This is a genomic window from Streptomyces sp. NPDC048643 (assembly GCF_040650615.1).
In the GTDB taxonomy this organism is placed as follows: domain Bacteria; phylum Actinomycetota; class Actinomycetes; order Streptomycetales; family Streptomycetaceae; genus Streptomyces.
In genome coordinates this window covers 57,148-113,809 of record NZ_JBEZHO010000014.1, presented here as the reverse complement: position 1 = coordinate 113,809, position 56,662 = coordinate 57,148, and the positions used below count along the sequence as shown (strand labels likewise).

The window sequence follows — 56,662 nt, the reverse complement described above, 5'->3', positions numbered from 1 at the left end:
GGCGGCGGGTTCCACCACCGCCCAGGGCCACCGTGCCGGAGCCGACAAGATCGAGGAGTTCCTCGGCTGGTGCTCCGAGACGGACGTCGAGGTCGTCACCCTGTGGCTGCTGTCCACCGACAACTTCGACCGTCCGCAGGAGGAGCTCGGCCCGCTGCTCGGCATCATCGAGGGCGTCGTCCGCACCCTCGCGGCCGACGGCCGCTGGCGGGTGCATCACGTCGGCACGCCCGACATCCTGCCCTCGCAGATGCAGTCGGCCCTCAAGGAGGCCGAGGAGGCCACCGCCCACGTCGAGGGGATAGTCGTCAACGTCGCCATCGGCTACGGCGGACGGCAGGAGATCGCGGACGCCGTCCGCGCGATGATCCTCGACGCCGACGACAAGGGCACCTCCATGGAGGAACTCGCCGAGGCCGTCGACGTCGACCTGATCGGCAAGCACCTCTACACCGGTGCCCAGCCCGACCCCGACCTGGTGATCCGCACCAGCGGAGAGCAGCGCCTGTCCGGATTCATGCTCTGGCAGACGGCCCACTCCGAGTACTTCTTCTGTGAAGTCTTCTGGCCGGCGTTCCGCAAGGTCGACTTCCTGCGCGCGCTGCGCGACTACGCGGCGCGACACCGCCGCTACGGCGGCTGATTTCCGGGCCCCCCGATGAGGTCGTGGGGGTTCCGGGGGGCGTACGTCATCAGGAGTTAACGCACGCGCCGTCCTGTCCGGCGGCATGGCTTGGCGCGTTCGAGGGCATAACGCTTGCAGGTCGACGCCCGAACCACGGGTGTCGTATCTCAGCGGACGGCACGGGGCCGTCCGCCCGGGAGGCCCTTTGCACCAGCCCGACCGTGCGGTCAGTACGGACGAAGCGGAGGGCCGGTTTTCGGCCCGTGCATCGGTGCCCGAGACCGGTCCAGATCTCCTTCGTCGCTCCCCGACCTCATCCGAGGGGGTACGTCCTTCCGTGGTGACCAGCACTAAGCGCCGCATGCCTGACCGGCGCACCTATGTTCTCGACACCAGCGTCCTGCTGGCCGATCCCAATGCTCTGAGCCGCTTCGACGAGCATGAAGTGGTGCTCCCGATCGTCGTGGTCACGGAGCTGGAGGCCAAGCGGCACCATCCCGAACTCGGCTACTTCGCCCGGCAGGCACTGCGCCTGCTCGACGAGTTCCGGGTCCGGCACGGCCGCCTCGACTCCCCGATCCCGGTCGGGGAACTCGGCGGGACCGTACGCGTCGAGCTCAACCACTCGGACCCCAGCGTCCTGCCCAGCGGGTATCGCCTGGGGGACAACGACTCCCGCATCCTCGCCGTCGCCCGCAATCTCCAGGCCGAGGGATTCGACGTCACCGTCGTCTCGAAGGACCTGCCGCTCAGGATCAAGGCCTCCTCCGTGGGCCTCCTCGCCGAGGAGTACCGCGCGGAGCTGGCCATCACGGGCTCCTCCGGCTGGACCGGAATGTCCGAACTGACCCTGCCGGGCGAGCAGGTGGACATCCTCTTCGAGGAGGGGCACGTCTACGTCCCCGAAGCGGCCGACCTGCCCGTGCACACGGGCCTGACGATCCAGTCGGAGCGTGGCAAGGCCCTCGGCCGCGTCACGGCCGAGGGCAACGTCCGGCTGGTGCGCGGAGACCGGGAGGCGTTCGGCATCAAGGGCCGCAGCGCGGAGCAGCGCATCGCGCTGGATCTGCTGCTCGACCCGGACATCGGGATCCTGTCGATGGGCGGCCGGGCCGGCACCGGCAAGTCCGCGCTCGCGCTCTGCGCGGGCCTGGAGGCCGTCCTCGAACGCCGCCAGCACCAGAAGGTGATGGTCTTCCGGCCGCTGTACGCGGTGGGCGGGCAGGAGCTCGGCTATCTGCCCGGCTCCGAGTCCGAGAAGATGGGCCCCTGGGCCCAGGCGGTGTTCGACACGCTCTCCGCGGTCGCCAGCCGCGAGGTCATCGAGGAGGTCACCGCGCGCGGCATGCTGGAGGTCCTGCCGCTCACCCACATCCGTGGCCGATCCCTGCACGACGCGTTCGTGATCGTGGACGAGGCCCAGTCCCTGGAGCGGAACGTCCTGCTGACGGTGCTGTCCCGGATCGGCGCCAACTCCCGGGTCGTTCTGACCCACGATGTGGCGCAAAGGGACAATCTGCGGGTCGGGCGGTATGACGGAGTGGTCGCCGTCGTCGAGAAGTTGAAGGGCCATCCGCTCTTCGCGCACGTCACGCTGAATCGTTCGGAGAGGTCCCAGATTGCGGCACTCGTGACCGAAATGCTGGAGGACGGGCAGATCTGATCCCGACTGCCCCACCTGGTCAAAGGGTGGTGGATACACCCTGGTTGGCGCCGTCCGGCAAAGGCGAAGGAGCCTAGCCGGGCGGCGTCCTGCTGCGCGCCCGTTTCCTGGAAACACCGGCCGCAAACGAGGTGTGAGCTTTCACACGCGACGGGGAATTGCCTTGCGGCGTCTGGTTACGGCTAGAGTCTCATTCCTGTCAGGCCCCGCATACGACACACCTGTACCCCCAGCGGTACGGCACCACCGGAACCTCAGAACTCCATAAAGCCGTCGTATGCCGCCCGCGCACCACGCGGCGCTCCCCGAGCGGGAGTTGCCCACCGGGCCCGTGCCTCCCGTGACCCCGCAGTTGGGAGGCCAGCGCCGAGGGGCACGATTGCGTCCGCGAGGGTCACCTAAGCGGGCATGCTGGAAGGAAACCGTGTGAGCCGGATTTCGGTCCGGGGATTCGCAGTGGCTTCGGCCACCGCGGTCACCGCCGTTGGAAGCGTCGTCGGAGTTGCCTCTGGCAGCACCGCCCAGCCCTCGATCGACGCCGAGGCGACGGCAAGCGACTCGACCCTCCTCGCGGACATCCCCACGGGTCAGCAGGCCCAGGTGCAGACCGCGTCCCTGACGCAGCAGGCCGACGCTCAGGCCATCGCCGCGGACGCGAGCGCCAAGAAGGACGCGGAGGAATCCGCCCGCAAGCAGGCGGCCGACGACGCCGTGGCCAAGCAGAAGGCCGCGGAGAAGGCTGCGAAGGCCGAGAAGGAGGCCAAGGAGCGCAAGGAAGCGGCGGAGAAGGCCAGCCGTTCCGCGACGCGCGACGCGACCACCTTCAGCGTCCAGTCCTCGTACTCCGTCGCGCAGATCCAGGCGATGGCTCGCCAGATGGTGCCGAGCGGGCAGTTCCAGTGCTTCAGCAACATCGTGAACCACGAGTCCAGCTGGAACTACAAGGCGGTCAACGCCTCCTCCGGTGCCTACGGTCTCTTCCAGGCTCTGCCCGGTTCCAAGATGTCGTCCGTCGGTTCCGACTGGCAGACGAACCCGGCCACACAGATCAAGTGGGGCCTCAACTACATGAACGGCCGGTACGGCAGCCCCTGTGAGGCGTGGTCGTTCTGGCAGGCGAACAGCTGGTACTGAGCCGCACGCAGCACGTCGGGCGCTCAACCTTTCGAAGCCCCTCCCCGTCATAGGGGGAGGGGCTTCAGCCATGTACGGTCGGATCCGACGACTCCAGGGGGGAGTGGTGGGGAGCAACGGGGGAAAAGGACGCATCATGTCGCGAGTACCAGGGTGGCTCGGCAGGCTCGGCGCAGGACTCACCGAGCTGGGAGAGCGGTTGGACGAACGCCGGGCCGAGGTCGAGAAGGAGTCACAGGGCTCCCTCGACCGTGAGGACACGTCCGTAGGGCGTGATCCCGTCGAGGAGCCGGGTGACGCCGTTCCCGATATGCCGGAAACGACCGTTCACCCGGACGACCTGAACGACGCCGAACATCCGGTGCCGGACGTCGAACCGGCCGCGCTGCCGGCTCGGCGCCCCGCCTCAGGGAAGACGTCCGCGCCGGCCGCGTACGTGCTGACGCCCCGTCCGGACCCCGCGCTCGCGGTGCCGTGGGGGGTACGCGTCGCCGCCGAGGCCGGCTGGCGACTGCTGATCCTGGCGGGCACCGTCTGGGTGCTGATGCGCGTCATCAGCGCCGTGCAACTGGTGGTGCTGGCCTTCGTGGCCGCGCTCCTCATCACCGCGCTGCTCCAGCCGACGGTGGCCCGGCTCACGCACCACCGGGTGCCGCGCGGCCTCGCCACCGCGCTCACCGCGATCCTCGGCTTCGTCATCATGGGGCTGATCGGCTGGTTCGTCGTCTGGCAGGTCCAGGAGAACATCGACAACCTCTCCGGCCAGATCCAGGACGGCATCGACGAGCTGCGCAAGTGGCTCCTCAAGGGCCCGTTCCACGTGACGGACAAGCAGATCAACGAGATAGCGAAGAACCTCCGCGAGGCGGTCGGCGCGAACACCGACCAGATCACCTCGGCGGGACTGCAGGGCGTGACGGTCATCGTCGAGGGCCTCACCGGCATCCTCCTCACGATGTTCTCGACGCTCTTCCTGCTCTACGACGGCAAGCGGATCTGGGAGTGGTCGCTCAAGCTCGTCCCGGCCGCCGCCCGTCCCGGAGTCGCGGGCGCGGGCCCGCGCGCCTGGCGCACCCTCACGGCGTACGTGCGCGGCACGGTGATAGTCGCCATGATCGACGCCATCTTCATCGGCCTCGGCATCTACTTCCTCGACGTCCCCATGGCCGTCCCGCTCGCCGTCTTCATCTTCCTCGGCGCGTTCATCCCGCTCGTGGGCGCGGTGATCTCCGGAGCTCTCGCGATCGTCGTCGCCCTCGTCACCCAGGGCGTGTTCACCGCCCTCATGACGCTCGCCGTGGTCCTCGCGGTCCAGCAGATCGAGGGCCATGTCCTGCAGCCGTTCATCCTCGGCCGCGCGGTGCGCGTCCACCCGCTCGCGGTGGTGCTGTCCGTCGCGGCGGGCGGCATGATCGCCGGCATCGGCGGAGCGGTCGTCGCGGTCCCGCTGGTCGCGGTCACCAACACCGTTGTCACGTACCTGCGTTCGTACGCCCATGAGGCGGGCCTGCGGCATTCCCCGGAGCCCCGGGGCGCCACGGCGCTGGACGCGTCGCCCGCGAAGAGCCTCACACCGTAGGCGGTCCCGTGCCGCCCCGACCACCGGAGGCGGCCCGGAAAACGCCCAGGGCCCCGCTCACCGACGTGGTGAGCGGGGCCCTGAGCGTTGTGCGAAGCGAGGACTACTCGGCGAGCACGGCCTCGGCGTCCAGCGTGGCGCCGACGGCCTGGAGGACCGCCGCGATCTTGAACGCCTCCTGGATCGTCTCCCGGTCGACGCCCGCCTTGCGGAGCACCTGCTCGTGCGAGTCGAGGCACTGCCCGCAGCCGTTGACGGCGGAGACGGCGAGCGACCAGAGCTCGAAGTCGACCTTGTCCACGCCCGGGTTGCCGATGACGTTCATCCGCAGACCGGCGCGCAGCGTGCCGTACTCCGGGTCGGAGAGCAGGTGCCGGGTGCGGTAGAAGACGTTGTTCATCGCCATGATCGCGGCGGCCGACTTGGCGGCCGTGTACGCCTCGGGCGACAACCGGGCCTTCGCCTCGGGCTCCAGCTCACGCAGCACGCGCGGCGAACGCGACGCGATCGCGCAGGCCAGCACCGTGCCCCACAGCTGCTGCTCGGGGAGGTCGCTGTTGCCGATCACCGAACCGAGGTTCAGGCGAAGGTCCTTGGCGTAGTCCGGTATGGCGGACTTCAGTTCGTCGAGGGCCATGGAAGATCACTCACCGGCCAGCAGGGCGACCGGGTCGAGGGTGGTCTCGCCCTTGGTCCAGTTGCACGGGCAGAGCTCGTCCGTCTGGAGAGCGTCGAGGACCCGCAGGACCTCCTTGGGGTTACGGCCGACGGAGCCGGCGGTCACCATGGAGAACTGGATCTCGTTGTTCTGGTCGACGATGAAGACGGCACGCTTGGCGAAACCGTCCTCGCCCTCGATGCCGAGGTCACGCATGAGCTCGTGCTTCGAGTCGGCCATCATCGGGAAGGGCAGGTCACGCAGGTCGGCGTGGTCCTTGCGCCAGGCGTGGTGCACGAACTCGGAGTCGCCGGAGAAGCCGAGGACCTGGGCGTCGCGGTCGGCGAACTCGTCGTTCAGCTTGCCGAAGGCGGCGATCTCGGTGGGGCACACGAAGGTGAAGTCCTTGGGCCACGCGAAGACGATCTTCCACTTGCCTTCGTAGGTCTTGTGGTTGATCTCCTCGAACTCCTGGCCCTTCTCCAGCGAGACGCAGGCGGTCAGGTCGAACTCGGGGAACTTGTCACCGACAGTGAGCACGCATTCTCCTTGCAGCGGGGAGACGTCCCTTTTGAGGGCGTTTCCCTTGGGTTGGACGAACGTGATGTTGGCACAGGCTGCATTGATTCGGGAAATAGCTACACTCGGTCGGGTTGATCGGTTGCGTCTATCAGTAACCGTCGGTGAAGCGATCCGGAGAGAGGTACGGCCGTGACAAGTCCCAGCCGCGACGCCGACCCCCTGGGCGGCATGACAGCCGTGGGCAGGAGCGTCCCCAACGCCCGGGCGGCTTCCGCCGGCCGGGGCGCGAACATCGGCCGCACCGGCGCCAAGGGCAACGGACGCCGCCAGCCCAGCCTCGCCCAACTCCGCGCCTTCGCCGCCGTCGCCGAGCATCTGCACTTCCGCGACGCCGCCGCCGCGATCGGCATGAGCCAGCCGGCGCTGTCCGGAGCCGTCTCCGCCCTCGAGGACACCCTCGGCGTGACGCTGCTGGAGCGTACGACCCGCAAGGTGCTCCTGTCGCCCGCCGGTGAGCGTCTCGCCGTACGCGCCAAGGCGGTGCTGGAGGAGGTCGGCGCGCTCATGGAGGAGGCGGAGGCCGTCCGCGCGCCGTTCACCGGAGCCCTGCGCCTCGGCGTCATCCCGACCGTCGCCCCCTACCTCCTGCCCACCGTCCTGCGACTCGTCCACGGGCGCTACCCCGACCTCGACCTCCAGGTGCACGAGGAGCAGACGGCCAGCCTGCTGGACGGGCTCGCGGTCGGACGGCTCGACCTGCTGCTCCTCGCCGTGCCGCTCGGAGTGCCCGGCGTCACGGAACTCCCGCTGTTCGACGAGGACTTCGTGCTGGTGACCCCACTCGACCACTGGCTCGGCGGCCGGGAGGGCATCCCGCGCGAGGCGCTGCGCGAGCTGCGTCTCCTGCTGCTCGACGAGGGGCACTGCCTGCGCGACCAGGCGCTGGACATCTGCCGCGAGGCCGGGCGCGCCGACGCCCCCGTCACCACCACCGCCGCGGGACTGTCCACCCTCGTCCAGTTGGTCGCCGGCGGTCTCGGGGTGACGCTTCTGCCGCGCACCGCGGTCAAAGTGGAGACGACCCGCAGCAACCAGCTCCTGACCGGATACTTCGCCGACCCGGCACCCACCCGGCGCATCGCGCTCGCCATGCGCGCGGGCGCCGCCCGCGGCACCGAGTACGAGGAACTGGCGGCGGCCCTGCGCGACGCGCTGCGCCCGCTGCCCGTCCGGATGGTGGGCCCCCGGGACTGAACCGCCTTGCACAGGCGGTCATTTGAGCGACCGATGAAGGCTTTCGAAAGGCGGGAATTCTCAACTTCCGTCAGGTAGTGCGACTCCCGCGAATCCTTGCGCCCCGGCTGATACACATACCCCCTCAGTGTGACGCGTCAGGCGTCTGTGCGAAATGCCGGAAGGTCCAAGGGGAGTGATGTCGGGCATTCGGGATTCCCTCGGCCGGGTCGGATTCGACCTGCTGTCGAGCGCGCTGAGCGAATGCCGACAGGTGCGGGCGACGGGAAGACTGCGGGTGTCCGGAAGGCCCGGGGGCGTCTTCCACCTGCACGACGGCTGCGTCGTCGCCGTCGAGAGCCCGGGCGCTCCGGGGCCCGAGGCGCGCCTGCTGCGGTCCAGCCGTGTCAGCGGGGAGCAGTGGGCCGAACTGCTCCGAGAGGCGGGCGGCACCCGGTGGCCGCAGGCCGGACTGATCGCGCACGGTTACGCGGGCGCCGCGCAGCTCCGGGTGGTCTGCATGATGGCGATGCAGGACGCGGCGTTCGCCGTCGTCGCGGGGGACGTCGAGGCGTGCGACCCGCTGGACGCCGCCTTCGAGCCGTACGCGCCCGTGGACCAGGGGGAGATGCCGGGACGGCTGTTGCAGGACGCGGCGCGGAAACTGGCGGCCGTCGCCGCGCTGACCCGTCCCGTGCGGCCGGACCGTGAACGTCCCGTGCAGGGAGCGGTGGCGGACGAGTCGCGGGACCGACTACCGCCTCAGCAACGGGAGTTGTTCGTGCATGCCGACGGCCGGAGAACCGCCCGCGACATCGCCTTCGTGACCGGACTCGGCGTCTACACCGCCACCGTCGGAATGGCGCGCCTGCTCGGCGAGGGACTGCTGGAACTACCCGAAGCGCCCGCGTCCGCCTCCCCGGTCACCGTCCGCATCCCGCCCACCGAGTCCCTCAGGAAGCGGTCGCCGTCCACCGTGCCGGGCCCCGATCCGGAGCTGCTCTCCGCACTGGCCGCAGCGCTGACCGCCGGAACGGACGACCCGGGTCCCGACGTTGAGGCCGTCGTCCCGTCCGCCGACCCGTCCGCCGCAGGAGAGGGCGCGCGGCCGGTCGTCACGGAGGGCGACGGGAGGCCTCGTACGGACGCCTCCGAGGCGGTCGGCGGCGGCAGCCCCGCGGGCGCCCCCGACGGTGCGGACCCCGGCCACCCGGATGCCACGGGCCCCGCCCCGGCACTCCGGTCGGCCTCTCTCGTGCTCCCCGGCCCGGACGCCCCCTCCCTGCCCCGCCGAGAACCCGGAGCGAGCGGAATCACCGAGACGCTCGCCCCGGAAAGGGCCGCGGTGAGCTGGAAAGGGTTCTTCCGGCTGCGGCACCGCATCTGGACGCCGGATTCCGGCACCTGACCCCGCACCGCCTTTTCCTGACCAAACGCACCTCATTTCCAGGGAGTTCAACTCATGAATCACGAGGCACTGGCCAACGAGATGAGAGGCCTCCGGGAACGGGTGACCGGAATCACCGACACGGCGGTGGCCGCCGCCGACGGAATGCTCATCGCGGCGGACACCGCCGACACCATCGAGGCGGAGAGCCTCGCCGCGATCGCCGCCGCCGGACTCGGCATCGCCCGGCGTGCGACCGCCGCGACCGGCCGGGGCACCTTCCGGCAGACCGTGACCCACGGCAGCCAGGGCTGCGCCGCCTTCTACGCCGTCGGCGACACCGCACTGATGATCGTCCTCGGCGACGAGGGGATCGACCTCGAACGGCTCCACGAGCAGACCCGCCCGGTCCTCGGACGTATCGGTTCGATCCTCGCGGGCGACGACGCCGAGCCGGCCGCCGGGACCCCGTACACCTCCGGCCCGTTCGCCGGAGCCGTGACCGAGACCGCGAACGAAGGGGTATGACTGACATGGCCACCAAGCAAATGCGACCGGGCTTCTCCGACCAGATCATGGGCCTGGTCAAATCACTGCGCACCGACGCCCCGGACTGCCTCGCCTCCGGTGCCGTCGACATGTCGACGGGCATGCTGCTCTCCTACGAGACCGTCGACAACCACCCGCCGGAGGTGCTGGACCTGCTCGCGGGCGCGACGCTCGACCTGTTCCAGGGGCGCACCGTCCAGATGATCGAGGACGTCTTCAAGGAACGCCGCGGCGTCGAGACCGACCAGCACTTCTTCCAGGAGATCCTCGTCAACAGCGAGAACCTCACCCATCTGTTCGTGCGCATGAACGACCAGCAGGACGTGGTGGCCGTGGTCGTCTGCCGCAAGGCGGTGAACGTGGGCATGCTCTTCGCCCAGGTCCGCCGCGTGGTGCGCGAGTACAGCATCTGAAACGCGCGCGGGTGGCCCTCCCGAGAGGAGGGCCACCCGTCGGCGGCGCGCGACGCGGGCGCGGGCTACTCCGTGCGCAGACCGTCCGGCCGCATCAGGCGGATCAGCGGCGGCAGGCTGAGCAGCGTCACCAGCAGGACGACCCCCGCGCCGATGCCCGTCATCGACAGCATGCTCGGCCAGTCCACCCGCACCGGCGTGTCCGTCATCTTCAGCAGCACCGTGCCGAGGGTGAGTCCCACCACCGAGGCGAGGGCGAGCCCGAGGGCGATCGGGATCGCGGTCTGCCACAGCACCGACAGGCTCAGCGTGCGGCGCCGGGTGCCGAAGGCGACCAGCGACGACAGCAGTTTCTTGCGCTCCCGCAACTGTTCCAGCTGCGAGACCAGCAGGCTCGCGCCGATCAGGAAGAGCACGCAGGTGGCGCCGACGAACAGTCCGGTGCGGATCGAGGTGAACCGTCGGGACTGCTCGCTGGCCGCCCAGGTCATCGCCTCCGCGAACGGGCCGATCGTCGCGGCGGTGTTCCGCACGTTCTCGTTCACGTCCGGCACCGAGCGGTCCAGCCTGAGGTAGACCTCCCCCTGCAGCGCGCCCGCCGCGCTGCGCGGCAGCGCGCCCCGGGTGACCAGGATGCCCCCGCGGTTGTAACCGGTCGGATCCTCGCGGCCCTCCACCTTGCGGATGGTGCGCGGCAGGGTGAAGGGGGCCTCGGACGCCACGCCGCCGTTGTAGCTCGGGTCGATGTAGATCGTCCGGCCCGGCCGGGCCAGCTTCGGGGTGTCTCCGTCGTACTCCGCGTGTTGGACCGCGAAGACGTCACCGTCCTTGCAGGTGGGCAGTTCGGCCACCTCGCGCAGCGCGGTGCAGTCGCCGACCGTCACGGCCGCCGACAGCTCGGCCTCCTTGCGCCGCTCACCCGCGTAGGCGGACGACAGCGCGATGACCTTGCGGACGCCCTTTGTCCGCCCGAACTTCCCGGCGGCCTCGTCGAGCGGTACGTCGCCCGGCACGGTGACGGACATCTGGGCCCGTGAGAGGTCCTTCGCCGACTCCTTCGTGTAGTCCCCCTCCACACCGGCGAACAGCATCTGCAGCGCGATCGCACCGGCCACCGCCACGGCGATGCCGTTGACCATGCGGGCCGCGGTGCCACTGCTCAACTGGAGTCGGCGGATCGCCAGTTGCCAGGCGACCCCGCCCGCGTTCAGCCGGGAGACGACCGCCTCGACGACCCAGGGCAGCAGGGCCGTCACGCCGACCAGCAGCAGGATGACACCGCCGATCACCATGGACTCGTTGAAGTTCCCGTTGTTCCGCCCCTGCCCGATCATCGGGTAGAGCAGGCCCAGTCCGCCGAGCGGCAGCAGCAGCCGCCACCACAGGCGGCGCTTCGGGGGCCGCGCGGTGCGCACCACGCCCAGGGGTTCGATGACGACCCCGCGCAGTGCGAAGAGGGTCACGCCGACGGCGGCAGCCGGGACCGAGACCGCGACCAGGGCGACCAGCGCCGGCGCGGGGTTGAGGTCGCTCGGGAAGACACTGATCTCGAACAGGTCGATCAGCCCGGCGAGTTGGCGGCCGAGCAGGAAGAACCCGGCGCCGAGGACCAGACCGAGCAGGGCTCCGGCCATGGCCTCGCCGGCCGCGACCCGGCGGGTCATCCGCCCGTCCGCGCCGACCAGCCGCAGCGCCGCGAGCCTGCGGTCGCGCCGCTCGCCGCCGAACCGCACGGCGGCGGCGATGAAGACACCGACCGGCATGAGCAGCACGACGAAGACGATCAGGATGAGCAGCAGCAGGACCGGGTCCAACGAGTCGGAACGGTCCTTCGAGCCGAACGCGTCGATGCGCTCGATCCGCCCGGACTGCTTGCCCGCCACGGACAGGCTGTCGCTGCCCGCGTAGTAGGCGAGTTCGTACGGTCCGATCAGCCCGGCGTCCGCGATCGTCCCGGTGACGCGATAGGGCAGGCGGTCGCGCAGCAGCGCTCCGTCGGCGGACTTCAGCAGCCGGTCGAGGGCGGGCGAGACGACCATCTCGTCGGGGCGGGGGAACGCCCGCAGGCCCGGCGGCAGCGGGGCGTGGGCCCCCTCGCGTCGAAGGAGCCGGCCCCGTACGTCGGCGGAGCGGTAGGTGGTGTCGGTGCTGCCGACGAGGAGGGTGCGGTCCGACTTCTTCATGACCGTCGAGCGGAAGGTCATGTCGTTGCGGTCGCGCTCCCGGTCGTGCCGGGAGGACAGCGCGCTCGGGATCGCCGTGGTGAGCAGCAGCAGCGCCACCCCGAGGCCGACCCCGACGGCCGTGAGCAGCGCACGCACCCAGGCCTCGCGGCCCCCGGTCAGCGCGAACCTGGCGCCCATCCCGAGGTCGCGGGACCACTGCGGAAGCCTCGGGGCGGTGCGGGCCGCCCCGGTGGGGGCGGCGGGGGACGGGCGGTCACTCATACGATCCGCTCCATGTCCCGGGACTTCCCGTCGCGTACGACGATCTCGCGGTCCGAGTAGGCGGCCACGCGTGCCTCGTGCGTGACGAGCACGACGGCGGCGTTGGTCGAGCGGGCGGCGTCGGTCAGCAGCTGCATCACGCGCTCGCCGTTGAGCGAGTCGAGCGCGCCCGTCGGCTCGTCGGCGAACAGCACGCGCGGGCTGGTGACCAGCGAACGGGCCACGGCGACGCGCTGTCCCTGGCCTCCGGAGACCTCGCCGGGCCGCTTGCCCTTGACGTCGTCGACCTCCAGGCGCTCCATCCAGGTGAGGGCCGCGCGCTCGGCCTCCTTGCGGCCGCTGCCGTTCAGCCGCAGCGGCAGCGCGACGTTCTCGACACAGGTCAGCTCCGGGACGAGCTGGCCGAACTGGAAGACGAAGCCGAACTCGGAGCGCCGCAGCGCACTGCGCTGGGCGTCGTTCATCGTCGCCATCTCGCGGCCGTTGTACGTGATCGAGCCCGAGTCGGGCGTGACGATGCCGGCGAGGCAGTGCAGCAGGGTCGACTTGCCGGAGCCGGAGGGACCCATCACGGCGACGACCTCGCCCGGGTGGATGGAGAACTCGGCCCCGTCCAGAGCGGTGGTCGGACCGTAGGCCTTGCGCAGCTCCGACGCGGTGAGCAGGGAGCCGGGGGGAGGAGTGGTCGAGGTCATCGGCTCGTCACCGCCTCGGCGAGCTTGTCGAGCCGCGCGGCGGTCAGTTCCAGCCAGCGCAGGTCGGCTTCGAGGTGGAAGAGCGCGTGGTCGCAGATCAGCTGGTCGGCCAGGTCGCCCTTGCGCTTGCGTTCGGTGAGCATGCGCATCATGCGCAGGTGCTCCGAGCGCTGGGTGTCGAGGATCTCGCTCGCGTCGCGGTGCGTCAGCAGGGCGAGGACGATCTTCGTGTAGAGGGTCGACTGGAGGTAGGGCTCGGGCTTCTCGGGCGTGGCGAGCCACTGCTGGACGTCGGTGATCCCGGCGTCGGTGATGGCGTACCGCTTGCGCTCGGGACCGCCGCCCGCCTCTATGCCGTCGACCTCGACGAGGCCGTTCTTCAGCAGCCGCGACATCGTCGAGTAGACCTGGCCGTAGTGCAGCGGCCGGTCGTGACCGAACTTCTCGTCGAAGGCCCGCTTCAGGTCGTAACCGTGGCGCGGGCCGGACTCCAGGAGCCCCAGGAGGGTGTGACCGATGGACATGCGGAGCACTCTACACAGTGCGTATACATGGCGTGTATACGCATAGTGCAGAGTGCGGGGAGGAGCAGCGGTGAAGGGGTGTCCCGGGGGAGAAGCGGCCTGGTCAGGGGCGATTGTCACGGTTTCGAATCAGGCCGCGGCGCCCCTGGATCGCCAGGCTGTCGGACCGTGCGGAACCCCGGGCCGGGACGACCCCCTGGCCCGCCGGTGCCCGGCGAACCGGGTGGCGAACCGGGGTCTCTCAGCTCTCCGGCTCCCCGGAGACCGGTGGCCGCCCCCGGCGGGGGATGGGGCCCGCGGCGCCGGGCAGACGCCCGGCCTCGCCGAGGGCGCGGCGCAGCAGGAACTCGATCTGCGCGTTGGCGGACCGGAGTTCGTCGCCGGCCCAGCGGGCCAGCGCCTCGTACACCAGCGGATCGAGCCGCAGCAGCACCTGCTTGCGCTGCTGCTGCGGTCGACGCGGCGGAGTTCCCTCCGTGGGAGGCGTCACTGGTAGAGGGACCCCGTGTTCAGGACGGGCTGCGCCGCGCGGTCACCGCACAGCACCACCATCAGGTTCGACACCATCGCCGCCTTCCGCTCGGAGTCCAGCTCCACGATGTCGCGCTCGGTGATCCGGGTGATCGCCGCCTCGACCATGCCGACCGCGCCGTCCACGATCTGCCGCCGGGCCGCGACGATCGCTCCGGCCTGCTGGCGCTGGAGCATCGCGGAGGCGATCTCGGGAGCGTACGCGAGATGCGTGAAGCGCGACTCGATGATCCGCACGCCGGCGGCGGCCACGCGCGCGTGCAGTTCGACGGCGAGCTTCTCGGTGATCTCCTCGGCGTTGCCGCGCAGCGACAGGCCGTCCTCCTCGTGCGCGTCGTAGGGGTACTCGATGGCGATGTGCCGGACCGCCGCCTCGGTCTGCGTGGAGACGAACTCCCGGAAGTCGTCGACCTCGAACGTGGCCTGCGCGGTGTCCTGCACGTTCCAGACGACGACCGCGGCGAGCTCGATCGGGTTGCCGTAGGCGTCGTTGACCTTGAGGACGGCGGTCTCGTGGTTGCGGACGCGGGTCGAGATCTTGGTCCGGGACGTGAGCGGGTTCACCCAGCGCAGTCCGTCCTGACGGATCGTGCCGCGGTAGCGCCCGAAGAGCTGGACCACGCGGGCCTCGCCCGGTGCGACGGTGTTCAGTCCGCACATCGCGAAGAACGCACCGACGGCGACCACGACGCCCAGGATGATCAGCGCCGCCTGCGCGCCGCCGGACCGGACGACCCCGCCGCCGACGGCGCACAGGGCGGCGCCGAGAAGCAGGCCGAGAAGGCCGAGGAGCAGCGCGAGCCCCCCTCCGATGCTGTGCGCGGTGAACTCCCGCACGTGCGGCGCGGGCATCTCGGGGAGGTCGGCCGGTGGCGTGGGGTCCGGTGCGCCCGGGGTGGGCGATGACGCGTGGGAAGCGTGTGACGACATGGTGGGTCCCCCGTCTCGTACGGCATAGCTCCGGTCTAGCTAAGTGATATCACTTTACCCCGCATCGCAACCTTCGACGCCTCCCGGTCGTCGGTTTTGTTGGGGCCCGTGCGGAGGGCGTGCTGATTGTCACGTCCGGAAAAGACCGGATCGGCGGCCCTTTGTCATAGCGCGCGGTGTTAGCTTGCTGAGCTGACCTGAGCGACGAACGTGTGTGCCACACGAGAGTGAAGCGGAGCGGATCGACCCATGGGACGAGCGGAAGAGAGACGAGCGCGGCAGGCGCAGGGCCGCCGCGCGGCGCCCAAGCGCTCGTCCGGACACGAGTCGGCGGTCCCCGGTGCCGACGCGAAGGCGGGCGGCAAGCCCCGCCGCACCGGCATACGCAGGTTCGTGAACTGGAAGACGATCCTCGGCACGTTCCTCGGCGTCTGCCTGCTCGGCATGGGCGCCTTCATCGTGCTCTACATGGTCGTGTCCGTGCCCGAGGGCAACGACGCCGCGCGCCAGCAGAGCAACATCTACGAGTACGGCAACGGCCAACCCCTCGCCCGCACCGGAGAGGTCAACCGCGAGATCGTCGACCTGTCCAAGGTGCCGAAGGACGTCCAGAAGACGTTCGTCGCCGCCGAGAACAAGTCCTTCTACAACGACTCCGGCGTCGACCTGAAGGGCACCGCCCGCGGCCTGCTCAACACCCTCTCCGGCAAGGGCAAGCAGGGTGGCTCGACGATCACCCAGCAGTACGTCAAGAACTACTACCTCAGCCAGGACCAGACCGTCACGCGCAAGCTGAAGGAAATGGTCATCTCGCTGAAGGTGGACCGCCAGAAGTCCAAGGACTACATCCTCGCGGGCTACATCAACACCAGCTACTACGGCCGCAACGCGTACGGCATCCAGGCCGCCGCGCAGGCCTACTACCGCGTCGACGCGAACAAGCTCAGCGTCGAGCAGGGCGCCTACCTCGCCTCGCTGCTCCAGGCGCCCAGCCAGTACGACTGGGCGGTCGCCACGGACACCGGCAAGCGGCTGGTGCAGGCCCGCTGGAACTACACCCTCGACAACATGGTCGAGCAGGGCTGGCTCGACTCGGGCGAGCGGCAGGGCATGAAGTTCCCCAAGCCCAAGGACCCGCAGGGTGCGCCGGGCATGGAGGGCCAGACCGGCTACCTGGTGACCGAGGCGCAGAACGAACTGGCCCAGCAGCTCGTCGCCCAGAACAAGGCGGCCGATCTCGACGACGCCAAGGCGCTGGTCGACGCGGGCGGCTGGACCATCAAGCTGAACATCGACAAGAAGAAGCAGGCCCTGCTCGAGAAGACGGTCAAGAAGCAGCTCACCAGCAAGCTGGACCCGAAGAAGCGCAAGGTCGACGCCAACCTCCAGGCCGGTGCCGCGTCGGTCGACCCGAAGACCGGCAAGGTCGTCGCGATGTACGGCGGCCAGGACTACTTCAAGCACTACGTCAACAACGCGACCCGGCGGGACTACCAGGCCGCCTCGACGTTCAAGCCGCTGATCTTCGCCGCGGCCCTCGCCGAGGAGGCCAAGACCCGCTCCGGCAGGCCGATCACGGCGAACACGATCTACGACGGCACCAACCGCCGTCCGGTCGTGGGCAGCGACATCGCCTTCGCGCCGCCGAACGAGGACGAGCACAGCTACGGCGACGTGACCGTGCAGACCGCGATGAACAAGTCCATCAACGCCGTCTTCGCCCAGATGGGCGTCGACGTCGGCATGGACGAGGTGCTGAAGGTCGCGGGCAAGCTCGGCATGAACACCAAGGGTCTCCAGGCGGTGCCCGCCCAGACCCTCGGCTCCATGGGCGCGAGCCCGCTGGAGATGGCGGGCGTGTACGCGACGCTCGACCACCACGGCAAGAAGGTCACCCCGTCGATCCTCGCCTCGGCCGAGCACAAGGACCTCACGGTCGAGACGCCCGACCCCATCGGCGAGCAGGTCATCAGCGAGGAGGCCGCCGACACCGTCACCTCGGTGCTGACCGGCGTGGTCGACGACGGTACGGCCCGGGTCTCGGTGCGGGACAACCCCTCCCGTGACGGCCAGCAGGTCGCCGGCAAGACCGGTACGTCCGACAACAACAAGTCGGCCTGGTTCACCGGCTACACGCCGAACCTCGTCACCTCGGTCGGACTGTTCGGCGAGGACGCGAAGAACCAGCACCAGGTCTCCATGAAGGGCGCCACCGGTCTCTTCGCCGAGGGCGGCCGTGTCAACGGCGGTGGCTTCCCGGCGCAGATATGGGCGGCGTACACCTTCGGCGCGATGGACGGCAAGGTCAGCAAGTTCGACCTGGACACCACCTCGGGCGCGGCGGTCCAGCCGACCGACACGCCGACCATCAGCCAGTCGCCGTCCGACACGCCGTCGTCGACGCCGACGACCGAGGAACCGTCGTCGGAGCCGCCGTCCAGCAGCAGCCCGCCGTCGCCCTCGGACAAGCCGACGACGACCCCGCCGTCGTCACCGCCCCCGTCCACGCCGTCGCAGACCCCGACCGGCCAGCTCCCGGACAACCCGTTCGGGCAGGACGACCAGAGCCAGGGGCAGTAACCGCCGGCACCACGCGGCAGGCGGCAGGCGGCAGGCGGCACGCGAGAGGGGCACCCGGATCTCCGGGTGCCCCTCTTCGCTCTTCTCCGCTACGTTTCCGCCACGGATCTCAGCCCCTGTTCAACTCGAACCAGACGACCTTGCCCGTGCTCAGCCGGGTCGCACCCCACCGCCGGGCCAGCTTGTTCACCAGGTACAGCCCGCGGCCGCCCTCGTCCGTGGCCCGTGCCTGCCGCAGCCGCGGCAGCTGCGGCACGTCGTCGCCGACCTCGCAGCGCAGCACGTCCGTCCGCAGCAGCCGCAGCGTCACCGGCCGCGACGCGTAGCGCACCGCGTTCGTCACGACCTCGCTGACCAGTAGCTCGACCGCGTCGGTCATGTCCTCCATGTCCCAGCGCGCGAGCGCCCGCCGGGCCAGCCGCCGCGCCCGGCCCGGCGCCGCGTCCTCCGGCTCCAGGAACCAGTACGCGACATCGCTCGGCGCGATCCCGTCGAACCGTGCCGCGAGCAGCGCGATGTCGTCGTCCCGGTCACCCGGGCCGAGCATGTCGAGCACCTCGTCGCAGAGCGCCTCCAGCGGCGGCGGATGATCCGGCCCGGTCAGCGCGGCCGTGGCGGCGAGCTTCTCGCGCAGCTGCTCTATCCCGGTCCAGACGTCCCGCAGCCGCGACTCCACCAGACCGTCCGTGTACAGCAGGAGCGTCGCCCCCGCGGGCGCGTCCAGCTCCACGGCCTCGAAGTCGACCCCGCCGACCCCGATCGGGGCACCCGGCGGCACCCGCAGCACCTCGGCCCGCCCGCCCAGATGCAGCAGCACCGGCGGCGGATGGCCCGCGTTGGCGATGGTGATCCGGTGCGACACCGGGTCGTACACCGCGTACAGGCAGGTCGCCATGCGGTCGGTGCCGAGCCGCTGCGCCTGCTCGTCCAGGTGGTGCAGCACCTCCTGCGGCGGCAGATCGAGCCCCGCGAGGGTCTGCGCCGTCGTCCGCAGCTGGCCCATGATCGCCGCCGACGTCATCGAGTGACCCATGACGTCGCCCACGACCAGGGCGACCCGGCTGCCCGGCAGCGGGATCGCGTCGTACCAGTCCCCGCCGACCCGCGCGGTCTCCGCGGCCGGCAGATAGCGGGACGCCAGCCGCACGCCCGTGGGCCGCGGCAGTGTCTCCGGCAGCATCGTGCGCTGCAGCTCGTCGGCGATGTACGCCTCACGGCCGTACAGCACCGCCTTGTCGATCCCGAGCGCGCTGTGTGTCGCGAGCTGGGCGGCGACCAGCAGGTCGTCCGCCTCGAACGCGATCCGCTCCGGCCGCCGCAGGAACAGGGCCGCGCCGATCACCCGGCGCCGGCCGCGCAGCGGCGCGAGAATCGCGCGCTGCCCGCTCGGGACCGCCAGATCGTCGCCGAGCAGCTCCGGCAGCGCGGCGCGGGCGGCGGGGGCGTCGGCGAACACCGGCCGCACCCCGCGCAGCACCTCGGCCAGGGCGCCGCCCGGGCGCACCTCGCACAGCTCGGCCGTCATCGCCGACAGGTCACTGGGTTCGGGACGCGCGAGAGGCAGGAAGCCGCCCTCGGTGTCCCGCTCCTCGGGAATCCGGTCGGTACGGCGCAGCCGCAGCACCAGCGGTCCCGTCGGCCGCTCGTCGCCGACCGGCAGCGGATCCCGCAGATAGACGAGGATCGCGTCCGAGAACGTCGGCACGGTCGCCCGGCACAGCCCCATCACGATCTCGTCGAGGTCGATGCCCCGGGCGATCCGCCGGGTCGCGGCGCCCACGAACCGCAGCCGGTCCCCGTCCCGCCGCATCGGCATCGGGCCGCCCTGCGGCAGGCTCTGCCCCGTACGGCGCTCCTTGCCGCTCCGCGCGGAACGGTCCTGCTCCGCGTCCGGCTGCACCGGGATGCTCTCCGGCGCGGGACGCGGCCGGTGCGGGTCCGGCTCGGCGGCCGAGGGCTGGGAGTGCTCCGCGCCACCACCGGGCGCGGCCGGCGACGGTGCGTCCGTGCCGGAGCCCGTGCCGGGGGAGGGCGAGGACAGGCCGGCGCCCGCGGGCGCCTGACCGCCGGCCGCACCCTGCTTGCCGCAGGGCGTGGCGGTGCCGGCACCGCGCGACGCGTCACCCGCGCGGGCCTGAAGAGGTAAGGCGCCGGACCCGGGCTGCGGGGACGGCTGGTCCGAGGTACGCAGGAGTGCCCCGCGAGGGTCCGCGGGGGCGGCCGGCCGGCCGGCGCCGCTCTGCCGGCGCTCGTGCGAGGTGGGGTGCTCCGTCACGCGTGTCGAGTCCATCCGTCCGGGGCTGCGCGCCGTGCGCGCAGTTCGTCCCGCAGCCCCGATACCCGGAATGTGTGCCCCAGGAACGGATTCTGCGTGTCGTCAGGTGCGGAACCGTTGGCGGGGACAGCCGACGCATGGCCGGGAACGGCCCGCGGACGGCCGGAAACGGGCCACGCCGACCGCGGCGTCAGAACCGGAGTTCCCGCCCGCACGACCGTCGTGGCGCCACCGCGCGGGGCGTCCGGACCTCGGCCGGCCACGCCGCCGTACCCCTCGTACCCCTCGCTCACGTCCTGCCGCCCCTCGGTGACATATGGTCAAGCCCGGCTCATCATGCGGGAGTTGTTGCTGCCGTGCGCCCTTGCGGAAGACGATCCTACGGTTGTACCACGGGGGCGCATCAAGGGTCTCATGAGGACACGTGCGCGGGCGTACGGTCCCAGTCATCCGGCAGAGCGGGAACCGGCCACGCCGGATCGGGCCTCCAGTGCTGCCATCCGTCCGAGAACGGCGTCCCCCACGCGCGGATCACCTCCACCGCCGACCACCCCGCCTCCCGTACCCGCGCGGCCAGTTGAGCATCCATCAGGCCGGCCCGCTGCGCCATCGCGAACTCGTCCTCGTCCAGCCAGTGCCAACTCCGGTCCGGATGCACCGAGATGTCGAGGAAGTGGTCCTCGGAGTCCACCCCGTCCGCCCAACGCGCCAGCGGAGCCTCCAGGTTCACGTACCAGTTCTTGAAACGCCAGCCCGGCTCCCAGAAAAGCCACACCGACCAGGGATCGCCCGGCCGCGCCAGCTTCAGCACCCCGGTCCCGAACCACCGGTCGCGCCGCACCGTCCGCGGCTTGGTGTAGCGCGACTCCAGCGGCTCCCCGTGCACCGGCGACCCGTCGGCGAGCACCGGCTTCACGCACTCGGTGCCCGGCGCCAACCACACCGCGAGCAGCTCGGCGTCGTCCCGTACCACCGTCACGGGGCGGCAGATGTGGACGCGCTCCCCGGCGTTCTCCCGGTACCGCCAAAGGATCTGGTGGCCGGGCTCCCAGAACGCCGCCGGCCCGCCCGCTTCCGCTCGTCTCACCGCTCCACCGTCTGCCATGAACAGATATTAGGTGCCCCAGGCATGCGACGCTGCGGCACGCGTCACGGTTCCCGCCGCCGCCGGGGACCTGTTACGGAGGCGTCATCAGGTGTTTCTCCCCGGCGGCGGGCCGTTACGGACGCGTCATCCGCAGGACATCCAGCGCCTCGTCGAGCTGCTGCTCCGTCAGGTCCCCCCGCTCCACGTAGCCCGACTCCAGCACCACCTCGCGGATGGTCTTCCGGTCCGCCAGCGCCTTCTTCGCCACCTTCGCGGCCTCCTCGTACCCGATGTACTTGTTCAGCGGCGTCACCACCGACGGCGAGGACTCCGCGTACTCCCGGGCCCGTTCCCGGTGCGCGACGATCCCGTCCACCGTGCGGTCGGCGAGCAGTCGCGAGACGTTCGCGAGGAGCCGCACCGACTCCAGGACGTTCTTGCCGATCACCGGCAGCATGACGTTCAGCTCGAAGTTCCCGGCCGCGCCCGCCACGGCGACCGTCGCGTCGTTGCCCGTCACCTGCGCGGCGACCATGAGCACCGCCTCGGGAATCACCGGGTTCACCTTGCCCGGCATGATCGACGAACCCGGCTGGAGATCCGGCAGGCTGATCTCGGACAGCCCGGTGCGCGGACCCGACGCCATCCACCGCAGATCGTTCGCGATCTTGGTCAGGCCGACGGCGATGGTCCGCAGCTGCCCGCTCGTCTCCACGATCCCGTCGCGCGCGCCCTGCGCCTCGAAGTGGTCGCGGGCCTCCGTCAGCGGCAGCCCGGTCGCCTCGGCCACCTCCGCGATCACCGCCGCGGAGAACCCGGGCGGCGTGTTGATGCCGGTGCCCACGGCCGTGCCGCCCAGCGGCAGTTCCGCCAGCCGCGGCAGTGAGACCCGCAGCCGCTCGACCCCGTACCGCACCTGCGCCGCGTAGCCGCCGAACTCCTGGCCCAGCGTCACGGGCGTGGCGTCCATCAGGTGGGTGCGGCCCGACTTCACCACGTCGGCGAACTCCTCCGCCTTGCGGCCGAGGGCGGCGGCGAGGTGCTCCAGTGCGGGCACCAGGTCGCGGGTCACCGCGGCGGTCGCGGCGATGTGGATCGAGGACGGGAACACGTCGTTGCTCGACTGGGAGGCGTTCACGTGGTCGTTCGGGTGCACGTCCCGGCCCAGCCGCTCGGTCGCGAGCGTGGCGATGACCTCGTTGGTGTTCATGTTGGAGGACGTCCCGGACCCCGTCTGGAACACGTCCACCGGGAACTGCTCGTCCCAGCGCCCCTCGGCGACCTCCGTCGCCGCCTCCTGGATCGCCTCGGCGACGTCCTTGTCGATCACGCCCAGTTCGCCGTTCACCTTCGCGGCGGCCGCCTTGATCCGGGCGAGGGCCTCGATGTGCGCGCGCTCGATGTGCTGCCCCGAGATCGGGAAGTTCTCCACGGCGCGCTGGGTCTGCGCCCGCCATTTCGCGTCCACGGGCACCCGCACCTCACCCATGGAGTCGTGCTCGATCCGGTACGCGCCTTCGCCCTGGCCATCTGCCATTGGTGACACCTCCATGGGGGACAGCATCCAGGAGACGACGGGTGTTCCCGCCCGGGCACGCGCGGGCACGCGGAAGCCTGTCCGGGCGCCGGCCCCGGACACGACGAACGGCCGCCTGCTCGGCGGCCGTTCGTAGCGCCCGTGGGAAGCCCCGCAGTCCTGCGGGAAGCTCCAGGGAGGCGGCTACGACGTCACTCGTGACGCCGTGCGCGTCGCACTACGCGAGGCCGGGGCCCCGCACCGGGATGGACGTGAACGTGGGCGCGGGCGCCGGGTCCTGGAAGAAGTCGTTTCCCTTGTCGTCGACGACGACGAACGCTGGGAAGTCCTCGACCTCGATGCGCCAGACCGCCTCCATGCCGAGTTCCTCGTACTCGACGACCTCGACCTTCTTGATGCAGTCCTGGGCGAGACGGGCGGCGGGGCCGCCGATTGAGCCGAGGTAGAAGCCGCCGTGCGTGTCGCAGGCGTCGGTGACCTGCTTGCTGCGGTTGCCCTTGGCCAGCATCACCTTGGAACCGCCCGCGGCCTGGAACTGCTCGACGTAGGAGTCCATACGGCCGGCCGTCGTCGGGCCGAACGAGCCGGACGCGTACCCCTCGGGCGTCTTGGCCGGGCCCGCGTAGTACACCGGGTGGTCCTTCAGGTACTGCGGCATCTCCTCGCCCGCGTCCAGCCGCTCCTTGATCTTGGCGTGCGCGATGTCGCGCGCCACGACGAGCGGGCCGGTGAGCGAGAGCCGGGTCTTGACCGGGTGCCGCGTCAGTTCGGCGAGGATGTCGTCCATCGGCTGGTTCAGGTCGATCTTGACGACGTCGCTCGCGTCGTCGAGGTGATCGTCCGTCGTGTCCGGCAGGAAGCGGGCGGGGTCGGTCTCCAGCTGCTCCAGGAAGACGCCCTCGGCGGTGATCTTCGCGACGGCCTGGCGGTCGGCCGAGCAGGAGACGGCGATCGCGACCGGGCAGGACGCGCCGTGCCGGGGCAGCCGCACCACGCGCACGTCGTGACAGAAGTACTTGCCGCCGAACTGCGCGCCGATGCCGATCTTCTGCGTCAGCTCGAAGACCTTCTCCTCCAGGTCCTTGTCCCGGAAGCCGTGGCCCAGCTCGGAGCCCTCGGCCGGGATCTCGTCCAGGTAGTGCGCGGAGGCGTACTTCGCGGTCTTCAGCGCGTACTCGGCGCTGGTGCCGCCGACGACGATCGCCAGGTGGTACGGCGGGCAGGCGGCCGTTCCCAGGGAGCGGATCTTCTCCTCCAGGAACTTCATCATGGAGCCCTCGTTGAGGACCGCCTTCGTCTCCTGGTAGAGGAACGACTTGTTGGCGGAGCCGCCGCCCTTGGCCATGAACAGGAACTTGTAGGCGCCGCCGTCGGTCGCGTACAGCTCGATCTGCGCCGGCAGGTTCGAGCCGGTGTTCTTCTCGTCCCACATGGTCAGCGGGGCCATCTGCGAGTAGCGCAGGTTCAGGTTCTTGTACGCCTCGTAGATGCCGCGCGACAGGGCCGCCTCGTCGCCGCCCTCGGTGAGCACGTTCTGCCCGCGCTTGCCCATGACGATCGCGGTGCCCGTGTCCTGGCACATCGGCAGGACGCCCGCGGCCGCGATGTTCGCGTTCTTCAGCAGGTCGAGCGCGACGAACTTGTCGTTGCCCGACGCCTCGGGGTCGTCGATGATGCGGCGCAGCTGGGCGAGGTGCGCGGGCCGCAGGTAGTGCTGGATGTCGTGGATGGCCTCCTCGGCGAGCTTGCGCAGCGCCTCCGGCTCCACCTTGAGGAACGTGCGCCCGTCGGCCTCGAAGGTGGAGACACCCTCGGAGGTCACCAGCCGGTACGGGGTGGTGTCCTCTCCCTGGGGGAGCAGATCGGTGTACGCGAACTCAGGCATCTCGCCCATTCCTCACTCGACAGACAGCGGCGTGCCTCCATTGGCAGCGTCCACCAGCGTAGGACCTGGCACGGGTGCCGACTCTGTGAGGTAAGGCTCAGTTCGGACACCGGACGGACACCCGGTTCTCCACAGGGGGCCCGGAAGGGGTAGTCGCGATCTATCGCGTTTGGGTACGCTGCTGTCGTGGACCTTCAGAAGAGCTCCGACGCGACCCCGGCCCCGGCGGCGACCCCGGTCGAGCTGCGCGCCTCCGACGCCGACCGCGACCGGATCACCGACATCCTGCGTGACGCCCTCGCCGAGGGCCGCCTCACGCCGGAGGAGCACTCCGAGCGCGTGGAGGGGGTGCTGGCCACCAAGACGGTGGGCGAGCTCGACCGCTTCGTCCGGGACCTGCCCGCCGCGCACACCGGCCGCGCGACGCCCGCGTACGCCTCGGCGCCCAACCGCCCCACGGCGGGTGCGATCCCGGTCGACGCCGACGAGAGCGTGGTGGCGGTGTTCAGCGCCGCCGTCCGCAAGGGCCGCTGGCGCGCCGGCCGCCGCATCCACGCGTACGCGGTGTTCGGCAGCGTCGACATCGACCTGAGCGAGGCGATCTTCGAGTACCAGCAGGTCGTGATCAAGACGGTCTCCGTGTTCGGCAACATCGAGATCCGCGTCCCGGAGAACGTCTCGCTGCGCGGCAACGGCGGCGGCGTGCTGGGCAACTTCGAGGTGCACACCATGGATTCGGCCGACCCGGACGCCCCCGTGGTGTACATCGACGGCCTCGCCGTCCTCGGCAACGTGGAGGCGCGGCCCAAGCGCGGCAAGCTCGTCGCGGACATCCTCGACCGTGTCACGGGCCGGCTGAACGACCGGGTCGCCGACCGCGTGGACCGGGGTTTGCGCAAGCACCTGGACCGTTGACGCTTGTGAACGCGCGGGCGGCGCGCGGGCATTGGTTCAGCGATGGACGATCGATCACGCGGGAGAACGCCCGGGCTTGGGAACGCAGTGCATAGGCGCGCGCACAGCGGGTAGGCCTTGCTGCATCGTCTCTTGGAGGGCGCTGTGGAACTTCCCCCGGCGCCCGGCACGCTCGCGAAGCCGTCGTCAGGAGTAGACCGTGCTGCAACCGCCGCATCAGTCCCTGCAGGTAGCTGCCGTACCGGCCCAGCGGGCGCCAGTGCGGGACAGGGATCAGGAAGCGCCATGGCACACGGAGGCGGTGTGCCGCCGCGACGAGGCCGGCCTGTTCTTCGCCCCCTCCAAGGAGCCCACCGCGGCCCGACTCTCCCGTGAGGAGGCCGCCAAGCGCGTCTGCGCCCGCTGTCCGGTGATGGTCGAGTGCCGCGAACACGCGCTCCTGCAACCCGAGCCGTACGGGGTCTGGGGCGGCCTGACCGCCGCCGAGCGCCGCGTCGTGCTCGCCCGGCGCCGCCGCCGGGACGTGGAGCTCCAGAAGGCCGCGCGCGGGACGATAGCGGCGGCCGGCTGACCTCTCGGCTCGGGACGGCCGTGTGCGGGAACCCCGCACGGCCTCCCGCCGGGACCACGCACGGAAAAGGGGCGCCCCTCCGCACAAGGGGCGCCCCTTCCGCGCCTTCACGGCGCCCGGCCGGTGCCGCCGGCCGACGGTCCTACTTGGCGCGGTCGAAGTCGATCGCGCTGTACGCACGCAGCTTGCTCAGCCGGTGCTCCGAGGTGATCTGGCGGACCGTCCCGGACTTGGACCGCATCACGATCGACTCGGTCGTCGCGGTCTCGGGGCGGTAGCGCACCCCGCGCAGCAGTTCGCCGTCGGTGATGCCGGTGGCGACGAAGAAGACGTTCTCGCCGGAGACCAGGTCGCTCGTCCCGAGGACGCGGTCGAGGTCGTGCCCGGCGTCGACCGCCCGCCGGCGCTCCTCTTCGTCCTTGGGCCACAGCTTGCCCTGGATGGTGCCGCCGAGGCACTTGACCGCACAGGCCGAGATGATGCCCTCGGGCGTGCCGCCGATGCCGAGCAGCAGGTCGATGCCGGTGCCCTCGCGCAGCGCCAGGATCGAGCCCGCGACGTCGCCGTCGGAGATCAGCTTGATGCGCGCGCCGGTCTCCCGGATCTCCTTGATGATCCCGTCGTGGCGGGGCCGGTCGAGGATGACGACGGTGACGTCCTCGGGGGTGACGCGCTTGGCCTTCGCGACGCGGCGGATGTTGACCGACACGGGCGCGTTGATGTCGACGAAGTCGGCGGCCTCGGGGCCGGTGACCAGCTTGTCCATGTAGAAGACCGCGGACGGGTCGAACATGGTGCCGCGGTCGGCGGCGGCCAGGACGGCGATCGCGTTGGTCATGCCCTTGGCGGTGAGCGTCGTCCCGTCGATCGGGTCGACGGCGATGTCGCACTCGGGGCCGGACCCGTCGCCCACACGCTCCCCGTTGAACAGCATCGGGGCTTCATCCTTCTCCCCTTCACCGATGACGACGACGCCGTTCATCGAGACGGTGGAGACGAGGGTCCGCATGGCGCGGACGGCGGCGCCGTCGGCACCGTTCTTGTCGCCACGGCCCACCCAGCGGCCCGCGGCCATCGCGGCGGCCTCGGTGACGCGGACGAGTTCGAGGGCGAGGTTGCGGTCGGGGGCTTCCGACGGGACTTCGAGTTCGGACGGCAGATGATGCTCGGTCATCGAGACGCACCTTTCTGATACGACGACGGCCGGATGAGGGTGTGCCCCCGACTCTATCGCCAGGCTGACAAAATGAGCAGGGGGGCCCACGGATGAGCAGGCCAGGGCACCTGCGACGATAGGGGCGTGGCAGGTACGAAAGGCAAGCAGTCGGTCCGGGACATGATTCTCTCCCTGGGCCTCATCGGGCTGATGGCAGGCGTCATCTACATCTTCATCCCGCACGACGACTCCGCGCCTGATCTCAAGCGGGTCGACTACCGGGTCGAGCTGCTGACCGCGCGCCGTGCGGCGAGCTACCCCGTGGCGGCCCCCGACGGGCTGCCGACGGAGTGGAAGCCGACCTCGGTGCGGTACGACGGCAGCGAGTTCGATGTCTGGCACCTCGGCTTCCAGGACCCCGACGGTCAGTACGTGGCGGTCGAGCAGTCCACTCAGCGTGCGCCCGTGTTCATCGACTCGGCCAGTCAGGGCGCGCGGGCGACCAAGGTGACCCAGCGCATCGGCGACCGGACGTGGCAGCGCTACGAGGGCGACCACTACGACGCCCTCGTCCTCAAGGGCGACGGCGCCACGACCGTGGTGACCGGCACCGCGTCCTTCGGCGCGCTGACGAAGATGGCGCAGGCGCTCAAGACGTCCTGACCCCCATGGCCGCGCCGACGGGCGCCCCGGCCACGTGCGTACACCTGCGAGAAGGGCCCCCGGCACACGCCGGGGGCCCTTCTCGTACGGGTGCTGCCGGGAGCGTCCCCGCGGCGTGGTCCGTCAGACGGTCGTGATGACCTGGTCGAGCTCCAGGCGCGGGGAGCGCGGGAACCAGGCGTCCTCGCCCGGCTTGCCGATGTTGACGATCATCAGCGGGGTGTGGTCGTCGTCCAGGAACTCCTTCTGGATCCCGGCGAAGTCAGCGCCGGTCATCGGGCCGGCGGCCAGGCCCGCGGCGCGGACGCCGATGATGAAGTACGCGGCCTGGAGGGCGGCGTTCAGCAGGGCGGCGCTCTCACGGGCCGGGCGCTCGGAGAAGAACATGTCCTTGGCGGCGGGGAAGTGCGGCAGCAGGGCCGGCAGCTCCTCGTGGAACTCGTTGTCCGCGGAGAGGATCGCGACCAGCGGGGCGGCGGCGGTCTTCGCCTGGTTGCCCTCGGCGAGGTGCCGCACGAGGCGCTCGCGGGCCTCGGGGGAGCGGACCAGCGTGATGCGCAGCGGCGACTGGTTGAAGGCGGTCGGGCCGAACTTGACCAGGTCGTAGATCGCCTGGACCTGCGCGTCGGTCACCGGCTCGTCGGTGAAGGTGTTCGCGGTGCGGGCCTCGCGGAACAGCAGGTCCTGGGCGGCGGGGTCAAGGACGAGAGACATGAAAGAAACCTTCTCGGTGCGTGCGGTGGATCCGTGGGGGATCTGTTGGCACCACCGACAGTACGGCGATTAGGTTGAAAGTTCAACAAAGGCCGGGCTGAGGTGATCCGCTTCACAGAAGCGCGACGGCGGGGCGGCTCCTGCCAGGAGCCGCCCCGCCGCAGACGATCACATGCCTACCGGGAGCCCGCGTCCCCGGGCTCGCCGCCAGCGTCCTCGCCTTCCCCGGACTCCTCCTCGGCCAGGGCCGCGTCCAGCCGGGCCCGCGCGCCCTCCAGCCAGCGCCGGCACACCTTGGCCAGCTCCTCGCCGCGCTCCCAGAGCGCCAGGGACTCCTCCAGGGTCGTGCCGCCCGCCTCCAGGCGGCGCACGACCTCGATCAGCTCGTCCCGTGCCTGCTCGTACCCGAGCGCCTCGTCCACCTTGCTGGTCATGCGCCCACCCTATGCATCGACTCGAACCGTGAATTCACCCTCGGCGACCCGCGCCCGCAGCGTCTCGTCCGCCGTGACCTCCGCCGGGTCGCGGACCACGTGCCCGTCGGCCCTCTGCAGCACCGCGTACCCGCGCTGGAGGGTCGCCGCGGGGGACAGGGCCACCACGCGCGCGTGCGTGTGCGTCAGCTCCGAGTCCGCGCGGTCCAGCAGATGCCCGAGCGTGCGCCGCCCCCGGTCGAGCAGCGCGGCCACCTGGTCCGCCCGCTCGTCGATCATCCGGTGCGGGTCCTCTATCGAGGGCCTGGCCAGCGCGTGCGCGAGGCCGCGCTCCTCGCGGTCGACGAACGACCGCACACTGCGGCGGGCCCGGTCCCGCAGGAACCGCACCCGCTCGTACTCCTCGCCCACGTCCGGCACGACCTTCTTGGCGGCGTCGGTCGGAGTGGACGCCCGCAGGTCGGCCACGTGGTCCAGCAGCGGATTGTCCGGCTCGTGCCCGATGGCCGACACCACCGGCGTACGGCAGGCCGCCACCGCGCGGACGAGCTGCTCGTCGGAGAACGGCAGCAGGTCCTCCACGCTGCCACCGCCGCGGGCCACCACGATGACGTCCACGTCCTCGCGCGCGTCCAGCTCCTTCACGGCCTGCACGACCTGCGGCACGGCGTGGACGCCCTGCACGGCGACGTTGCGCACCTCGAAGCGGACGGCGGGCCAGCGGTGCCGCGCGTTCTCCAGCACGTCACGCTCGGCCGCCGACGCGCGCCCGCAGACCAACCCGATCAGCTGCGGCAGGAACGGCAGCGGCTTCTTGCGGTCGGCCGCGAACAGCCCCTCGGCCGCCAGCGACTTCTTCAGCTGCTCCAGGCGCGCGAGCAGCTCGCCCACGCCGACCGGCTTGATCTCGGTCGCCCGCAGGGACAGCTGCCCCCGCGGCGCGTACCACTCGGGCTTCGCCTGGACCACCACGCGGGCGCCCTCGCTCACCACGTCGGCGACCGCGTCGAACACCTGCCGGTAGCAGGTCACGCTCACCGAGATGTCGAACGACGGGTCGCGCAGCGTCAGGAAGACGACACCCGCGCCGGGGCGCCGCGACAACTGGGTGATCTGCCCCTCGACCCAGACCGCGCCGAGCCGGTCGATCCATCCCCCGATGAGCCGTGACACCTCGCCGACGGGCAGCGGGGCGTCCGCGGACGTGTTGAGAGCCATGCGCCGAGCGTAGTGGCCCCCACCGACATCCCCGCACCTCCGGCGCCCGGCCGGTTCCACACTCCCCGGGCGACGGGGGCGGGCGGGTCCGTGCCACTCCGCTGGCCGCCCCGGACCGGGCCCACGGCCCGCCGTCCCCGCCCTCAGCCCGCTCCGTTCCCCGCGTCCGCGTCCGTCTCCCGCCCGGTTCGGCCGTGCTGGGCGAACAGGACCGTCAGGCCGACCGCCAGCCAGATCGCGCCCACCACCTGGGCCGTTCCCGAGGCCTCGACGATCACCGCGATGGTGATCGCCGCGCCGAGGACGGGGACGACGACGTGCCGCCACCAGACGGGAGGCCCGCTCCTGCGGCGTACGGCGAACCAGCCCACCACCGACGCGTGCAGCAGCGTGAACGCGGTCAGCGCGCCGATGTCGACCACCGAGACCAGCTTGTCGAGGCCGTCGTCGCGTCGCGCCGCCCACACCGCCGCGACCAGGGTGATCACCGCCGCGCACAGCAAGGCCGTCCGCGGCACCCCGGAGTCGGTCCGGGCCAGCGCCCGCGGCAGCCGCCGGTCACGGGCCATCGCGTAGAGCAGCCGCCCGGCCGCCGCCTGCCCGGCGAGCGCCGCGAAGGCCGCACCGATCGCCTTGCTGACCGCCACCAGGTTGTGCAGCCAGGCGCCGACGGAGGCGTCCACGGCGTCGTAGAAGGCCGAACCCTGCTTGCCGGGGTCCGCCGCGAGCCGAGCGGACGACAGCGGCTCCAGCAGCGCCACCAGATACGTCTGTGCCACGAACAGCACGCCCGCCAGAGCCAGGCAGAACAGGACCGCCCGGGCCACCTTCTCCGAACCGCCCGTCACCTCCTCCGCGAAACTGGCGATCGCGTCGAAGCCGAGGAACGACAGGACGGCCACCGACACCGCCCCGACGACCGCCGACAGGGCGAACGCGCCCTGCGTCCCGTCACCCGCCAGCGGGGACAGCCAGTCGCGGTGGGCGCCGTCGCGCGCGAGCATCACGACCGCCGACACGACGAAGATCAGAAGGACCACGATCTCCAGCGCGAGCACCAGGAAGCCGACCCGGGCCGCGGTGCGCACCCCCCACAGGTTCAGGAACGTCGTGATCACCACGGCGAGGGCCGTCCACACCCACCGGGAGACCTCCGGCACCAGGGAGTTCATCGCGATGCCGGAGAACAGGTAGGCCACCGCCGGGATCAGCAGGTAGTCCAGCATCACCATCCACCCGGCGACGAACCCCGCCTCCTTGCCCAGCCCCGCGCGCGCGTAGGCGAACACCGAACCCGCCTGGGGGACCACCCGCACCATCTGCGCGTAGCTGAATGCGGTGAACGCCATCGCGACCGTCGCCACGAGGTAGACCAGCGCGACCGCCCCGTGCGACTTCGCGTCGAGCGTCCCGTAGACGCCGACCGGTGCCATGGGGGCGATGAACAGCAGCCCGTAGACGACCAGGTCGCGGAAGCCGAGGCTGCGCCGCAGCTCGTGCTCCGCGGCTCCGGCGCCGCCGGTTGTCCGCGTGTCGGACATCGTGCCTCCCGAGGGTCGTGCAGGGCCCCACCCCTCCCGGCTTCCCCAGTCTCTCCAAGGAGGCGATCTTTGACCCGCCGGGTGCGGCCTTACGATGGGTCCCATGACTGCTTCGACTGGCCGCCGTGTCCTGCTCGCCGCCCCCCGGGGCTACTGCGCGGGCGTGGACCGTGCCGTGATCGCCGTCGAGAAGGCCCTTGAGCAGTACGGGGCCCCGATCTATGTCCGCCACGAGATCGTCCACAACAAGTACGTCGTGCAGACCCTGGAGAAGAAGGGCGCGATCTTCGTCGAACAGACGGCGGAGGTCCCCGAGGGCTCCATCGTCATGTTCTCGGCGCACGGCGTCGCCCCCGCCGTCCACGACGAGGCCGCCGCCGGCAAGCTCGCCACCATCGACGCGACGTGCCCGCTGGTCACCAAGGTCCACAAGGAAGCCGTCCGCTTCGCCGACGACGACTTCGACATCCTCCTCATCGGCCACGAGGGCCACGAGGAGGTCATCGGCACCTCCGGCGAGGCCCCCGACCACATCACCCTCGTCGACGGCCCCGAGGACGTCGCCAAGGTCGAGGTCCGTGACCCCTCGAAGGTCGTCTGGCTCTCCCAGACCACCCTGTCGGTCGACGAGACCATGGAGACGGTCGACGCCCTCAAGGAGAAGTTCCCGTTGCTCATCTCCCCGCCGAGCGACGACATCTGCTATGCCACGCAGAACCGTCAGCTCGCGGTGAAGCAGATGGGCGCCGAGGCCGACCTGGTCATCGTGGTCGGCTCGCGCAACTCCTCCAACTCGGTGCGGCTCGTCGAGGTCGCCAAGCTCGCCGGCGCCCGCGAGGCCTACCTGGTGGACTTCGCCGACGAGATCGACGAGGCGTGGCTGGAGGGCGTGACCACGGTCGGCGTCACCTCGGGTGCCTCCGTCCCGGACGTCCTCGTCGAACAGGTCCTGGAGCGGCTCACGGGTCACGGCTTCGAGGACGTGGAGATCGTCAAGGCCGCCGAGGAGTCCATCACCTTCTCGCTGCCCAAGGAACTCCGCCGCGACCTGCGCGCCGAGGCGGCCGCCCTGGTGGCGGAGCGCACCGGTGGTACGCCCGGGAAGTGACCGTCAGTCCCACGACGTAACGTAGGGCCATGCAGATCTTCGGTGTGGACATTGGCGGATCCGGGATCAAGGGTGCCCCCGTGGACCTTGACCGCGGAGACCTCGCGGAGGAGCGCTTCAAGGTGCTCACCCCGCATCCGGCGACGCCCGACGCGGTGGCCGACGGCGTCAAGGACGTCATCGACCACTTCGGCTGGTCGGGCCCGGTGGGCATCACGTTCCCGGGCGTGGTCACCGGCGGCTCCACGATCCGTACGGCCGCCAATGTCGACAAGTCCTGGATCGACACCGACGCGGGCGCCCTGCTCGGCGAGCGGATCGGCGGCCTGCCGGTGACGGTGCTGAACGACGCGGACGCGGCGGGCGTCGCGGAGATGCAGTTCGGCGCCGGCAAGGACCGCAGCGGCACGGTCATCCTGCTCACCTTCGGCACCGGCATCGGCAGCGCCCTGTTCATCGACGGCGAGCTGGTCCCGAACACGGAGCTGGGTCACCTGGAGCTGAACGGCCACGACGCGGAGAAGAAGGCCTCCACCAAGGCCAAGGACGACAACGAACTGACCTGGGAGCACTGGGCACGCCGCGTCACCAAGTACCTGGCGCACGTCGAGATGCTGTTCTCCCCGGAGCTGTTCATCATCGGCGGCGGTGTCAGCCGCAAGGCGGACAAGTTCCTGCCGCTGATCGAGGGCGTCACCGCGGAGATCGTCCCGGCGCAGCTCCAGAACAACGCGGGGATCGTGGGCGCCGCCATGCGGGCGGCGAAGCTCCCGCAGTAGCTCAGCGGGCCTGCCGACCGACCTGCGGTCCGCGCGCCGGAGCCGTCTGTCCCGTCTGTCCCGCCTGCGCCGCCTGGGTCCTGCGCCGGGCGGCGCGGCGGGCCATGAGGCGGATCCGGCGGACGATCACGACGAGGCCCGCGATCAGCGTGCCGCCGTACAGCCAGCCGGCCTGGAGGGCGAGGGCGGTGACCAGGCTCATGAAGCGGTCGCTGAGCCCGCCGTCGCCGTCCTGGGCCACGGGCAGCAGACCGAAGGTGAAGGCGATCGGCACGACCACGGGGGCGGTCACCAGGTCGCCGGGCCGCACCCACAGCGCGGTCAGCAGGCACACCGGCAGGAACAGCACCCCGTAGACCGTCAGGGACCCCCCGAGGAGGAGCTGGTCCAGGCAGGCGAGGGCGAACATCGCGGCACCGCAGAACAGTCCGCTGCCGAGCCCGGTGAGCCGGGGGTTCGGCAGCCGCCGTGCCGTCCGCGGGCCCGCCGCCGCGGGCCTCCGCACCGCCGGGGCGCTCCGCCGGACACCGTCGGACGTGGCCCGCCCGGCCTGTGCCGGAACGGGCGTGCCGCGTCGCGGCCTGTACTGAGGGGGGCGCGTCCTGTGTTGCTCCACCGGACCAACTTAGGTCGTTTTATGTGTGGAACCGCTCTTCGGACACGCCGGTGAGCCACCGAAGACGAGGCCATGGATGGTCCTTGGCCATGCGTTCGATACCTCGCCGGGAGGCGCCGGGGCACGCCGTAGACTGGTGGATCGGCCCGCGCTCTCCGAGGGCCCTTCGCCCATCCTCCTCGTACGGGAAGTCGCAACGTGTCGCTCACGATCGGAATCGTCGGTCTGCCCAATGTCGGCAAGTCGACCCTGTTCAACGCCCTGACCAAGAACGACGTGCTCGCGGCCAACTACCCGTTCGCCACGATCGAGCCGAACGTCGGCGTGGTCGGCGTCCCCGACCCCCGACTGACCAAGTTGGCCGAGATCTTCTCCTCGCAGCGCGTCCTGCCGGCGACCGTCGACTTCGTCGACATCGCGGGCATCGTGCGCGGCGCGAGCGAGGGCGAGGGCCTGGGCAACAAGTTCCTCGCGAACATCCGCGAGTCGGACGCGATCTGCCAGGTCATCCGTGCCTTCAAGGACGAGAACGTCGTGCACGTGGACGGCAAGGTCTCGCCCAAGGACGACATCGAGACGATCAACACCGAGCTGATCCTCGCCGACCTCCAGACGATCGAGAAGGTCCTGCCGCGCCTCCAGAAGGAGTCGCGCATCAAGAAGGACATCGCGCCCAAGGTCGCGGCGGTCGAGGGGGCCCAGGAGATCCTGGAGAAGGGCGACACGCTCTTCTCCGCGGGCATCGTCCAGGGCTCCGGCAAGGAGGAGCTGCTGCACGACCTGCACCTGCTCACCACCAAGCCGTTCCTCTACGTCTTCAACGTGGACGAGGACGAACTGGTCGACGAGGACTTCAAGGCCGCCCAGCGCGCCCTGGTCGCCCCCGGCGAGGCGATCTTCCTCAACGCCAAGCTGGAGCAGGACCTCGCCGAGCTGGACGAGGAGGACGCCATGGAGCTCCTGGAGTCCGTGGGCGCCGAGGAGCCGGGCCTCGCCACGCTGGCCCGCGTCGGCTTCAACACCCTCGGCCTGCAGACCTACCTGACGGCCGGCCCCAAGGAATCCCGCGCCTGGACCATCAAGAAGGGCGCGACCGCCCCCGAGGCCGCCGGAGTCATCCACACCGACTTCCAGAAGGGCTTCATCAAGGCCGAGGTCATCTCCTTCGCCGACCTGGTCGAGATGGGCTCGGTCGCCGAGGCCCGCGCCAAGGGCAAGGCCCGCATGGAGGGCAAGGAGTATGTGATGCAGGACGGCGATGTGGTGGAGTTCCGCTTCAACGTGTAGCTGCGCGCATGTCGTGTGTCGCGTAGCTCCGTCCAGCACGTGGTCGAAGGGCCGGGCTCCGATGAGTCCGGCCCTTCCCTCTTCCCGTGCCGGCTCGGCCTCGGTGTGGCGGAGCGAGTTTCCGCAGGTCGAGGTTGATCTCGAAGGGCACCGGACGGTGGAGTGAGTCCCTGAAGATGCCGACGGCCACATAGGTGGCGGTCGGCTCGTCGAGTACGTGGACGTGCGGGGACCGAGCCACGAGTCCGGCGACGTTCCTTTTGCGGAAACGGCAAGCGAGGGTGCTGTAAGCGCACGGACGTTCTAGCGTGGGGGTATGGCTCCCCAGCACCCGCACCCGCACCCGCACGCGTCCTCGTCCGGTCATGGCCGTCACACCGGTCAGGGCGGACACCACGGTCACTCCCACTCCGACGAAGCCCATGCCCAGGCCGAGATACTCGACCTCGACGCCGAAGTCCTCGCCGAGCACCTCGCCGGCGTCACGCGGTGGCTGCCCGTCGGGGCGTCCCCGCGTCGGATCGTGGACCTGGGCTGCGGGACGGGAGCGGGAACCTTCGCTCTCCTCGACCGCTTCCCCGAGGCGGACGTGACCGCCGTCGACACCTCCGCCGCGCACCTCCAGCGTCTGCGGGAGAAGGCGCGCGCCCGGGGCGTGGACGGGCGGGTCCGTACCGTGCAGGCCGACCTCGACGACACCGTCTGGCCCGACCTCGGCGCACCCGACCTGATGTGGGCGTCGGCCTCGATGCACCACATGGCCGACCCGGACCGGGCCCTGCGCGCGGTCCACGACGTCCTCGCGCCCGGCGGGCTGTTCGCGGTCCTGGAACTGGCCGGCTTCCCCCGATTCCTGCCCGAGGACGCCCCGGAGGAACGGCCCGGTCTTGAGGAACGCTGCCACACCGCGAGCGAGCGGTACCACGCCGAGCACGTGCCCCACCGGGGCGCCGACTGGGGCCCGAAGCTCACCGCCGCAGGATTCACCGTCGAAGCCGAACGCGCCCTCACCGTGAACATCGAGGGCTCCCGTGACGCGGCGGTCGGCGCCTACGCCCTGGAGAGTCTGCTACGCCTGCGCGGCACCGTCGCCGACGGGCTTCCGGCCGAGGACCTCGCCGCGCTGGACCGGCTGCTCGACACCGACGGCCCGCACAGCATCCTGCGCCGCGACGACCTGGTGGTACGCACCGAACGCACCGTCTGGGCCGCACGTCGGGGAGCCTGAACCCCGCGCGGCGGTACGGCGGGACTCAGGCCGCGGATGTCCAGTCGGTGGGGTCGGCGGTGCTGGCGTCCCGCTCGCGCCGCGACTCGCGCTTCTCGGCGGCCCGCGCGAGCGCCCACGCGACGCCGGTAAGGGGCAGGGCCGCCCACAGTGCGTAGAGCGCCGTGCGGTGGGAGTGTCCGCCGCGGACGGTGAAGGCGGCCGTGCAGACCATCGCGAGGGCGAGGTGCAGGCACAGGAGGCGGCCGAGGTGACGGGCGAACGTGGTGGCGGTGTGGGCGGTCACCGTGAACTCCTGGCAGTCGGGCCGACCGTGGAGGCGGTCGTGCGGGTGGTGCCGGACAGGAGTGGGGGGACGTCGCGGGGGAGGTGGTGCGTGGGGGTGCGATCAGGATGCCGCTGCCGCCCACGGGGACGTCTGCATGATGCAGCCATTCCTGAAATCTCCCCGAAACGGGGCGAGTTGACACCCGAATCGGAACGGATCGGGACGGAACCGGATCTTCCGTTGGTTCGGACCTGGCGGGAAAGAGACGATCACGGCCGAAGGCGACCCCTGCCCGACCGGAGGTTGCCCCTCTTCCGACACATCCCGGTCGGCCGGGTGTGGAGGGCCGGCGAGGAGTTCCGGGCCCGATGCCGGTGCTGCCGTCGGTGCCGGTGCCGGTGCCGGTGTTTCGGCTCGGGCGGCGGGCAGACGGAGGGCACGGCTTCGTCGGTCGCACCGCTGTGGGCGGCTCGGCGGGGCACGGTGGCTCGGCCGGGACCGGTGTCAGCGGTGCGTGGAAGGATGCGCGCATCGGACGGCGGCAGGCGCGCGCCGGGCGGCACGTGAGGGGTGTCATGGCGGGTACGGAGGAGGCGGTGGGCGGGCGGGGTGCCGGCGGGCAGGTGCCCGTGGCGCAGCCGCCCGTCGGGCGGCAGGCGCGCGTTCTGCTGGCGGAGGCCGGACGGCTGCACGACGCCGCGCGCACGGTGCTCGCCGACCACACCCGCGCCGTCGAGGCGGTCCGCTCCGCCCTCACGCCGCTCAGGGACGAACTCGTCGCCCGGGAGCTGGAGTCCATCCCCGTCTCCCGGCTGAAGGACGTCACCGAGGGCCGGCTGCGGCTCGCGGCCGTCGAGGCCGCCGGACTCGCCTCGGTGCGCGCCGTGTACGAGGCGAGCCGCTACGACCTGCGGCAGATCCCGGGCGTCGGCGCCCAGACCGCCGACCAGGCGCTCGCCGCTGCCCGGCAGATCGCCCGCGCCGTCGAGGAGACCGTCTCCGTACGGATCGACGTGGACCACCCCGAGCCCCGGACCACCGCCCTCGTCGTCGCGCTGCGCCGGCTCGTCGAGGCCGGTCCCGAACTGCGGCGGGCCGTGGACGCCGCCCGGCGGCTCGACGAGCGGATCGGCGCCCTGCTCCCCGAAGCGGCGCCCGCCGCCGGCTGGCTGCGGCTCGCGGTCACCGGAAGGCGCCGCCGCCAGGGCGCGTTCGCCGCGATCGTCGCGCTGCGCGACCTCACGGCCGACGCCGCCGCCAAAGACGTACGCCTGCTGCTCGCCCAGGCCTCCACCGACCTGCTGCGCGAACCGGCCTCCGAGATCGAGGCCTGGGTCGACTTCGAGCTGCGCTCCCCGGAGTACTACAGCCAGCTCGCCGAGATCGCCGACCACCCCGCGGGCGCCGCCGACGTCGAGGCGGCCGAAGGGTTCCTGCCGTCCGAGGTCGCCGAGCGCGTGCACGCGCAGCGCCTGGACGACACCCACCGCAGGGTCTCGCTGCGCGGCTACCAGTCCTTCGGCGCCCGGTTCGCCCTCGCCCAGCGCCGCGTCCTGCTCGGCGACGAGATGGGCCTCGGCAAGACCGTCCAGGCCATCGCCGCGCTCGCCCATCTCGCGGCCGACGGGCACACCCACTTCCTCGTCGTCTGTCCGGCCAGCGTCCTGATCAACTGGACCCGGGAGGTCGGCACCCGAAGTACCCTGCGCGCCTTCCCCGTGCACGGGACCCACCGGCAGGACGCGTACACCGAGTGGCGCGAGCGCGGGGGCGTCGCGATCACCACGTACGACGTGCTGCGCACCCTGCCGGTGCCGGACGGCACCGGGCCGGGGGCCGTCGGTGGGGCGCCGCCCGGCATGCTCGTCGTCGACGAGGCCCACTACGTGAAGAACCCGGACGCCCGCCGCTCCAAGGCGGTCGCGGCCTGGACCGCCCGCTGCGACCGGGTGCTCTTCCTCACCGGTACGCCGATGGAGAACCGCGTCGAGGAGTTCCGCAGCCTCGTCCGCCACCTGCGCCCCGACCTGCTTCCCGCGATCCACAACAGCAGCGCCGCCGCGGGCCCGCACACCTTCCGTACGGCCGTCGCCCCCGCCTACCTGCGGCGCAACCAGCGTGACGTGCTGACCGAACTGCCCGCGCTCGTCCAGGTCGACGAGTGGGAGGAGTTCGGCCCGGCCGACCGGAAGGCCTACCGCAGGGCCGTCGCGGCGGGGAACTTCATGGCGATGCGCCGGGCCGCCTACGCCGACCCCGAGAGGTCCGCGAAGCTCCAGCGGCTGCGCGAGCTGGCCGCCGAAGCCGCCGCGAACGAACTCAAGGTGGTGGTGTTCTCGTACTTCCGTGACGTGCTCGCCACCGTCCAGCAGGCGCTGCGGCCCGTGGACCAGGAGGCGCCGGGGAGAAGGGTGTTCGGGCCGATATCAGGGAGCGTGCCCGCGGCCGACCGGCAGCGCCTGGTCGACGCGTTCACCGAGGCGGACGGGCACGCGGTGCTGCTCTGCCAGATCGAGGCCGGCGGCATCGGCCTCAACCTCCAGGCGGCCTCCGTGGTCATCCTGTGCGAACCGCAGGTCAAACCGACCCTGGAGCACCAGGCCGTGGCCCGCGCCCACCGTATGGGACAGGTACGTCCCGTCCAGGTCCACCGGCTGCTCGTCGCGGACAGCGTGGACGACCGGCTGTTGAGCATCCTGCAGAACAAGGCCCTGCTCTTCGACGCCTACGCCCGCCGCAGCGACATGGCGGAGGCGACCCCGGACGCCGTCGACGTGTCGGACAGCGGCCTGGCCCGCCGGATCGTCGAGGAGGAGCAGCAGAGACTCGCGACCACGTCCGAGGCCGAGAACGAACCCGAGGCCGAGAACGAACCCGAGGCCGAGGCCGAACCCGAGGTCGAAATCTGAGGCCGAACCGAGGGTTGAACCAGAGGGCCGAACCCGAGGTCCGACCTCACCGGGCCCTGCCTTCACCTCCAGGCCACCGGTCCCTGCCCTCCCCCCCCGTGTCGGCCTCAGCCCCTCCCCCTTGCCGTCCTCACTCCCGCGCCATCCCCGTCTTCACCCCCGCGCCGCACAGCGGGACCACCGCCTCGCGCCCGCCGAGCGCGCCCTCCCGCACCGCCGCCCAGCAGGCCACCCCGGTCGACTCCACGTACAGGCCGCGGCCCGCCAGGTCCGACTGGGCGTGCCGGATCTGGTCCTCCGTCACGGTCAGGAAGGCGCCCCCGGAGGCGCGTACCGCGCGCAGGATCTGGCGGGCCCTGGGCGGGTTCGGGATCGCGATGCCCTCGGCGAACGTGGGCGCCGACACGGTGACACCGACGAGGTCCTCGGCTCCCTCGGACCAGGCGTGCGCGAGCGGTGCGACGGCCGCCGACTGGACGGCGTACAGCGCGGGCCTGCGGTCGATCAGCCCCGCTCCGTGCAGTTCGGCCACCGCCAGCGCGGCACCGAGCAGCAGCGTGCCGTTGCCCACCGGCACCACGATGACCTCCGGCAGCCGCCCGCCGAGGTCCTCCCAGAGTTCGTAGACGTACGTCTTCGTGCCGTGCAGGAAGTACGGGTTGAAGACGTGCGAGGCGTAGAACACGCCCTCCTCGTCGGCCGCCTCGCGCGCCGCCCGTGCCGTCGCCTCGCGGTCGCCCTCGACCACCCGCAGCCGCGCCCCGTGCGCCTCGATCTGCTCCAGCTTCTTCGGGGAGGTGCCCTCGGGCACGTACACGGTGCAGGGCAGGCCGGCCCGGGCGCAGTACGCGGCGACCGCCGTGCCCGCGTTGCCGCTGCTGTCCGCGAGCACCTGGCGGGGGCCCAGCCGCAGCGCCAGCTCGGCCAGCAGCACCGCCCCGCGGTCCTTGAACGACAGCGTCGGCGTCAGGAAGTCGAGCTTCGCGGAGATCCCCTCGCGCAGGGACACCAGCGGGGTGCGGCCCTCGCCCAGGCTCACGGTGGGTGAGGACAGCGGCAGGCACTCCGCGTACCGCCACAGCGAGTTCACCCGGCCGGTCAGCGACGAGAGCGGGGCCGGGATCGGGGAGAAGTCCAGATCGAGCGGCCCGCGGCACACCGGGCAGCACCAGGCGAGCGAACCGGAGGGGACACGGGTGCCGTCCGTCGGGCAGAAGCAGTCCGGCAGTGCAGTCATACGCGCAGGTTAGACGCGGTCGGCGGGTGATGGAGTGTCACCGACCGTCGGCCGAAGGCGTGTTACGGCCGCGGCGCCGCCCCCGTTCCGTCCCGGCCCCGCACCACGGGCCGGCCTCCCCGAACCGCACCCCCGACCTCTCCCCGTCCGTACTCCCGCCCTCCGTCACGCCCCCACCCGCGCCCCCTTTACGATGCGCGCAGCCATCCGGCAGCCGTACGCAGATTCCACCGCGCGTGGACTAGGAGCAAGGGAACTCGTGGCCATACCCCCGCCGCCCGGGCCGCAACAACCAGAGGGCCGGCAGCCGCCGCAAGGGACACCGCCGAGTGCTCCGGGGACGCCCGGTCCCTACCCGCCCCCGAACCCGCACGTCCCGCACCCCCAGGACCCGTACCAGCAGGGTCCCTACCAGGGCCCCTACCAGCAAGGCCCCTACCAGCAGGGCCCGTACCAGCAGGCGCCCCACGGAAGCCCGTACCAGACCTGGGGCCAGGGCTACTCGCCGTACAACCGGCCCGCGCCCGTCAACGGGCTCGCGATCGCCGCGCTCGTCCTCGGCGTCCTCTGCTTCCTGCCCGGCGTCGGGCTGGTGCTCGGGATCGTGGCGCTCGTCCAGATCGGGAAGCGCGGGGAGCGCGGCAAGGGCATGGCGATCGGCGGCATCGTGATGTCGTCGATCGGCGCACTGCTGGTGGCGCTCATGTTCGCCACCGGGGGAGCGGACGACTTCTGGGAGGGCTTCAGCGAAGGGACGGCCGGAAACACCCTCTCGCTGCACAAGGGCGAGTGCTTCGACGCGCCGGGCGACACCCTGGAGGGCCTCGCCTACGACGTCGACAAAGTGCCCTGCGCCGGGAAGCACGACGCCGAGGTGTTCGCCTCGGTCCCCGTGGCCGGCGACTCCTTCCCCGGTGACTCCGAGGTCACCGACCAGGCCGACAACACGTGCTACGCGCTCATGGACACGTACGCGATGGACGTCTGGGCCGTCCCGGACGACGTCGACGTCTACTACTTCACGCCGACCCGGCAGAGCTGGCGTGCCGGGGACCGCGAGATCAGCTGCATGTTCGGGAACACCGACGAACAGGGCACTCTGACCGGCTCGCTGCGCAAGGACGCGACGACGCTCGACGGCGACCAGTTCGCCTACCTGAGCGCGGCACGCCTCCTCAACACGGCGATGGAGTCGGCGCCCGACGAGGAGTACGTCGAGGACGACCTGCCGGGCCACAAGAAGTGGGCCGACAGGGTCTCCGACGCGCTCGTCGAGCAGACCGGGCAGCTGCGCCGGCACACCTTCGACCCGGTCGCGAGCGACAAGGTGGAGGCCCTGCTGAAGAACCTCGACCGGTCGCAGAAGGAGTGGGAGAAGGCCGCCGAGGCACGGGACGCGGACACCTTCTACGAGCACTACGAGAAGGGCGCCGAGCTCATCGACGGCAAGACGACGGTCACGACCCGCGAGGCTCTGGGTCTCGCCACCACCCCGCCGACGGGCGGCGGTTCCCGCGGCGGTGATGACGAGGGTGAAGGCGGCAGCGGCATGGAGGTGTGACGGCGCCTATAGCGGGGAGAAAGTGCCTGCGTAAAGCCCTTGGGGGGTTCACGTCATCACATCGAGTGATTCTCTGGCCTTTGCTTGCACAGGACAACCCACGGTTGCCACGCTGTTGCTGTCTGTACAACCTGATGGGAGCGGCTAAGTGACTTTCGGTGAACAGCCGGCCTACCTGCGCGTCGCGGGGGATCTCCGTAAGAAGATCGTCGACGGTTCACTGCCACCGCACACCCGTCTCCCCTCGCAGGCCAGGATCCGCGAGGAGTACGGGGTGTCGGACACGGTCGCCCTGGAGGCGCGGAAGGTCCTGATGGCGGAGGGGCTCGTGGAGGGCCGTTCCGGTTCCGGCACCTATGTGCGTGAGCGCCCGGTGCCGCGCCGGGTGGCCCGCTCGGGATACCGGCCGGACAGCGGCGCGACCCCATTCCGCCAGGAGCAGGCCGACATGGCAGCGCGCGGCACGTGGGAGTCCCACAGCCGGCAGGTCGAGGCGAGCGGCGCGATCGCCGAGCGGCTCGCCATCCGGCCCGGCGACCGTGTGATGTGCACGAACTACGTCTACCGGGACGGGGGCGAGGCGATGATGCTCTCCACGTCCTGGGAGCCGCTCGCCGTCACCGGGCGTACGCCGGTGATGCTCCCCGAGGAGGGTCCGCTCGGTGGGATGGGCGTCGTCGAGCGCATGGCCGCCATCGACGTGATCGTGGACAACGTCACCGAGGAGGTCGGCGCCCGCCCCGGCCTCGCCGAGGAGCTCCTCGCCCTGGGCGGCGTCCCCGGCCATGTCGTCGTCGTCATCCAGCGGACCTTCTACGCCTCGGGCCGCCCGGTCGAGACGGCGGACGTGGTGGTCCCGGCGGATCGGTACCGCATCGCATACCACCTGCCGGTGAAGTGACCTGCCCTTGAGACGGGTTGTGCCCACCTGCCGGTGACGTGAGCCGGAGGTCCAAGTGGACGGGCGGCCGGGCCGGTTGGAATCTGGCCGTTCTCAACTGCCGCGTACGGAAAGGCCTTCGCCCTGTTCGCGGGCGCGTGGGGGGCGGCCGACGGCGTGTTCGGCGGCGTGCGCCCCCCACGGCGGCGCCCCCTCCTGGCTGGTTGCGTACCTCTTTGTGAAAAGCCGTATTCGCTGCGTGAAGGTTAGGCGTAGGCTCGGGCATATGCGGAGTGCGGTTTCGTTAGAGGGCGGGGCAGGACGGGGGCCCGGGGCGGGAAGCGGAGGGGCTGGATGAACGACGGCACGATCACTCTTCCCTGGCTCGTCATACGGCAGGACGACAACGGCAATCGCTACCGCGTCGGCAGGTACGCGACCCGCGCAGAGGCGCAGAAGATCGCGGACAGCCTCGACGCCCGCGGCCACAAACAGCTCTACTGGGTCGAGCGGATCGGACAGAACGGCACCCGGTGATCCGGCGCGCCGGGACCCCCACTCCGCTCCCGTAGGCTCCGGCGCATGACGGAACGGATCGTGGTGGTCGGAGGCGCCCTGGTGCACGAAGGGCGCCTGCTCGCCGCCCGCCGCAGCGCGCCCCCCGAGCTCGCCGGGCGCTGGGAACTGCCGGGTGGCAAGGTCGAGCCGGGGGAGACCCCCGAGCTGGCCCTCGTGCGCGAGCTGCGCGAAGAGCTCGGCGTCGAAACGGAACCGCTGGAGCGCGTCCCCGGCGAGTGGCCGCTGAAGCCCGGCTACGTCCTCGTGGTCTGGGCCGCCCGGCTGCTCCCCGGCTCCGTCGCCCCCCGTCCGCTGGAGGACCACGACGAACTGCGCTGGCTCACGCCCGAGGAGATCTGGGACGTGGACTGGCTGGACCAGGACGTACCCGCGGTCAAGGACGCACTGCCGTTGCTGGGTCCCCCGCGAGGGTGAGCTCCCGGCTGCGCCCGCGCGGGAAGCGCGGTCCCGTCCGAGGGCGTGACGCGCCCCGTGTGCGACGCGTACGCCGTTCGCCCCACAGCAGGTGGCCCAGTGCGGTAAACCGGCGTCGATATCGGGTATGTGACCACTAATCCCACGAAACCGGACATGGGTGAGAGTTCCTGGTCTGGGAAGTGATCGACTTGATCGACACCGAAGGCGACTGTGCCGAGTGGACCTTTCCGGCGGATCCGGGTGCCGTCCGCACCGCGCGTGCCGCCGTCCGGGGACAGCTGCGCGCATGGGAGCTGGACTCCGTCGGTGACATCGCCGTGCTGCTGGTCAGCGAGCTGGTGACGAATTCCTTGCGCCATGCGACGGGCCCGATCGGCGTCCGCCTGGTGCGTCCCGTGGACGGACAGCGCGCCTTGCGCGTCGAGGTCTCCGACCCCCTGCCGGACCCGCCGCGTGAACGGTCCGCCGCCGCCGAGGACGAGAGCGGCCGCGGACTCCAGCTGGTGGCCGGTTCGTGCAGAAGCTGGGGCACCTGGCCCGGGGACAACGGCAAGACCGTCTGGTTCGAACTGGCGGTGCCGGGGTGAGGTGAGGTGAACCCGCCGGGACGGACGGTCCACCGGGATTCCCACCACCACGCCGAACCGCCCGCCCGACCGTCCGAACCGCCCGACCGTCCGAACCGCCCGACCGTCTCGGACCGTCGCGGCCCGGGGGTTTCGGACCGGGCCCGCAGCGGGGTTTCGGCCGGGCCCGCGGGGGACACCCGTCCGCTCCCGAAGCGGCTGCTCGGGGCCGGGATCGGCCCGCCGCGCCGGGTCGTGGGACCGGGGGACGGGGCGTGCGCTCGGCGCTCGACTGGTTCAGGCCACTGGCGGGTGTCGGATTCTTTGATTCGACGGGGCGCCACCTGGTTAGAAGACTGGGAGTATGTCGCGGCCGGTCCAAAAACCATCGGGACCGTGCTGTGATCGTGAACACCGTGTTGTGCGGCGCCGTAGTGCTGGATACTGCGGGCAGCCGCCCCCGGTGACCGGTGCCGGACGCGGTGAGCTGGAGGGGACGGTTCGCGTGAGCGAGATACCAGCGAAGGCCACGGAGTCGGAGGACCCGTCGGGCGGCGCGAGGGCTGATGCGGCGAGCGATTCCGCGCGCACGGCCCCCGGCGACGACGCGGGTGACACCTCGGGCGAAAGGGCGGACGGCGCGGCGCCGGGCCCGGTCGGTGAGACGGCCGGCGAGGCGCCGGGCGACGCGATGTGGCAGACCAGTCCACCCGGCTCGATCTACGACTACATCAAGGTCGCGTCCTTCTCGATAGGCGCCGACGGGCTGGTCGACCAGTGGAGTCTGCGCGCCGAGCAGATCTTCGGGATCCCCGCGGAGCGGGCCGTCGGCATGGACCCCATCGAGGCGTTCGTCGCCGCCGACCGGCGCGAGTTCGGTCAGCGCAAGATGGCGGAGATCCTGGACGGCCGCGAGTGGACCGGCGTGGTGCCCTTCCGGGTGCCCGCCGCCGAGGGCACCGCCGAGCCCGTGGAGGGCCTCGCCGAGGTCTATGTGATGCCGACGACGACCGAGGACGGCGAGCGGGCCGCGGTGTGCATCGTCGTGGACGTCCGCACCCTGCGCAGCATCGAGACGGACCTCGCCGCCTCGCAGGCGATTTTCGGTCAATCTCCGTTCGGGTTCCTGCTGATCGACACGGACCTGCGGGTCCGACGGGCCAACGAGCGGTTCGCCTCGATCTTCGGCGGCCACGTCGACGACCACCACGGCAAGGGCGTCCACGACTACCTCCCGCACCCGGAGGCCGAGCGCGTCACGGCCGTCCTGCGCCGCGTCCTCGAAACCGGCGACTCCATCACGGACATGCACGTCACGGGCTACGTGCCCGGCTCCGAGGAGCGCCGCCACTGGTCCGTCAACCTCTACCGCGTCCACAGCGGAAGCGGCCGGCCGATCGGTATCGCCTGGCTCGGAACCGACATCACCTCCCGTCGCGCGGCCGCCCGGGAAGCGGCAGCGGCGCGGCGCAATCTCGCCCTCCTGAACGAGGCGGGCGCCCGCATAGGCAACTCCCTCGACCTGGAGACCACCGCGCGTGAACTCCTCGACGTCGTGGTCCCCGGCTTCTGCGACCTCGCGACGGTCGACCTGTACCAGGGACTGCTGGCCGGGGACGAGGCGCCGCCAGGTCTCGTGGACGGCAGCGCGGAACTGCGCCGGGTCGCGTTCGCCAGCGCCGTGTCCGACGCGCCGTTCGCCGGCGGCCAGGCACCCGTCGCCGTCGGCGCCGTCCACCACTACCCCTTCAACTCGCCGTGCGCGGACGCCCTGCGCACCGCCAAGCCGCAGTACATCCCCGCCGACGACGGCGGCCTCATCCAGTCGACGCTCGCCGTCCCGATGGTCGCCCACGACACGGTCGTGGGACTCGCCCAGTTCTCCCGGACGAAGGGCAGCGAACCGTTCGGCGAACGCGACCGCTCCCTGGCCGTGGAACTGGCCGCCCGCGCGGCCGTCTGTATCGACAACGCCCGCCTGTACCGCCGCGAGCACGAACGCGCCCTCATCCTGCAGCGGTCCCTGCTGCCCCCGGGCGACCCCGAGGCCTCGGGGCTCGACATCGCGTGCCGCTATCTGCCCGGCAACGCCGCGACCGAGGTGGGCGGCGACTGGTTCGACGTCATCGAGCTCCCCGGCCACCGCACGGCCCTCGTGGTGGGCGACGTGATGGGCCGCGGTCTGCGCGCCGCGGTGGCGATGGGTGAACTCCGCACGGCCGTACGCACCTTGGCGCTGCTCGATCTCGAACCCGCGGAGGTCCTCTCCGCCCTGGACGAGATCGCCCGCGGCCTCGGCACCCCCGGCGGTGTCCAGCAGGCGACGCGCACGGCCCGCCAGCCCCGCGACGCCGACCTCTCCGAGGTGTACCTCGCCACCTGCGTCTACGCGGTCTACGACTCCGTGACCCGCCGGTGCACCTTCGCCAACGCGGGCCACCTCCCGCCGGTGCTGGTCGAGCCAGGCGAGACCGCGCTGATGCTCGACGTGCCGCCCGGCATGCCCCTCGGGGTGGGCGGCGAGCCCTTCGAGGAGGTGGAGGTCGAACTGCCCGAAGGCGCACTGTTGGCGCTCTACACGGATGGACTGGTCGAATCGCGCGACCACCCGCTCGACGAGGGGCTCCAGGCGTTCGTCGGCGCGCTCACCGACCCCACCAGCCCGCTGGAGGACGTCTGCGACCACGTCCTCAACACCCTCGACACCCACCACGGCGAGGACGACATCGCCCTGCTGATGGCCCGCGTCCAGGGGCTGCCCGCCGACTCCGTCGGCGACTGGACCCTGCCGCGCGAGCCGCGCAGTGTGGGCCGCGCCCGTGAGTACGCGCGCACCCAGCTCGTCGCCTGGGACCTGGAACCGCTCGTCGACACGACGGAGTTGCTGGTCAGTGAGCTGGTCACCAACGCCCTCCGGTACGGCGAGGGCGAGATCAGACTGCGACTGCTGCTCGACCGCACCCTCGTCTGCGAGGTCTGGGACGCGGGACTCGTCCAGCCGCGCCGCCGCCGCGCCCGCGACACCGACGAGGGGGGACGCGGTCTCCAACTGGTCGGCCTGCTCTCCGCGGCATGGGGCTCACGCCGGACCCCGCGCGGGAAGACCGTCTGGTTCGAACTCCCGCTGCCGGACGGGGAGACGAGCCTCACCGATCCGGCCGAGGCGTTGCTGAGCCTGTTCTGAGACCGACGCCCGTCCCGTAACCCGGCCGCCGCCCCCGCCCCTGCGGGCGGTCGGGTCAGACCGCGGAGGTCGACCGGCGGCCCCGGGTGCGCGGGCCGCCGTAGCTCACCGGGCCCTCGCCGTCGCCGAGGAGGATCCCGCCGAGCACCGCGCCGCCCGTCCCGGCACCGGCTTCGCCGCCCGAGGGGTTGCCGTACGCCCGTACGTCCTGTTCGGCGAGCCGCCGTGCCTCCAGGGCGAGTTCGTCGGCCCGCCGTGTCTCCGCCACGGAGGAACCCGGCCCGAGCAGGCGCTCCGCCTCCGCCAGCCGGGTACGGGCCGCGCAGCCGACGGCTCCTCGGTGCGTACCGACGAAGTCCGTCGCTGCGGCGGCAGCGGCGTGGGCCGGCAGCAGCGCGTCGTCGCGCAGGTCGGGAACCTCACCCTCGCCCGCCTCGGAGAGCAGCGCGCCCGCCTCCACCACCCGGCGCAACGCGTCCGGCGGATCGTGGGGCCCGGACGTCATCTCCCGGCGTACGCTCGCGAGGAGCGCCCCGGCCCGGGCGAGCCGTGGGTCGCCGCCGAGGGGGAAGGGCTCGGTACCCCGGGCGGTCGGCGGACGGCCGTGGACCGCGCCGAGGGCGGTCTCCGTCGACGCGAGTGCCCCCGGCAACCGCGCTGCCGTCGTTGCCAGTTCGGCCGCCAGCCGGTCCACACCGTCGAGCAGGACACCGGCCTGTGCCACGGCCGCCTCGGCCGCGCGCAGGGAGGCGGCCGCCTCCGTGGCCTCGCCCCGGTCCGCGCACTGGCGGGCCCGGTTGAGCCGGAGGGTGGCGAACACCAGCCGGTCCTTGGCCTGTTCGACGTCACCCGTGACCGGGAACGAGGCCGTGGGGGCGTACCGCTCGTGCAGTGCGGCGAGCGCGGCCTCGGTGGCCGGGGTCCGTGCGGCGAGCTTCCTGAAGCGGGTCTCCGCACGTTCCACGGCGGCCGGTGTCTCCCGCTCCAACGCCCGGAGCTGGTCGAAGCCGGGCGCCGCCGCGTCCAGCCGCCGGCCCGCGTCCTCGCACCGGGCGACGATCTCCTCCAGCACCTCCCGGCGGTCGTCGCCGTCCGGTGCGGTGTCCGCGTCGTCGAGCCGCTGCCGCAGCCGGAAGGCGGCCCGCAGTTCGGCCTCCGCGTACGCCGACGCCTCCGCGTAGGGAGTCACCGCGTCGGGCGCCGCCCGGGCGGACGCGAAGACCAGTTCCTCGGCGGAGGCGCGTACGCAGTTGTCCAGGTCGACGAGCAACTGGCGCGTCTGGAGGTCCAGTTCCGGCAGGGATATGAGCTGGTGCCCGCTGCCGCCGGGTGTCGTCCGTGTCGTCACGCGCCGTCTGCGCCGCCCGTACCCGTAGGCCGCCAGCGCTCCCGCCGCGCCGGCCGCGACGAGCGGCGGCACCAGATCCCCGGTCGTCGCCCCGACCGCCTCCGAGGAGGCGGCCGCCGGAGCGGTGACGCCCTCGCTCCGCGCGACGGTCACCGTGGCCCCGGTCCCACCGCCTTCCCCCCTCCCTCCGCCCTCCGCGCGCGCCAGCGGCAGCACCAGCCACCCCACCGCGACCAGCCCCCCGAGCACGGCGTGCGCCACCCGCAGGGCTCTGTGCGACGGGGCCCGGGGCGACCGGCTTCGACTCGAGGACGACGTCACATTTGGGAGCGTATGGCCGCCCGACCGCCTCCGCGACCCGGATCCACCGAGGTGGGGACGCCTAAGGTACGAGGGATACGGGGGCGTACGGGAGGGGTGCGGGGGATGGACACGGGACGGGACACCGGGCCGGACGGGCAGCGGGAACGCGCCGGGGCGACAGTGCCCCAGGAGGGTCCGCCCGACCCGGCCGCGCACACCTCACCCGAGCCGCCGCGCTCCGCGGCTCCGGGCCTCGCCGAGACGACGCCCCACGAAGGGATGCGGCCCGAGGGGGCGCCACCGCCACCCCCGGGCCCGGACGCACCCCCGGGCCCGGACACCGACCCGCGCCCGGACACCGACCCGCGCCCGGACAGGCCCTCCCGGTACCGCCGGCTCCTCCGCGCCTGGCGTCATCCCCGCCTGCGGACACCCCGGCGGATCGCGCTCGGCCTGGTGCTGCTCCTGCTGCTCCCCCTCCTCGCCGCGGGCATCGCCCTGCGGGTGAACTACGCCGGTGACCCGGCCGCCGGCACCCAGACCCGGAACCGGGACGCGCTGTGGCTCGGGCACGCCTGGGTGGACGGCCGGAAGAGCGACGCGGACCTCGACGCGCTGGCGGAGCGGCTGCGGGGCACCGGGATACGGGACCTGTACGTGCACGCGGGGCCGCTGGAGCACGACGGCTCACTCCCGGCGACGGCGTACCCGTCGGCGGGGCGGCTGATCGCGGCCGTGCACGAGCACCTGCCCGGCGTCCGGGTCCAGGCCTGGCTCGGCGACGAACTCGCGACCGAGACGCCGGACGGCATGCGGCTGCGGCGGGCCGGCACCCGCGACGCCGTCGTGCGCTCGGCCGGCCGGATCCTGGACGCCGGGTTCGACGGCGTCCACTTCGACCTGGAACCCCTCCACTCGGGCGACGCCCACTACCTCGCGCTCCTGGACCGCCTGCACGCCCTCACCCGCGCCCGGCACGTCCCGCTCTCCGTCGCTTCCCACCAGATCGACCCGCTCCCCGGCCTGCACTCGGCGGCCGGTGCCCTCACCGGACACCCCAAGTGGTGGTCCCAGGCGTACTTCGGGCAGGTCGCCCGCCGCGTCGACCAGATCGCCGTCATGTCGTACGACACCGCCATGCCCCTCCAGAGCCTGTACGGCGGCTACGTCGCCCAGCAGACCGCCCTCGCCCTGGAGGTCACCCCGAAGTCGACCGACCTGCTGATGGGTCTGCCGTTCTTCCACGAGAACAAGATGGGACACAGCGCGTACGCCGAGACGGTCGCCGCGGCCGTCCGTGGAACCCGCCTCGGCCTCTCCCGCACGGACCGCTCCCGCGAACACTTCGGCGTCGCCCTCTACGTCGACTTCGCGGCCACGGAGACCGACTGGACGGCGTACCGCGAGGGCTGGGTCGGCAAGGAGTGACGTCCCCGCCCCGGCGTGCCATGATCCGGGCACGTCCCGCGGGCCGGGGCAGCGCGGGAAACGGGGGTGGGGGGACGGATGCACGCGTACCTCGTGGGACTGGCGGTACTGGCCGTCACGGGCGGCGCCGGACTCGGCGTCGCGGCGATCGCGGCCTCCTGGCTGCCGCCGTGGATCCGCCGCCGGATCGTCCGGCCGAGGCTGTGGGGCTGGGGCGCGCTGAGCGGGTCCGTGGGCATGTCCCTGTTCATGCTCCTGGGGCCGTTCCACGGCCCCGACGCCGACATGACGCCGTACGCGATGACCGGCATGGCCCTGTTCCTCGTGGGCCAGGCGCTCCAGATACTCGGACAGTATCCGGGCCGCGTCATCAAGCCGGCTGAAGAAAAGGCGAGTTGAGGCAGCGGCCTGTCGCGCCGGGAGCCTCGGGGGCGAGGACACGCTTCCCCGCCCCGCCTGCCCGGGGCCTCAGCCCCGCCGGCGCCCGATCTTCGAGCCCAGCCACACCAGCGGGTCGTACTTGCGGTCGACCGCTCGTTCCTTCAGCGGGATCAGGGCGTTGTCCGTGATCTTGATGCCCTCGGGGCAGACCTCGGTGCAGCACTTGGTGATGTTGCAGTAGCCGAGGCCGTGTTCGTCCTGGGCCGTGCGTTTGCGGTCCAGCCCGGAGTCCGCCGCCGCGTCCAGCGGATGCATGTCCAGTTCAGCCACCCGCATCAGGAAGCGGGGACCCGCGAACGCCGGTTTGTTCTCCTCGTGGTCACGGACCACGTGGCAGGTGTCCTGGCACAGGAAGCACTCGATGCACTTGCGGAACTCCTGCGAGCGGTCGACGTCCTCCTGCATCATCCGGTAGTCGCCGGGCCCGACGTCCGCGGGCGGCACGAAGGCCGGGACCTCGCGCGCCTTGGCGTAGTTGAAGCCGACGTCGGTCACCAGGTCCCGTACGACGGGGAACGCCCGCAGCGGGGTGACGGTGATCGTCTCCTCCCGGGTGAACACCGACATCCGCGTCATGCACAGCAGCCGCGGCCGGCCGTTGACCTCCGCCGAACACGAACCGCACTTGCCCGCCTTGCAGTTCCAGCGCACCGCGAGGTCGGGGGCCTGCGTCGCCTGGAGCCGGTGGATGATGTCGAGCACCACCTCGCCGTCGTTGACCTCGACCTCGAAGTCCTTCAGGCCGCCGCCCTTCACGTCCCCGCGCCACACCTTGAAGCGGGCCTCATAGCTGCTCACTCGTAGAGCTCCTCTTCGGCGAGGTACTTGACCAGCTCCTCCTTCTCGAAGAGGGCGAGCAGGTCGGGGCGGATGGGTTCGGTGTTCTCGCGGGTGAGGTCGATCTGGCCGCGTACGGGATCGGTGGCGGCCAGCCCGCCGCTCGGGTCGGTGAGCCGGCACAGCAGGTTGGCCCGGCGCCAGACGCGCTCCATCGCGGGATGGTCCTCACGGGTGTGCCCGCCGCGGGACTCCGTGCGCTCCAGCGCCGCCCGGGCCACGCATTCGCTGACGAGCAGCATGTTGCGCAGGTCGAGCGCGAGGTGCCAGCCGGGGTTGAACTGCCGGTGCCCCTCGACGCCGGCCCGGCGCGCCCGGACCCGCAGGTCGGCGAGCTTCTCCAGCGCCTGCTCCATCTCGGCCTCGCGCCGGATGATGCCGACCAGGTCGTTCATGGCCTGCTGGAGCTCCTGGTGCAGGGTGTACGGGTTCTCCGGCGGACGGCCGTTGTCCTCGCCGGGTACCGGGCCCTCCGCCGAGAAGGGCCGCAGCGCCTCCGCGGCGGCCGTGTCGACCTGGACCTCGTCCACGGGGGGCCGGTCGCCGGTGTGCCCGGCCGCGTGCTCGGCGGCGTGCAGTCCCGCGCGCCGCCCGAACACCAGCAGGTCGGAGAGGGAGTTGCCGCCGAGCCGGTTGGAGCCGTGCATGCCGCCCGCGACCTCGCCGGCCGCGAACAGCCCGGGGACACCGCGCGCCGCCGCCGTGTCCGAGTCGACCGCGATGCCGCCCATCACGTAGTGGCAGGTGGGCCCGACCTCCATCGCCTCGGCGGTGATGTCGACGTCGGCAAGCTCCTTGAACTGGTGGTACATGGAGGGGAGTCGGCGTCGGATCACCTCGGCGGGCATCCGGGTCGACACGTCGAGGAAGACCCCGCCGTGCGGCGATCCGCGACCGGCCTTCACCTCGGAGTTGATGGCCCGCGCGACCTCGTCGCGGGGGAGCAGTTCCGGTGGGCGCCGGTTGTGGTCCGGGTCCTCGTACCAGCGGTCGCCCTCCTCCTCCGACTGCGCGTACTTCTCCTTGAAGACGTCGGGGATGTAGTCGAACATGAAGCGTTCTCCGTCGGAGTTGCGCAGCACCCCGCCGTCGCCCCGGACCGACTCGGTGACGAGGATCCCCTTGACGGACGGCGGCCAGACCATACCGGTCGGGTGGAACTGCACGAACTCCATGTTGAGCAGCGGCGCCCCGGCGAGCAGCGCGAGGGCGTGCCCGTCGCCGGTGTACTCCCACGAGTTGGACGTCACCTTGAAGGACTTGCCGATGCCGCCGGTGGCGATCACCACGGAGGGTGCTTCGAGGACGAAGAAGCGGCCCGACTCGCGCTCGTAGCAGAAGGTCCCGGACACCCGCTGCCCGTCCTTCAGGATCCGGGTGACGGTGCACTCCTGATAGATCTTCAGGCGGGACTCGTAGTCGCCGGTCTCCCGCATGTCCTCCTGCTGGAGGGACACGATCTTCTGCTGGAGCGTGCGGATCAGTTCGAGCCCGGTACGGTCGCCGACGTGCGCGAGGCGCGGGTACTCGTGGCCGCCGAAGTTGCGCTGCGAGATCCGTCCGTCTTTCGTGCGGTCGAAGAGGGCGCCCCAGGTCTCCAGCTCCCAGACCCGGTCGGGTGCCTCGCGGGCGTGCAGCTCGGCCATCCGCCACTGGTTGAGGAACTTGCCGCCGCGCATGGTGTCGCGGAAGTGGACCTGCCAGTTGTCGCCGGAGTTCACGTTGCCCATGGCGGCGGCGATGCCGCCCTCGGCCATCACCGTGTGCGCCTTGCCGAACAGCGACTTGCAGATCACCGCCGTACGGGCGCCGCGCTCGCGTGCCTCGATCGCGGCGCGCAGTCCGGCGCCACCGGCACCGACCACGACGACGTCCCACTCCTGTCGGTCGACCACGGACATCAGGGGGCTCCACCCAATCTAGAAGAAGCGCGGATCGTCGAAGGCGCCGGACGCGACGAGGTACACGTAGAAGTCGGCCACCGCCACGCTGATCAACGAGGCCCAGGCCAGCTGCATGTGACGGGCGTTCACCTTCCCGACCCACTGCCACATCCGGTAGCGCACGGGATGCTTGGAGAAGTGCTTCAGCTTTCCGCCGACGATGTGCCGGCAGGAGTGGCAGGACAGGGTGTAGGCCCAGATCAGCGTGATGTTGACGAGGAACACCAGCGTGCCGAGCCCCATGTGGCCCCAGGCGTAGTGCTCGTCGCGGAACGACAGAACGGTGTCGTACGTGAGGATGCCGGCGACGACGAGGGCCGCGTAGAAGAAGTACCGGTGGATGTTCTGCAGGATCAGCGGGAAGCGGGTCTCGCCGGAGTACTTCTTGTGCGGCTCGGCGACCGCGCAGGCCGGCGGGCTGGCCCAGAAGCCGCGGTAGTAGGCCTTGCGGTAGTAGTAGCAGGTCAGCCGGAACCCGAGCGGGAAGACCAGGATGATGATGGCGGGCGAGATGCCCCACCAGCTCCCGAAGAGGTCGGCGTTCGGCCCGGCGCGCATGGTCCCGCACCGCTCCGCCAGACAGGGCGAGTAGAACGGCGAGACGTACGGCGCCGCGTAGTAGTCCGTGTCCGCGAAGGCCCGCCACGTCGAGTACACGACGAAGGCCAGCAGCCCGGCCGCGGTGACGGCGGGCGCCAGCCACCAGCGGTCGGTCCGCAGATGCGGTGCGGCGATCGCGGCGCGCGTGCCGGCGCGTACACCGCCGCTGTTCAGATGGGGTTCCGTACCAGTGGCCAACTTCGCACTCCGGTCGGGTTCGGGGGCGCGCCGGTGTCGAGGGCGCTCAGTGGGTGGGACCGTGGGGCGAGCCGAGACCCTCGTCGTCGGAGTCGGTCCACAGCGAGCTGTCGTACGGGGTGTCGGGGATCCGCACCAGGTCGGGCCGCAGCCCGGACGCGGGTCCCGCCGGTCCGGGAACGGCCGGGAGCCCGGCTGGGCCCGTGCTGGCCTCGCGCAGCAGCGCGACGCTCTCGCGCAGGTGGTCGGCGTCGGCGCGGACGCGGCGCATCTCCAGGCCGGTGCCCATGTGCTGTTCCAGGCGTCGCACCGACCGCTGCAGGTCGTCGAGGCAGCGCTGGACCGATGTCAGGTCGTCGTGCACGGACATGACTTGCCCTCACTTCCGGGCCCCGCGGCCCCAGGCGGCAACGTTCATGCGCCTGCGAGTGTTGCGCGTCACACACACCCGTGTGAAGGCGTGTGCACGGATTGAGGGCTCATCCGCCCGAGATCGCGCCGTGCGCGCCGGGATCTTCACCCGTGCACCTGCCCGCGCGCCCCGTGTGCCGTCCGCACGCCCCCGCCGAGGAACCGCCGAGGGCCCGCGTCGAGGACCCGCGGCCCGTGCGGTGGGTGCCCCGGCCCCGCTCGCCGGCCGGATCCCCCTGGCGCCGAGCCCGGGATTGCGCCGCACGGGTGGGGTTCCGTACCGCTGCCGCCGTGTCGCCCCCTCCGGCCGCCCTCGCTCACCTTCAGTGGACGCATAGATCTGATCAGCTCCAAATAAGCCCAATGGTGATCAGAAGCAGTACGTGACCCAGACAGCGGAGCGTCCCCCGGAGGTTGCAGTGATGTCCCACGACGGCGTCGGACTGCGCGCGGTGATGCGCTCGGCCGCATTCCTCACCGCGGGCGTGCTCGCGGTACCCCTCCTCTCCGCGTGCAGCGCGGACGACGAGGCGGACAGGCCGGCGGCCGCGCAGGACATCGCTCCCGCGTCCCGAGACCAGGTCGCCGACGGCGGCACCCTGCGCTGGGCGGTGGACGCGGTCCCGGAGACGCTGAACGCGTTCCAGGCGGACGCGGACGCGGCCACCTCCCGGGTCGCCGGCGCCGTCCTGCCCTCGATGTACCGGCTCGACGCGAACGGGCGGCCGCAGATCAACCCCGACTACCTGGAGTCGGCCAAGGTCGTCGGCACCGAACCCAAGCAGGTGGTGCTGTACAAGCTCAACCAGCAGGCCGTCTGGAGCGACGGGCGCGAGATCGGCGCCGCCGACTTCGCCGCCCAGTGGCGCGCCCTGTCCGGCAAGGACTCCGCGTACTGGACGGCCCGCAACGCGGGCTATGACCGCATCGAGAAGATCGAGCGGGGCAAGAACGACCTGGAGGTCCGCGTCACCTTCGCGCGGCCCTACGCCGACTGGAAGTCACTGTTCAGTCCGCTGTACCCGAAGAGCGTCATGGGCACCGCGGACTCCTTCAACGACGGAGCCC

At 71.5% G+C, this 56,662-nt stretch carries 50 protein-coding genes and 1 pseudogene (2 of these 51 running past the window's edge); 26 read left to right on the top strand and 25 right to left on the bottom strand.

The window, feature by feature from the left end:
* The 4 genes from AB0C62_RS16765 to AB0C62_RS16750 all read left to right on the top strand — a co-directional run.
* On the top strand, positions 1-643 hold the 3' portion of the coding sequence (locus AB0C62_RS16765; protein ID WP_164372026.1) for an isoprenyl transferase. It extends 131 nt beyond the left edge of the window; the window shows 643 of its 774 coding nt (coding positions 132-774); the start codon falls outside the window, past its left edge; it ends in the stop codon at positions 641-643.
* A gap of 319 nt (positions 644-962) precedes the next feature.
* Positions 963-2,288, top strand: a complete 1,326-nt coding sequence (locus AB0C62_RS16760) for a PhoH family protein (RefSeq protein WP_164372027.1) — start codon at positions 963-965, stop codon at positions 2,286-2,288.
* Positions 2,289-2,696: 408 nt separating this feature from the next.
* Positions 2,697-3,422: a transglycosylase SLT domain-containing protein gene (locus AB0C62_RS16755; RefSeq protein WP_164372028.1), complete on the top strand. Its 726-nt coding sequence runs from the start codon at positions 2,697-2,699 to the stop codon at positions 3,420-3,422.
* Between the two features lie 136 nt (positions 3,423-3,558).
* Positions 3,559-5,001: an AI-2E family transporter gene (locus tag AB0C62_RS16750; protein ID WP_362973741.1), complete on the top strand. Its 1,443-nt coding sequence runs from the start codon at positions 3,559-3,561 to the stop codon at positions 4,999-5,001.
* 103 nt (positions 5,002-5,104) lie between these two features.
* On the opposite strand, the gene AB0C62_RS16745 is transcribed toward AB0C62_RS16750, so the two are convergent.
* Both AB0C62_RS16745 and AB0C62_RS16740 read right to left on the bottom strand, forming a co-directional pair.
* Positions 5,105-5,638 (bottom strand): alkyl hydroperoxide reductase, encoded by a 534-nt coding sequence (locus AB0C62_RS16745; RefSeq protein ID WP_362973739.1) that lies wholly within the window; start codon positions 5,636-5,638, stop codon positions 5,105-5,107.
* A gap of 6 nt (positions 5,639-5,644) precedes the next feature.
* Entirely contained in the window at positions 5,645-6,199 is a 555-nt protein-coding gene (locus AB0C62_RS16740) for a peroxiredoxin (protein ID WP_081219150.1), read from the bottom strand.
* A gap of 171 nt (positions 6,200-6,370) precedes the next feature.
* On the opposite strand from AB0C62_RS16740, the gene AB0C62_RS16735 reads away from it, so the two are divergent.
* The 4 genes from AB0C62_RS16735 (at position 6,371) to AB0C62_RS16720 (ending at position 9,763) form a co-directional block, all read left to right on the top strand.
* Positions 6,371-7,435 (top strand): LysR substrate-binding domain-containing protein, encoded by a 1,065-nt coding sequence (locus AB0C62_RS16735; RefSeq protein ID WP_362973737.1) that lies wholly within the window; start codon positions 6,371-6,373, stop codon positions 7,433-7,435.
* A gap of 178 nt (positions 7,436-7,613) precedes the next feature.
* Positions 7,614-8,822 (top strand): MarR family transcriptional regulator, encoded by a 1,209-nt coding sequence (locus AB0C62_RS16730; RefSeq protein ID WP_362973735.1) that lies wholly within the window; start codon positions 7,614-7,616, stop codon positions 8,820-8,822.
* 54 nt (positions 8,823-8,876) lie between these two features.
* Positions 8,877-9,329, top strand: coding sequence for a roadblock/LC7 domain-containing protein (locus AB0C62_RS16725; protein WP_362973733.1), 453 nt, complete (start codon positions 8,877-8,879; stop codon positions 9,327-9,329).
* A 5-nt stretch (positions 9,330-9,334) separates the two neighbouring features.
* Positions 9,335-9,763, top strand: coding sequence for a hypothetical protein (locus AB0C62_RS16720; protein WP_362973731.1), 429 nt, complete (start codon positions 9,335-9,337; stop codon positions 9,761-9,763).
* A gap of 65 nt (positions 9,764-9,828) precedes the next feature.
* On the opposite strand, the gene AB0C62_RS16715 is transcribed toward AB0C62_RS16720, so the two are convergent.
* The 5 genes from AB0C62_RS16715 to AB0C62_RS16695 form a co-directional block, all read right to left on the bottom strand.
* Positions 9,829-12,210 (bottom strand): FtsX-like permease family protein, encoded by a 2,382-nt coding sequence (locus AB0C62_RS16715; RefSeq protein WP_362973729.1) that lies wholly within the window; start codon positions 12,208-12,210, stop codon positions 9,829-9,831.
* On the bottom strand, positions 12,207-12,905 hold the full coding sequence (locus AB0C62_RS16710; RefSeq protein WP_081219154.1) for an ABC transporter ATP-binding protein: 699 nt from the start codon (positions 12,903-12,905) through the stop codon (positions 12,207-12,209). Before AB0C62_RS16710 ends, AB0C62_RS16715 begins: the two co-directional genes overlap by 4 nt.
* Positions 12,902-13,429 (bottom strand): PadR family transcriptional regulator, encoded by a 528-nt coding sequence (locus AB0C62_RS16705; RefSeq protein ID WP_362973727.1) that lies wholly within the window; start codon positions 13,427-13,429, stop codon positions 12,902-12,904. The genes AB0C62_RS16710 and AB0C62_RS16705 overlap by 4 nt, the downstream gene beginning before the upstream one ends.
* 241 nt (positions 13,430-13,670) lie before the next feature.
* Positions 13,671-13,919: a hypothetical protein gene (locus AB0C62_RS16700; RefSeq protein WP_362973725.1), complete on the bottom strand. Its 249-nt coding sequence runs from the start codon at positions 13,917-13,919 to the stop codon at positions 13,671-13,673.
* Positions 13,916-14,812, bottom strand: coding sequence for an SPFH domain-containing protein (locus AB0C62_RS16695; protein ID WP_362973857.1), 897 nt, complete (start codon positions 14,810-14,812; stop codon positions 13,916-13,918). Before AB0C62_RS16695 ends, AB0C62_RS16700 begins: the two co-directional genes overlap by 4 nt.
* A 327-nt stretch (positions 14,813-15,139) precedes the next feature.
* On the opposite strand from AB0C62_RS16695, the gene AB0C62_RS16690 reads away from it, so the two are divergent.
* Positions 15,140-17,470, top strand: a complete 2,331-nt coding sequence (locus AB0C62_RS16690) for a transglycosylase domain-containing protein (protein ID WP_362973723.1) — start codon at positions 15,140-15,142, stop codon at positions 17,468-17,470.
* A gap of 109 nt (positions 17,471-17,579) precedes the next feature.
* On the opposite strand, the gene AB0C62_RS16685 is transcribed toward AB0C62_RS16690, so the two are convergent.
* From AB0C62_RS16685 to AB0C62_RS16670, 4 genes are all read right to left on the bottom strand, one after another.
* Positions 17,580-19,760, bottom strand: a complete 2,181-nt coding sequence (locus AB0C62_RS16685; protein ID WP_362973721.1) for a SpoIIE family protein phosphatase — start codon at positions 19,758-19,760, stop codon at positions 17,580-17,582.
* Between the two features lie 397 nt (positions 19,761-20,157).
* Positions 20,158-20,850: a DUF402 domain-containing protein gene (locus AB0C62_RS16680; RefSeq protein WP_362973719.1), complete on the bottom strand. Its 693-nt coding sequence runs from the start codon at positions 20,848-20,850 to the stop codon at positions 20,158-20,160.
* Between the two features lie 115 nt (positions 20,851-20,965).
* The gene (locus AB0C62_RS16675) at positions 20,966-22,369 is read right to left on the bottom strand and encodes a class II fumarate hydratase (protein ID WP_362973717.1); all 1,404 of its coding nucleotides are present in this window, start codon (positions 22,367-22,369) and stop codon (positions 20,966-20,968) included.
* Between the two features lie 217 nt (positions 22,370-22,586).
* Complete coding sequence (locus tag AB0C62_RS16670; protein WP_362973715.1) at positions 22,587-24,254, bottom strand: fumarate hydratase; 1,668 nt, start codon at positions 24,252-24,254, stop codon at positions 22,587-22,589.
* A 186-nt stretch (positions 24,255-24,440) separates the two neighbouring features.
* Here AB0C62_RS16670 and AB0C62_RS16665 point away from each other — a divergent pair, with 186 nt between their 5' ends.
* Both AB0C62_RS16665 and AB0C62_RS16660 read left to right on the top strand, forming a co-directional pair.
* Complete coding sequence (locus AB0C62_RS16665; RefSeq protein ID WP_362973713.1) at positions 24,441-25,169, top strand: DUF1707 domain-containing protein; 729 nt, start codon at positions 24,441-24,443, stop codon at positions 25,167-25,169.
* Positions 25,170-25,368: 199 nt separating this feature from the next.
* On the top strand, positions 25,369-25,740 hold the full coding sequence (locus AB0C62_RS16660; protein ID WP_081219160.1) for a WhiB family transcriptional regulator: 372 nt from the start codon (positions 25,369-25,371) through the stop codon (positions 25,738-25,740).
* A 142-nt stretch (positions 25,741-25,882) separates the two neighbouring features.
* Here the strand turns inward: AB0C62_RS16660 and glpX are convergent, their stop codons facing one another.
* A complete protein-coding gene (gene glpX / locus AB0C62_RS16655) occupies positions 25,883-26,914 on the bottom strand; it encodes a class II fructose-bisphosphatase (protein ID WP_362973711.1) in 1,032 nt (343 codons plus the stop codon).
* Positions 26,915-27,040: 126 nt separating this feature from the next.
* Here glpX and AB0C62_RS16650 point away from each other — a divergent pair, with 126 nt between their 5' ends.
* The gene (locus tag AB0C62_RS16650; RefSeq protein WP_362973709.1) at positions 27,041-27,559 is read left to right on the top strand and encodes a DUF4245 domain-containing protein; all 519 of its coding nucleotides are present in this window, start codon (positions 27,041-27,043) and stop codon (positions 27,557-27,559) included.
* 123 nt (positions 27,560-27,682) lie between these two features.
* Here the strand turns inward: AB0C62_RS16650 and AB0C62_RS16645 are convergent, their stop codons facing one another.
* From AB0C62_RS16645 to AB0C62_RS16630, 4 genes are all read right to left on the bottom strand, one after another.
* Entirely contained in the window at positions 27,683-28,273 is a 591-nt protein-coding gene (locus AB0C62_RS16645; RefSeq protein ID WP_362973707.1) for a malonic semialdehyde reductase, read from the bottom strand.
* A gap of 176 nt (positions 28,274-28,449) precedes the next feature.
* Positions 28,450-28,707: an exodeoxyribonuclease VII small subunit gene (locus AB0C62_RS16640; protein ID WP_362973705.1), complete on the bottom strand. Its 258-nt coding sequence runs from the start codon at positions 28,705-28,707 to the stop codon at positions 28,450-28,452.
* A gap of 9 nt (positions 28,708-28,716) precedes the next feature.
* The gene (xseA, locus tag AB0C62_RS16635) at positions 28,717-29,925 is read right to left on the bottom strand and encodes an exodeoxyribonuclease VII large subunit (RefSeq protein WP_362973703.1); all 1,209 of its coding nucleotides are present in this window, start codon (positions 29,923-29,925) and stop codon (positions 28,717-28,719) included.
* Positions 29,926-30,068: 143 nt separating this feature from the next.
* Positions 30,069-31,466: an APC family permease gene (locus tag AB0C62_RS16630; protein ID WP_362973701.1), complete on the bottom strand. Its 1,398-nt coding sequence runs from the start codon at positions 31,464-31,466 to the stop codon at positions 30,069-30,071.
* Between the two features lie 94 nt (positions 31,467-31,560).
* Here AB0C62_RS16630 and AB0C62_RS16625 point away from each other — a divergent pair, with 94 nt between their 5' ends.
* Positions 31,561-32,574, top strand: coding sequence for a 4-hydroxy-3-methylbut-2-enyl diphosphate reductase (locus tag AB0C62_RS16625; protein ID WP_362973699.1), 1,014 nt, complete (start codon positions 31,561-31,563; stop codon positions 32,572-32,574).
* 29 nt (positions 32,575-32,603) lie between these two features.
* Entirely contained in the window at positions 32,604-33,353 is a 750-nt protein-coding gene (gene ppgK / locus AB0C62_RS16620; protein ID WP_362973697.1) for a polyphosphate--glucose phosphotransferase, read from the top strand.
* 1 nt (position 33,354) lies between these two features.
* On the opposite strand, the gene AB0C62_RS16615 is transcribed toward ppgK, so the two are convergent.
* Positions 33,355-33,858, bottom strand: a complete 504-nt coding sequence (locus tag AB0C62_RS16615; RefSeq protein ID WP_362973695.1) for a DUF6542 domain-containing protein — start codon at positions 33,856-33,858, stop codon at positions 33,355-33,357.
* A 309-nt stretch (positions 33,859-34,167) separates the two neighbouring features.
* Between AB0C62_RS16615 and ychF the strand changes: the two genes are divergently transcribed.
* Positions 34,168-35,256 carry a redox-regulated ATPase YchF gene (gene ychF, locus AB0C62_RS16610; RefSeq protein ID WP_362973693.1) on the top strand — a complete coding sequence of 363 codons (1,089 nt, stop codon included), beginning with the start codon at positions 34,168-34,170 and terminating at the stop codon, positions 35,254-35,256.
* Positions 35,257-35,362: 106 nt separating this feature from the next.
* Here the strand turns inward: ychF and AB0C62_RS16605 are convergent.
* Positions 35,363-35,488 (bottom strand): annotated as a pseudogene (locus AB0C62_RS16605) (Uma2 family endonuclease); the annotation flags it as partial.
* Between the two features lie 84 nt (positions 35,489-35,572).
* Here AB0C62_RS16605 and AB0C62_RS16600 point away from each other — a divergent pair.
* Positions 35,573-36,484, top strand: coding sequence for a class I SAM-dependent methyltransferase (locus AB0C62_RS16600; RefSeq protein ID WP_362973691.1), 912 nt, complete (start codon positions 35,573-35,575; stop codon positions 36,482-36,484).
* Positions 36,485-36,509: 25 nt separating this feature from the next.
* Here the strand turns inward: AB0C62_RS16600 and AB0C62_RS16595 are convergent, their stop codons facing one another.
* Positions 36,510-36,770, bottom strand: a complete 261-nt coding sequence (locus AB0C62_RS16595; RefSeq protein WP_362973689.1) for a hypothetical protein — start codon at positions 36,768-36,770, stop codon at positions 36,510-36,512.
* A gap of 557 nt (positions 36,771-37,327) precedes the next feature.
* Here AB0C62_RS16595 and AB0C62_RS16590 point away from each other — a divergent pair.
* A complete protein-coding gene (locus AB0C62_RS16590; protein ID WP_362973687.1) occupies positions 37,328-39,661 on the top strand; it encodes an SNF2-related protein in 2,334 nt (777 codons plus the stop codon).
* A 130-nt stretch (positions 39,662-39,791) separates the two neighbouring features.
* Here AB0C62_RS16590 and AB0C62_RS16585 read toward each other — a convergent pair whose 3' ends face one another.
* A complete protein-coding gene (locus AB0C62_RS16585; protein WP_362973685.1) occupies positions 39,792-40,898 on the bottom strand; it encodes a threonine synthase in 1,107 nt (368 codons plus the stop codon).
* Between the two features lie 259 nt (positions 40,899-41,157).
* On the opposite strand from AB0C62_RS16585, the gene AB0C62_RS16580 reads away from it, so the two are divergent.
* The 6 genes from AB0C62_RS16580 to AB0C62_RS16555 all read left to right on the top strand — a co-directional run bounded on the left by AB0C62_RS16580 (position 41,158) and on the right by AB0C62_RS16555 (position 48,085).
* Positions 41,158-42,459, top strand: coding sequence for a DUF4190 domain-containing protein (locus tag AB0C62_RS16580; RefSeq protein ID WP_362973683.1), 1,302 nt, complete (start codon positions 41,158-41,160; stop codon positions 42,457-42,459).
* A 148-nt stretch (positions 42,460-42,607) separates the two neighbouring features.
* The gene (locus tag AB0C62_RS16575) at positions 42,608-43,360 is read left to right on the top strand and encodes a GntR family transcriptional regulator (protein WP_081219181.1); all 753 of its coding nucleotides are present in this window, start codon (positions 42,608-42,610) and stop codon (positions 43,358-43,360) included.
* A 333-nt stretch (positions 43,361-43,693) separates the two neighbouring features.
* Positions 43,694-43,876, top strand: coding sequence for an SPOR domain-containing protein (locus AB0C62_RS16570; RefSeq protein ID WP_362973681.1), 183 nt, complete (start codon positions 43,694-43,696; stop codon positions 43,874-43,876).
* Between the two features lie 45 nt (positions 43,877-43,921).
* Positions 43,922-44,332 carry a (deoxy)nucleoside triphosphate pyrophosphohydrolase gene (locus AB0C62_RS16565; protein WP_362973679.1) on the top strand — a complete coding sequence of 137 codons (411 nt, stop codon included), beginning with the start codon at positions 43,922-43,924 and terminating at the stop codon, positions 44,330-44,332.
* A gap of 182 nt (positions 44,333-44,514) precedes the next feature.
* Positions 44,515-44,922: an ATP-binding protein gene (locus AB0C62_RS16560; protein ID WP_362973678.1), complete on the top strand. Its 408-nt coding sequence runs from the start codon at positions 44,515-44,517 to the stop codon at positions 44,920-44,922.
* A 484-nt stretch (positions 44,923-45,406) separates the two neighbouring features.
* The gene (locus tag AB0C62_RS16555) at positions 45,407-48,085 is read left to right on the top strand and encodes a SpoIIE family protein phosphatase (protein ID WP_362973677.1); all 2,679 of its coding nucleotides are present in this window, start codon (positions 45,407-45,409) and stop codon (positions 48,083-48,085) included.
* 55 nt (positions 48,086-48,140) lie between these two features.
* Here AB0C62_RS16555 and AB0C62_RS16550 read toward each other — a convergent pair whose 3' ends face one another.
* The gene (locus AB0C62_RS16550) at positions 48,141-49,586 is read right to left on the bottom strand and encodes a hypothetical protein (protein ID WP_362973676.1); all 1,446 of its coding nucleotides are present in this window, start codon (positions 49,584-49,586) and stop codon (positions 48,141-48,143) included.
* A 273-nt stretch (positions 49,587-49,859) separates the two neighbouring features.
* Between AB0C62_RS16550 and AB0C62_RS16545 the strand changes: the two genes are divergently transcribed.
* Positions 49,860-51,164, top strand: a complete 1,305-nt coding sequence (locus AB0C62_RS16545) for a hypothetical protein (RefSeq protein ID WP_362973674.1) — start codon at positions 49,860-49,862, stop codon at positions 51,162-51,164.
* Between the two features lie 78 nt (positions 51,165-51,242).
* Positions 51,243-51,563, top strand: coding sequence for a hypothetical protein (locus tag AB0C62_RS16540; protein WP_362973672.1), 321 nt, complete (start codon positions 51,243-51,245; stop codon positions 51,561-51,563).
* Positions 51,564-51,632: 69 nt separating this feature from the next.
* Here the strand turns inward: AB0C62_RS16540 and AB0C62_RS16535 are convergent, their stop codons facing one another.
* Genes AB0C62_RS16535 through AB0C62_RS16520 form a run of 4 tightly spaced genes read right to left on the bottom strand, consistent with a single transcriptional unit; the run spans position 51,633 to position 55,553 of the window.
* Positions 51,633-52,403 carry a succinate dehydrogenase/fumarate reductase iron-sulfur subunit gene (locus AB0C62_RS16535; protein ID WP_362973670.1) on the bottom strand — a complete coding sequence of 257 codons (771 nt, stop codon included), beginning with the start codon at positions 52,401-52,403 and terminating at the stop codon, positions 51,633-51,635.
* Positions 52,400-54,343, bottom strand: a complete 1,944-nt coding sequence (locus AB0C62_RS16530) for a fumarate reductase/succinate dehydrogenase flavoprotein subunit (RefSeq protein WP_362973668.1) — start codon at positions 54,341-54,343, stop codon at positions 52,400-52,402. Before AB0C62_RS16530 ends, AB0C62_RS16535 begins: the two co-directional genes overlap by 4 nt.
* A gap of 18 nt (positions 54,344-54,361) precedes the next feature.
* Positions 54,362-55,183, bottom strand: coding sequence for a hypothetical protein (locus AB0C62_RS16525; protein ID WP_362973666.1), 822 nt, complete (start codon positions 55,181-55,183; stop codon positions 54,362-54,364).
* Positions 55,184-55,229: 46 nt separating this feature from the next.
* Complete coding sequence (locus tag AB0C62_RS16520) at positions 55,230-55,553, bottom strand: hypothetical protein (RefSeq protein WP_362973664.1); 324 nt, start codon at positions 55,551-55,553, stop codon at positions 55,230-55,232.
* A 463-nt stretch (positions 55,554-56,016) separates the two neighbouring features.
* Here AB0C62_RS16520 and AB0C62_RS16515 point away from each other — a divergent pair, with 463 nt between their 5' ends.
* Positions 56,017-56,662, top strand: partial view of an ABC transporter family substrate-binding protein gene (locus AB0C62_RS16515; protein WP_362973662.1) — the beginning only. The gene runs 1,658 nt beyond the window's last position; only the first 646 of its 2,304 coding nucleotides appear in the window; it begins with the start codon at positions 56,017-56,019; its stop codon lies beyond the right edge, outside the window.

What these genes read in the sequence shown, in the direction of transcription:
- AB0C62_RS16530 (WP_362973668.1), bottom strand. Translation starts at nt 54,343, where the DNA reads ATGTCCGTGGTCGACCGACAGGAGTGGGACGTCGTCGTGGTCGGTGCC.
- AB0C62_RS16685 (WP_362973721.1), bottom strand. Translation starts at nt 19,760, where the DNA reads ATGGACTCGACACGCGTGACGGAGCACCCCACCTCGCACGAGCGCCGG.
- AB0C62_RS16695 (WP_362973857.1), bottom strand. Translation starts at nt 14,812, where the DNA reads ATGCCCGCGCCGCACGTGCGGGAGTTCACCGCGCACAGCATCGGAGGG.
- AB0C62_RS16690 (WP_362973723.1), top strand. Translation starts at nt 15,140, where the DNA reads ATGGGACGAGCGGAAGAGAGACGAGCGCGGCAGGCGCAGGGCCGCCGC.
- AB0C62_RS16715 (WP_362973729.1), bottom strand. Translation starts at nt 12,210, where the DNA reads ATGAGTGACCGCCCGTCCCCCGCCGCCCCCACCGGGGCGGCCCGCACC.
- AB0C62_RS16725 (WP_362973733.1), top strand. Translation starts at nt 8,877, where the DNA reads ATGAATCACGAGGCACTGGCCAACGAGATGAGAGGCCTCCGGGAACGG.
- AB0C62_RS16630 (WP_362973701.1), bottom strand. Translation starts at nt 31,466, where the DNA reads ATGTCCGACACGCGGACAACCGGCGGCGCCGGAGCCGCGGAGCACGAG.
- AB0C62_RS16600 (WP_362973691.1), top strand. Translation starts at nt 35,573, where the DNA reads ATGGCTCCCCAGCACCCGCACCCGCACCCGCACGCGTCCTCGTCCGGT.
- AB0C62_RS16565 (WP_362973679.1), top strand. Translation starts at nt 43,922, where the DNA reads ATGACGGAACGGATCGTGGTGGTCGGAGGCGCCCTGGTGCACGAAGGG.
- glpX (WP_362973711.1), bottom strand. Translation starts at nt 26,914, where the DNA reads ATGACCGAGCATCATCTGCCGTCCGAACTCGAAGTCCCGTCGGAAGCC.
- AB0C62_RS16675 (WP_362973717.1), bottom strand. Translation starts at nt 22,369, where the DNA reads ATGGCAGATGGCCAGGGCGAAGGCGCGTACCGGATCGAGCACGACTCC.
- AB0C62_RS16545 (WP_362973674.1), top strand. Translation starts at nt 49,860, where the DNA reads ATGGACACGGGACGGGACACCGGGCCGGACGGGCAGCGGGAACGCGCC.
- AB0C62_RS16585 (WP_362973685.1), bottom strand. Translation starts at nt 40,898, where the DNA reads ATGACTGCACTGCCGGACTGCTTCTGCCCGACGGACGGCACCCGTGTC.
- AB0C62_RS16520 (WP_362973664.1), bottom strand. Translation starts at nt 55,553, where the DNA reads ATGTCCGTGCACGACGACCTGACATCGGTCCAGCGCTGCCTCGACGAC.
- AB0C62_RS16720 (WP_362973731.1), top strand. Translation starts at nt 9,335, where the DNA reads ATGGCCACCAAGCAAATGCGACCGGGCTTCTCCGACCAGATCATGGGC.
- AB0C62_RS16670 (WP_362973715.1), bottom strand. Translation starts at nt 24,254, where the DNA reads ATGCCTGAGTTCGCGTACACCGATCTGCTCCCCCAGGGAGAGGACACC.
- AB0C62_RS16755 (WP_164372028.1), top strand. Translation starts at nt 2,697, where the DNA reads ATGCTGGAAGGAAACCGTGTGAGCCGGATTTCGGTCCGGGGATTCGCA.
- AB0C62_RS16705 (WP_362973727.1), bottom strand. Translation starts at nt 13,429, where the DNA reads ATGTCCATCGGTCACACCCTCCTGGGGCTCCTGGAGTCCGGCCCGCGC.
- AB0C62_RS16540 (WP_362973672.1), top strand. Translation starts at nt 51,243, where the DNA reads ATGCACGCGTACCTCGTGGGACTGGCGGTACTGGCCGTCACGGGCGGC.
- AB0C62_RS16570 (WP_362973681.1), top strand. Translation starts at nt 43,694, where the DNA reads ATGAACGACGGCACGATCACTCTTCCCTGGCTCGTCATACGGCAGGAC.
- AB0C62_RS16745 (WP_362973739.1), bottom strand. Translation starts at nt 5,638, where the DNA reads ATGGCCCTCGACGAACTGAAGTCCGCCATACCGGACTACGCCAAGGAC.
- AB0C62_RS16710 (WP_081219154.1), bottom strand. Translation starts at nt 12,905, where the DNA reads ATGACCTCGACCACTCCTCCCCCCGGCTCCCTGCTCACCGCGTCGGAG.
- AB0C62_RS16590 (WP_362973687.1), top strand. Translation starts at nt 37,328, where the DNA reads ATGGCGGGTACGGAGGAGGCGGTGGGCGGGCGGGGTGCCGGCGGGCAG.
- xseA (WP_362973703.1), bottom strand. Translation starts at nt 29,925, where the DNA reads ATGGCTCTCAACACGTCCGCGGACGCCCCGCTGCCCGTCGGCGAGGTG.
- AB0C62_RS16680 (WP_362973719.1), bottom strand. Translation starts at nt 20,850, where the DNA reads ATGGCAGACGGTGGAGCGGTGAGACGAGCGGAAGCGGGCGGGCCGGCG.
- AB0C62_RS16750 (WP_362973741.1), top strand. Translation starts at nt 3,559, where the DNA reads ATGTCGCGAGTACCAGGGTGGCTCGGCAGGCTCGGCGCAGGACTCACC.
- AB0C62_RS16625 (WP_362973699.1), top strand. Translation starts at nt 31,561, where the DNA reads ATGGGTCCCATGACTGCTTCGACTGGCCGCCGTGTCCTGCTCGCCGCC.
- ppgK (WP_362973697.1), top strand. Translation starts at nt 32,604, where the DNA reads ATGCAGATCTTCGGTGTGGACATTGGCGGATCCGGGATCAAGGGTGCC.
- AB0C62_RS16640 (WP_362973705.1), bottom strand. Translation starts at nt 28,707, where the DNA reads ATGACCAGCAAGGTGGACGAGGCGCTCGGGTACGAGCAGGCACGGGAC.
- AB0C62_RS16730 (WP_362973735.1), top strand. Translation starts at nt 7,614, where the DNA reads ATGTCGGGCATTCGGGATTCCCTCGGCCGGGTCGGATTCGACCTGCTG.
- AB0C62_RS16645 (WP_362973707.1), bottom strand. Translation starts at nt 28,273, where the DNA reads ATGTCTCTCGTCCTTGACCCCGCCGCCCAGGACCTGCTGTTCCGCGAG.